This window comes from Rhodococcus sp. NPDC056506 (assembly GCF_042794945.1).
Classification (GTDB): domain Bacteria; phylum Actinomycetota; class Actinomycetes; order Mycobacteriales; family Mycobacteriaceae; genus Rhodococcus_F.
In genome coordinates this window covers 349,385-407,055 of record NZ_JBHTSW010000001.1, presented here as the reverse complement: position 1 = coordinate 407,055, position 57,671 = coordinate 349,385, and the positions used below count along the sequence as shown (strand labels likewise).

The following is a 57,671-nucleotide window of genomic DNA, read 5'->3' as shown; positions in this document are numbered from 1 at the left end:
TCAGCGCCGACGCCTGGCCGTCGCTGGTCGGGTTGGCCTACATCATCGTGCTCGGCACCATCGCCGGATCCGGGCTCTGGACGATGCTCATGGGCCGCTACCCGGCCGGCATGGTCGCGCCGCTCTCCCTGCTGGTGCCGGTGGTGGGAATCGGCGCGTCCTGGCTGTTCCTGCACGAGGATCCGAGCCCGTTGTCGCTGGTCGGGGCTGTCATCGTGATTGCCGGAGCGAGTGCCGCACAGATGAGGCGCAAGCCCGCTGGCACTGTTTTCTCGGACACACCTGCAGCTTCACCACCGGCGCGACTCGGCGTCTGACGACGCCCTGTGCCAAACTCGGGCCGTGGGAACTGGACTATCGATCACAGTGCGCGGAAAGCTCGCCATGCGAGCTGCCGCAGCAGCATCTTGGGCATCGCAGAAGGCCGGTCGCGGCAAGGGTTCGATGATCGGCGGGCTGATCGCTCTCAAGATCGACCCGACGCTCATGACTCAGCTCGGACGCGGCAAGCGCACCGTCGTGGTCACCGGCACCAACGGCAAGTCGACGACCACGCGTATGACCGCTGCAGCTCTCGCGACACTCGGTGACGTCGCGACCCAGGCCGACGGCGCCAACATGGATGCCGGGATCGTTGCCGCTCTGGCAGCGCGTACCGATGCGACGCTGGCGGCACTCGAGGTCGACGAACTGCACGTCCCCCACGTAGCCGACGCCGTGAACCCGGAAGTGATCGTGCTCCTCAACCTCAGCCGCGATCAGCTCGACCGGGTCGGCGAGATCAACATGATCGAACGGAAACTGCGCGCGTGCGTCAACGCGCATCCGAATGCGGTGATCGTCGCCAACTGCGATGACGTACTGGTCACCTCCGTGGCATACGACGCCGCCAACGTCGTGTGGGTTGCGGCCGGCGGCGGCTGGGCCGGCGATTCCGTCAGCTGCCCGCGCACCGGCGAACCCATCGTGTGGGAGGGAAAGCACTGGCGCAGTACCGGTTCCGACTTCGCGCGGCCCGAGCCGACCTGGTGGCTCGACGACGACAATCTCTACGGCCCCGACGGCCTGAAGATTCCGATGACGTTGACCCTCCCCGGAAAAGCCAACCGCGGTAACGCAGCTCAGGCCGTAGCGGCAGCAGCGGCTTTGGGCGCAGATCCGGTCGGGGCAGTTGCCGCCGCGTCGACGGTCCAGGAAGTCGCCGGTCGGTACAGCACCGTCGAGGTCGGACCGCACTCCGTTCACATGCTGCTCGCGAAGAATCCCGCGGGGTGGCAGGAAGCGCTGTCGATGATCGACCCCACGGTGGACGGACTCGTGATCGCGGTGAACGGTCAGGTGCCGGACGGCGAAGACCTCTCATGGCTGTGGGACGTGAAGTTCGAGCACTTCGAAGGCGTCAAGGTAGTGGCCGCCGGCGAACGCGGAACCGATCTGGCAGTTCGCCTCACGTACGCGGGCGTCGAGCACACTCTCGACCCGGACCCGTTGCGCGCCATAGCTTCCTGCCCTCCCGGACGTGTGGAGGTACTGGCGAACTACACGGCCTTCCGCGACCTCAACACCGCCATCGCGAAGGAGTCTCGCAATGTCTGACTCGACAATTCGCATCGGACTGGTTCTCCCCGACGTCATGGGCACCTACGGCGACGGCGGCAATGCCCTGATCCTGCGTCAGCGTCTGCGGATGCGCGGCTACGACGCCGAGATCGTGGACATCACCCTCAGCGATCCGGTCCCCGATTCGCTCGACGTGTACACGTTGGGTGGCGCCGAGGATTCCGCTCAGCGACTCGCAACGCGTCACCTCGCGAAATACCCTGGCCTGCAACGTGCCGCCGAGCGTGGCGCACCGGTCCTGGCGATCTGCGCTGCCATTCAGGTGCTCGGCAACTGGTACGAAACCTCCAGCGGCGAACGAGTCGAAGGTGTCTCGATGCTCGACGTCACGACCTCACCGCAAGAGAAGCGCTCCATCGGCGAAGTCATCACGAAGCCGCTGATCGACGGACTCACCGCGCCCCTCTCGGGGTTCGAGAACCACCGCGGCGGAACAACTCTGGGCAGCTCGGCCTCCGGATTTGCGCGGGTCACCCATGGTGTCGGAAACGGCGTCGGCGACGGATTCGAAGGCGTCGTGCAGGGTTCGGTGATCGGGACGTACATGCACGGACCCGCTTTGGCTCGCAACCCCGAACTCGCGGACCTCCTGCTCATGCGCGCCCTGGGTGTGAACGAGCTGGAACCCCTGCATCTGCCCGAGGTCGACAAGCTCCGCAAGGAACGACTCGCGATTCGCTGAGCCAGCTCAGACGGTTTCGGATTTGCCCTCGGTCAGGATCAGTTCCACGGCCAACAGCGCGGCGCAGGCCAGTCCCGCGACCAGTTCGGGCACTGCGGTGTAGGTACCGCCGAGGACGACGATTATCGCGACCGAGAACGGTGCGAGAGTGCGTACCGACGAGTCGTGCAGTCGAATGTGGATGAACCACAAGGCCGCGAGGATGACCGCGACCGGAACGGTGACGGCGGCACCCGTCACCAACGCGCTGCCGTCGCCGTGATGAGTCCAGAAGTCGACGCGTGAGGCCAATCCTGCACCGATGGCGGCAGCGGCCGCGAAGATGAAGTAGTGACCGAACCCCCAGACGAAGGGTGAGACGTTGTCACCGCCGATCACTTCGCCGGCATTGCGTTGGAAGTACAACCACCACAGGCTGAAGACGATCAGGATGCCGCCGATTACGACGTAGGTGACCTGCGCTGCCGGATGCTCACCGTCGACCGCGTCCTGAATTGCGATGGTGGTCGAGAGGATCGTCTCGCCCAGAACGATGATGAAGAACAACGAGTACCGCTCCGCGATGTGATGCGGGTGCCACGGCGTCATGCCCGGCTTCTCGGACCAGATCGGAACCGCGAACTCGCACAGAACCAACACCAGGAACGTCGGAACGTAGATGGCGGAGGGCACGAAGTAGAAACCGATCCAACCGAGTTGGACCAGAACGATTCCGAGAGCGTATCGACGAGCCGTCAGCGCGTGTTCCGGGTCGTTCCGCGAAACCCTGAGCCATTGGATGACCAGAGCTATTCGCATGATGACGTAGCCGACGATGATCAGCAGGGCGTCGTCGTTGAAGAAGCGGACGATGCCCGCGGCAAGAACCAGCGACCCGAGGATCTGGAAGATGGTCAGCAGGCGGGCAATTCCGTCGTCGTTGTCGTACGCCGAGGTGAACCACGTGAAGTTCAGCCACGTCCACCAGATCGCGAAGAACGCCATCGCGAAGTGTCCGACGCCCGAGGCCGCGTGCCCTTCGCTGATCGCATGGTGCAGACCGGTGGCCGCTTGAGCGACCGCCACGACGAAGCAGAGGTCGGTGAGCAGTTCGAGCGGCGTCGCCACCCGATGCGGCTCGTGCGGATCCCGCGGAACCAACGGCCTGATGAACGAACTGGTGCGATTCACGAAGGGCAGAGTAGCGCGATGATTGCCGACGCGCTGCCTGTGACTGGAACCCGATGTCTCAGATATTCACGCCGACGCCCCGATCTGAGCGCGGATCTCCAGCTGATCGGCGAGTTCGGCGCCTATCGCCCCCGCGCTCCCCAAGGTGAAGGCGATCTGGCGTCCCCACAGGAAGTAGCGGTGAATCGGGTAGTCGACATCCGCGCCCATCCCGCCGTGCAGGTGCTGGGTCGCGTGCACGACGCGCAAACCGCCGCGCGAGGCCCACCATTTGGCGACCAGCGCAGCCGCTTCCGCTTCACTCTCAACTCCGCTGTCCATCAACCAGGCAGCGCGGTGGGTGGTCAATCTTGTGCTCTCGGTGTCGAGGTACGCGTCGGCGGCCCGGACTGCCACTGCCTGATTGGTCGAGAGCGGACGGCCGAACTGCACTCGCTCCGAGGTGTATTTCGCCGTCATCGCCAGCGCTTCCTCGCAGACGCCGGTGGCCAGGGCCGCCAGCGCCACCCGTGCACGCCGCAACGTCCAGTCTCGAACTACCGTGCCGTCTGCGGGAAGTGCGTCGGCTGCACTGACGGCAACCCCGTCGAACTGCACAGCGCTGTTGCTCTCGCGGTTCGTCACCGCAAGCGGTGTACGCACCAGCGCGTCCCGGTCCGTCGGCACGATCATGACGGTGACACTGCCGTCCGGCATCGTCACCGGAACAACCAGTGCGGCGGCGAACTCGGCGGCCGGTACGGAGTCGACGCGTCCGGACAGAACCCAACCGTCAGGCGCCGGCTCGGCGCGAACTGCCGTCTCGGCGTTGTAGCCGGTGTCGAAGGCACCTGTGACGATCACCGAGCCGTCGAGCAGTCCCGGAAGCCACGACGCTTTCTGCTCCGAGCTGCCGAACTCCGCGATCGGCAGCGCCGCCGTGGACACCACCGACCAGAGCGGGACCTGGGCGACCCGGCGACCCTGTTGTTCCAGCACCGCTGCCAGACCGAGCATTCCGAGACCCGCTCCCCCGACCTCTTCCGGCAGAGCGATTCCCAGCACGTCGGAGTCAGCGAGGAGCTTCCACAGTTCGGCGTCGAAACCGCCGGCGCCCTCCACTTCCCGGAGTCGGTCCACACCGGACTTCGCCGCAAAGATCGAGTCACTCAGATCCCGTACGGCGGATAAATTGTCGTCGAATTCGAATTCCATGTCAGCTCTTTTCGTTCTGTACAGCGGGCCGTCGACGCGCAGCAAGCGCCATGCCCAGGCACTTGGCTGCAACGATTTCACGCATCACTTCGTTGGTACCGCCACCGAAGGTGTTGTTCTGTGCGCGTCGGCCCAGGTTCTCGACCCGGCCTTCGAGCACCGCTCCTGGCGAGCCGGGGCGCAGCAATCCCTTGGCGCCCAGCACTTCCTGCAGCATGCCGTAAGCACTGACGACGGCTTCGGTGCCGAAGATCTTGGCCGCAGCCGAATCGCCACCGCCCAACGTGTTGGCAGCGACGTCCGCCACCAGTCGCAGATTCATCAGGTCGGCAGCACTGAGCAGCGCGTAGACCTCTGCCAATTTCTCACGTACCCAACCGATGTCGTAGACGTGGCCGTCACCGGCGGGTTCGGTCTTTGCCCATTCGACCACCTCGGCAAAGAGCTCGTTGGCGATGCCGCCGCGTGCGGCCAGGGCCACACGTTCGTGGTTGAGCTGGTTGGTGATGAGCTTCCACCCTTGATTGAGCTCACCGACGACATTGGTGATCGGTACCCGAACATCTTCGTAATAGGTTGCCGAAGTGCTGATTCCGCCCACGGTGTGGATTTCGGTTACCGAGAAACCCGGCGAGCTGGTCGGCACCAGGACCACGGAAATGCCCTGATGCGTCGGCGCGTCAGGATCGGTACGAACGGCAAGCCAGACCCAGTCGGCAAACACACCGGCACTGGTGAAGATCTTGTTGCCGTTGATGACAAGCTCGTCGCCCTCGATGCGGGCCCGTGTTTCGAGTGCTGCGAGATCCGTGCCCGCATTGGGTTCGGTGTAGCCGATGGCAAAGATCAACTCGCCCGCCAGGATCGGCCGTAGGAAGAAGTCTTTCTGAGCTTGCGTTCCGTGCTTGATCAGAGCGGGTCCGACGGTGTTCAGCGTCACCAGTGACAGCGGTGCATTCGCCCGGATCACCTCGTCGTAGAACACGTACAGAGCTTCGGGGTTCTCACCCCGGCCGCCGAATTCCTCCGGCCACCCCAAGCCCAGCCAACCGTCTTTACCCATCCGGCGCAGGATGCGATCGAAGACGGGGCCGCCTTCGGTCTGATCCACGAGAGCACGACGATCTTCCTCGTTGATGATCTCCGCGAAGTACGCGCGCAATTCCTTGCGCAGAGTCTTCGACTCCTCCGACAAATCCAAATACATGGTGAAGCTCCTAAGATCTACGAACGCGGCAGGCCGAGTACGCGCTGCGCGATGACGTTGAGTTGAATTTCGACGGTTCCGCCGCCGAACAGAATCGAGGGCAGTCCGATGTGGTCTATCGCGTAGTTCGCTGCCGGATCGACAACGGCGGCGCGCGGTCCGAGCAGACGCAGCAGGTCCCGCGAGCCCTCGCGTTGCGCCAGGGCGTTGTACACCTTCGAGACGCTGATCTCGGCGCCCGGTTCCTGACCCGCCAGTCGCGCCGACACTCCGCGCAGATTCATCGCGGACAGCGCCAGTTCACGAGAGATACTGCGGCCGAGGCCTTCCACCGCGTCCTCGCGGGGGCAGTCGTGGCTCGCATCGGCAATCACCTGACGGAATTGATCGCTCGAACCGTGGTGAAGTGTGCTGCCCATGCTCAGACGCTCGTTGGACAGTGTTGTCGCAGCCAACTTCCAGCCCTGTCCAGGTTCCGCGACCAGACAGTCGTCCGGCACGAACACGTCGTCGAGAAATACCTCATTGAACTCCGACTTACCGGTGGCTTGCTTGAGTGGACGTACGTCGATGCCTTTCGAAGTCATGTCGACCAGGAAGTACGACAGCCCACGATGTTTCGGAGCGTCCGCGTCGGAACGTGCCAGGCAGACTCCCCAATCCGCCTCGTGCGCACCCGAGTTCCATACTTTCTGACCCGAGAGAACCCAGCCACCGTCGACCTTGCGGGCTTTGGTACTCAGACCGGCCAGGTCTGATCCCGCGCCCGGCTCACTGAAGAGCTGGCACCAGATGATGTCGGCTCGCAGCGAAGGCTCGACAAACCTGTCCTGTTGCTCGGCGTTGCCGTGTTCGAGGATCGTGGGCAGTACCCATTCTCCGATCACCGTGGACGGTTGAGCCCAACCTCGCATCGCGAATTCGTGTGCGATGACGGCTTGTTCCCTCAGTCCGGCCCCCAAACCGTACGGCGCCCGATAGTGCGGGGCTACCAGTTTGGCGTCGGCAAATCGGGCGCGTCGAGCGCTCCCCTTGGCCGGCGCCCAACTCGCGCTGGTGGTTCCGTCGTCCGGCAGCAGCGCAACTTCGTCCAGAACCCTTCGAACCTGCTCTCGCAACTCCGGCAGCATGTCCGGGTCGACAAAGGAGAAGTCGCGGACCGAATCGGCAGACCGGCCGCCCAAGGCGTGTGCCCACTTCACCTCGGATCCTGCCAGCGCCGCAATACTGATCGCCCGGCGCCAGTACAGATGGGCGTCGTGCTCCCAGGTGAATCCGATTCCGCCGAGCAACGTCACACATTCGAGGGCGTTTTCGATGCCGACGGGCAGTGCAGCCAACGCGGCTTGAGCCGAGACAAGTTTCTGCTGATCCTCGTCGTGGTCCTCGGATCGAGCCGCATCCCACGCTGCGGCGCAGGCAATCTCGGAGCGGACCAGCATCATGGCTGCCTTGTGCTGGACTGCCTGGAAGCTTCCGACCGGACGACCGAACTGCTGACGGGACTTCACATAGTCGACCGCGGTGCGTAGCGCCCACCCGGCGATACCGCTTGCCTCCGCAGCCAACACCGTGTTGACGATCAGTTCGACTCGGTGCGTCTGGAGTCCGTCGACGATCAGCTCAGCGTCGACCTGGTGATCGGTCAACGTCAGTGTTCCGATCGACCGTGTCAGATCCACTCCGTCTTCGACCTCCACCGCAGCGGAAGGCGACGGCTCGAGCCGGAACCACAACTCACTGTCTTCGCTGTTTGCCTGCACGAGAACGACATCGGCTCCCGGCAAACCCAGGGCGGGGTCGGCAGAACCGCTCACCGTCCACCCGGCATCGCCGCGAGCCGCGCGCAATCCCGCGCCGGTGCAGACTGCTCCGGTTGCACCGGTGGCCAATTCGGTCAGCATTGTCTCCGCGGCCGAGCCAGTGGCTGTTGCAAGGATCCCACTGGCGATGACCGTGGGAACGTACGGTCCCGGATAGAGCGCATCACCCAATTGCTCGACTACCACAGCCAGTTCGGCAAGTCCTGCCCCGTCACCGCCGTATTGCTCGGGCAGGTGCACTGCGTGCAGGCCCTGACGGACCAATCCATCCCAGGAGTCCAGCCGATCCCCGGCGACGTAGCGCTTGACGTCGCTGCGCGTGTCCGCGATGCCACCAAAGCGGTTCGCGAATGCGGCTACCGCTTCCGCCAGGTCACGGTGATCTTCGAGCAGGGGCAGTGCCATGGCAGGTTCCTCAATCTTCGGTTCTTGTCAGATGCGTTCGAGAATCAGACAGGTAGTTGCGGCTGACGCACAGATCGCGATCAGTGCGGTGGACTTGTCTCGGCGTTCCAGTTCGTCGATGACATTGGCCAACAGCCTGATTCCGGTTGCACCGGCCGGATGGCCCAGTGCGATTGCGCCACCGTTGACGTTCAGCAAGTCGGGGTCGACGCCGTGTACTTGTGCAAAGGACATGGGCACGGAGGCAAACGCTTCGTTGACCTCGAAGAGATCGATATCGGCGATCGTCAAGCCTGTGCGTTCCAACACGATGGACGCTGCGTCCACGGGACCGTCGAGCATGAACTCGGTGTCGCCGCCGATGACGCACTGCGCCAGAATCCGCGCCCGCGGGCGCACGCCCAGCGCCTCAGCGCGAGTTGCCGACATCAGCAGTGCCGCACTCGCACCGTCCGAGACCTGCGAAGACGTTCCAGCGGTGTGTAGTCCACCCTCTTGAACGGTGCGCAGTTTCGCGAGACCTTCCAGGCTCGACTCACGAAGTCCCTGATCTCGGTGAACCACCACATCCGAGTCCGGGGTCGACACGTCGATGATGTGCGAGTCGAATCGGCCGGCGTCCCACGCTGCCGCTGCCCGCTGCTGCGAGCGCAACCCGAAGGCATCAAGATCCTCGCGGCTGAAACCACGTTTGACGGCAATACGGTCTGCTGCGGTGTACTGATCGACGGTATCGAGTGACCACGACTCCGGCCGCGGCGTTCCGAGGCCGGTACCCACCTTGTAGGTGAGCGGTGCCCGCGACATCAGTTCCACACCGCAGGCAACGCCCACGTCGACGGCGCCGATGGCGATCTGACCCGCCATCAACTGCACCGACTGCTGCGCTGTTCCGCACTGAGCGTCGATCGTGGTGCAACCCGCCTTCAAGGGAAGGCCGGCATGCATCCAGGATGTGCGAACGATATTGCCGAACTGTTCGCCGAGCGGCGTGACACAGCCGCCGATGACCTGGTCAACCGCATTCGGATCGACTCCCACCCGATCCAGGACACCGGACTGCGCATATCCCAACAGTTCGGCCGCATGGACTCCGGACAGCCAACCCTCACGCTTACCGAACGGCGTTCGTGCTGCGTCCACGATGACGGGCTTCATGCCAACTCCTCGGTTCGTAATGCTGCTGTCTCCGGTAATGCTGCTGTCTCCGGTAATGCTGTGCCGTCCAGACCACGCACGGTCAGGGCCCATTCGTCGATCAGGTTCAAGCTGACGCACGAGCGAGCGGTGAACTCGGTGTCGCAATCACACAGCGCGGTGACCGCTTCCACCATTTCTTCCATAGATTCGACCTGATCCGGCCGGATAGTCTCACCGACCAGGACTCTTGCGCCCTCACTGAGCACCGCTGCCCGCGGTTGAACCGTGTTGACGCGCACCCCCTGGCCGTAGAGTTCCACGCCCATGCCGTTGCTGATCCTGTTGAGCGCTGCTTTGGACGCGCCGTACACGGTCATGGCAGTTCCCGGTTCGACCCACGTGAACGGCGGGCCCTGCCACGGTTTGACGGTGCCGCTGGACACGTTCACGATCCAGCCGTATCCGTTTGCCACCATCCCCGGCACCACGGCTTGCATCAGATCGAGCGGTGCGTGGACATTGGCCTCGAACATCAGACGTCGCCGACGCAGTGGGTAGTCCGACAGCGGTTGATAGATCGCTGCTGCCGCGTTGTTCACCAGGATGTCGATCGTCCCGCCGAGCTTCTCGATTGCCGCCGGCACAACGGTGTCGCGCTGCTGCTCGTCCGTCAGGTCCGCAACAATGATCTCGACTTTGTTTCCGTACTTCGCAATTCGAGCGGCTGTCTCCTCGAGACTGCCAGGCAGGGTTGCGTGCGCACCGAGCGTCCGGGCCACGAGAGCGACGTCAGCGCCTTCCGCTGCCAGCCTTTCTGCGACGCCAGCACCGATTCCGCGGCTGGAACCGGTGACAAGCGCTCGGCGGCCCTCGAAACGCCTCGTCATGCTATTTGAACTTCGAGGCGAAGCGATTGATGCTCTCCGCAATTCGAGCAACTTCGTCGTCACGCAGGCCATGGCTCATGCCGAGCGTCATTCCTCGGGCAAAAACCGCGTCGGCTTCCGGCAATCCTTCGGCCGGCTGACGGAATTCGATGTTGTGCATCATCGGGTGACGAGTGACGTTGCCGCTCCACACAGTTCGTGTGTCGATGCCGTCGGCCTCGATGGCTTCCTGCAGGTCGCTGCGTGAGAAGGGTGCATTCTCGTTGATCATCACGGGGTAGCACAGCCACGCTGTATCGAGCCCGTCGAGTTCTACCGGCGTCGTGAAAAATTCGGGATGAGCTCCATACGCCGCCGTGAAGGCAGCAAACGTAGCCTTGCGCGATTTGTAGTTCTCCTCCAGTTTGTCGAGCTGCACAACGCCGTAGGCTGCGCCGAGTTCGGAGGGCTCGAAGTTCCACGACATGAGCTCGAAGATGAAATCGTTGTCGTAGTCGACGCCGTCGAGTTCTTCACGGAAGACTCGGCCGGACTTGGTGCTGCCGAACAGGTTCGGCTCGCTACGACGACCCCAGCGGCGGAGCAGCAGAGCCTTGTCACGGCTGGCTTCGTCGTCGACGCACACCATTCCACCGGTTCCCGCGCACGTGATGATGTGTGCCATCGAGAAACTGGTGACGGCAATGTCCGCCCGAGAGCCGGTCGGAGTACCGCGGAGCGTGGCGCCGATCGCGTCACACGAATCTTCGATCACCTTGAGTCCGTGACGATCTGCAATGTCGCGGATGGCATCCCAGTCCGGGCAGTTGCCGGCCAGGTTCGGCATCAGGATGGCGCCGGTTTTCTCGGTGACCATGGCCTCGATCTTGGTGACGTCGACGTTGAACGTATTGGGTTCCACGTCCACGAACACCGGCACCAGACCGGCACGCACGATCGGCGCGATGTCGGTGGAGAACGTCAACGGCGATGTGATGACCTCGCTGCCGGCTGGAAGTCCGAGCAACTCGACAGCCAAGTACAGACCCGAGGATCCCGAGTTGCACATGACGCCGAACTTCTTGCCTGCCAAGGCCGCGATACGCTCTTCCATCTCGAAGACGTTCTTGCCGATGCGCAGTCCTTGATGCCCGCTGCGCAAGACGTCGACAACAGCCTGTATTTCTTCCTCGCCGTGGGTGGCCCTGGCGTAGGTGATCCGCTCACTCATATGGTTCCTGCTTTCTCGAATGTGTGCGGCAGATTCAGCGATCTGCCGAGAGGACGAGTGCACTGTGCGGGACGGGGGAACCGCCGGTCACGAGCACGTTGTCCAAAGTTTTGGTGGGTTGGTTGGTGGAGGTGCCGCGGATCAGACGAACGCCTTCGGCAATGCCGTTGACGCCGTGGATGTATCCCTCACCGAGTTGACCTCCGTGAGTGTTGATCGGTAGGCGGCCGTCCAGCTCGAGATTGCCGTCGGCGATGAAGTCCTTTGCCTCGCCCCGTCCGCAGAATCCGTACTCCTCGAGTTGAAGCAGAACCATCGGAGTGAAGGCGTCGTAGAGAATTGCGGCATCGATGTCGTCTGGCCCGATACCGGTCTGGTCCCACAGTTGGCGCGCGACCAGTTCGACTTCCGGCATACTGTCGATGCCGTCTCGGTAGTAGCTGCTCATCGAAATCTGTTGCGGACCTACACCTTGCGCGGCACCGCTGATGATCGCAGGTTTATGAGGGAGATCGCGGGCGCGCTCCGCGCTGACGATGACCAGCGCCTGTCCGCCGTCACTTTCCTGGCAGCAGTCGAGCAGGCGGATGGGGTCGGCGATCATGCGCGAGTTCTGATGATCCTCGATGGTGATCGGGCGTTCGTAGAACCAGGCCTTGGGGTTGTTCGCCGCATGCTTGCGCGAAAGAACCGAGATCTGGCCGAAGTCGGCACTGGTTGCCCCGTACTTGTGCATGTACAGCTTGGCCAGGAAGGCTTCCTGCTGCGCCGGCGTCAGAAGCCCGTACGGGTTGATCCAATTCCGGTATTCCTGGTCCGTCGACGCGTTGTACGCAAAAGGTGGTGGCCCGGCGCCGAATCGGTGGCCGGATCTTTCGTTGAAGGCGCGGTAGACGACCACAACGTCGGCAACTCCGCTGGAGACGGCAAGCGCTGCTTGTTGAACCGGTGCACAGGCACCGCCGCCGCCGTGTGGAATACGGCTGAAGAACGTCAGTTCCGGGATCCCGAGGGCGCGTGCGACCGCAATCTCGGGATTGTTCTCCATGGTGAACAGCGCAAATCCGTTCACCTCTTCTGCCTCGATGTGCGCGTCGTCGAGTGCGGCGATCACGGATTCGCACGCCAACTGCCATTCGCTGCGGCCGGAGTTCTTGGAGAACTCGGTGGCGCCGATTCCGGCGATGGCTGCTTGCCTCGAAAATCCTCGTGTCATGCGATTACCCTTTCCACCGGTTCGAGAGTCACGTCGGCACTCACGTGTGTTCCGCGGGCGTTTTTCCCGATAACCGTCACGGTGAGCGCCCGGCCGTCTGTGGCGGTGACCTTGCCGGTGAATGTCATGGTGTCTCCGGGGAAGTTCGGAACACCAAGCCGTAGTGATGTTTTTACGATCCGTGATGCGGGGCCGGACCAGTCGGTGATGTAGCGGTCGATGAGCCCGTTGGTGGTGTTGATGCTCATGAAGATGTCGGGAGTTCCACGATCCTGCGCCTTGCCCGGATCGTGATGCACGTCCTCGAAATCCTGTGAGGAGATCGCGGTGGCGACGATCAGCGTTCGATCCAACGGCAATTCGAGGCTGGGGAGGACCGAACCCACTTCGCAGTCAATCAGTTTCGTCATTCCGCCGAACCCCGTCGCCTCAGTTGCGGCAGCATCTCGCCGTGAGCGTGCTCGGAGAAGGTCACTTCGAGTTCCATGCCGAATTCGAGTTCCTCGTGATCGATCCCCGCGATGTCGGCAACCAGACGCGTGCCTTCTTCGAGATCGACGAGCCCGACGGCGAGTGGGTACTCGAAAGCAGGATCCTTCGGGTGATGGATGACCGTGAAGCTGTGCAACGTGCATCGCCGCGTGGATTCGACTGTGTCCCAACTGAACGAGCGGCATTCCGGGCACGCGGGCGCGGGTGGGTGGCGCAGTGTCTTGCAATCCGCACACCGTTGGATCTCGAGGCGACCCTCTTTGGCCGCGGAGAAGAAGAAATCGTTGTCGTCGGTGACGGTGAGTCTCGGAACAGCGGTGTTGCGGGAGCCAGTCTCGCTCATGCGATTACCTCCTGGACATCGAGCTGGGTATCGGGCTGGGCATCTGGTTTGAACCTGAGCAATCGAAAACGCTCTTCGACCAGCGTCTTTCCGCCCTGGTCGACGTACTTCTTGAACAGAGTGATGAAGCACCCGTGACCGAGAGCCGTCTGTTTGAACGGCGAGATCGCTTCGATGGTGAAATGCGCGGTGACGTGGTCTCCGGGACTCAGCTCCGCGAGATACTCCTGCTCGACGTTGGTCGCGACGACCGAGGTGTATCCGGCCTCGTCCAACAACGCGAGCAGTCGTGAATAGGCGAAGTCCTCGGAGACTCCGTCGGCACGAAGCTGTTGGACCTGGCGATAGCGTTGGTAGCCCGCCATCACCCAGGTCGAGATCATGGCGGGTGGGCAGACGACATCTCGACGACCCACGCTGCGGGCAGCTTCTGCGTCGACGTAGATCGGGTTGCGGTCGTCGTGCGCCTCGACCCAGTTGCGGATCATCGCCTCGTTGACCGCGTAGCGAGCGACCCGGGCTGGTTCGGCCTCTGTGCCGATGAAATTCGGAAATTGCGTCTGCAGACTCTGCACTGAAATCCTCCGTGAACGAAAGTTGAGCAAGCGCTTGATTCTGAAGCTAGCATAGGAACCCGGAAGTGGAAACACGCGATCTCACCGACGAATTGGTTCGAGCCGGAGCCATCAGGCAGGATTGCGCTACGTCCGACGCCGGCAGCCCGGCACCCCCGAAACCCTGCCCTGAGCAGGACCGACAACCAGCGGAGATTTCAGTGGCATCACCAGATCGTCGGGAGAAAATCCTGGAGAGCTCAGCCGAGCTGTTTGCCAGGAAAGGTGTCGCGACCACGACCGTTCGCGAAATCGGCGACGCCGCCGGCGTGTTCTCGGGCAGCCTTTACCACTACTTCAAGTCGAAGAACGCGATAGTTGCCGAGCTCATGCACGGCTTCATCACCGATATTCAGCTCCGCTTCGATCAGGTCGAGAAAACGGCAACCGGCCCCGAGGACGTCCTGCGCGGCCTGATCCGCGAGACGCTGATCGTCATCGAACTGCACCCGCACCCGACTGCGATCTATCAGAACGATCGGGCGTATCTACGCGACAACGATCTCCTGCAATCCGTCGACGGGCCTTCTCGCCAAGTCCGCGAGCATTGGATGAAAGCGATTGCCGAAGGCGTCGATCAGGGAATCTTCCGCCAAGACGTGGCCCCGGAGATTTTCTATCGATCGGTACGAGACACCCTGTGGTCGACAACGCATTGGCCGGACCGCCAGAAATACACCACCGACGAGTTCGCGGATCTGATGATCACGCTCTTCCTCTCGGGATTCAGGGTCGCCTGACGAGATCCGGCAGATCCAGATGTTTCGGGGTTCGTCCCTGCGGCAACAGGATCGACACCGCGAACACGACCACCGCGCAACCCGCGCACACCAGATAGGCGACGGAGAATCCGGTCCACGACGTGGAATGTTCCGAACCGCTGATCACGAACGCGGCGAGGATGGTCGCCACCGTCGCACTGCAGATGGTGCTTCCGGACGTCCGTAGGAGCGAGTTCACCCCGTTGGCTGCCGCCAGTCGCTGACGTGGCACGGCAACCAGGATCAGCAGTGAGAGTGTGCTGTACACGATCGCTGTCCCGACTGCCGTAATGCCGAGCGCCGCAACCACTCCCCACAGTGGCTTACCCGCAACTGCGTGAATCCCGTAGCCCCCGGCGAGGAATACGGCACCGGTCAACATCGCGGTCCGTGAACCGAAGCGATCGGTGATCCGCACCGCAACCGGAGAGAACAGCACCATCGCGATACTGGCCGGAATCTGGCAGAGCGCCGCCGCGATGATCGACAGGCCGTACCCGGCGCCCGGCCCCTTCATCCCCTGCAGCAGTTGCGTGGTGATCAGCGTGTTCCCGAAGAATGCGAACCCGACCAGCAGAGCCGCCAGATGCGGGATCAACACCGCACGCTTGACGAGAGCACGGACGTCGACCAGCGGATTGACGTTGCGCCGCTGCTGAATTACCCAAAGCGTGAACAGCACCGCCGACGCGGCCAGCATCGAGATCACCGCGCCGCTGGTCCACCCCCAACTCGATCCCTGCGTGATCGGCACAAGCAGAGCGATCATCGCGGCGCTCAGACCGACCGCGCCGACGCCGTCGAATCTCCCCGACGGATTCGGCTGCGACTCCCGAATGAACAGCACCGCAGCAAGAGTCACCGACAGCCCGATGGCCGTGGTTACCCAGAACAGGACGTGCCAGTTCGAGTACTGCGCGATCATCGCGGAAAACGGTATCCCCAAAGCCGTTCCGACGCCGAGCGTCGAACTCATCATGGCCACTGCGCCGTTGACCTTGTTGCGCGGCAATTCGTCACGCAGCATGGAGATTCCGATGGGGATGACGGCCGACCCGGCACCTTGCAGCGCTCTCGCGAAGATAAGGACCGCGATGTCCGAGGACAGCGCACACAACATCGAGCCGAGAGTCATCATCGAGAAGGCGACGAGAAGCATCTTCTTCTTGCCGAACATGTCGGCGAGCCGGCCGAAGATGGGGGTGACGACGGCGCCGACCAGCAGCGTGACGGTCACCAGCCAGGACACTGCTGTGCGTCCGGCGCCCGTGAAGTGGGGCAGCTCCGGCAGCAGCGGAACGATGACGGTTTGCAGGACTGCTTGGAACACGGCGGCCGCGACAACGATGGGAAAGAGGAAGCGGGAGCGCGGCTGCGCAAGACTCGCGTCAGGGGCGGGGACTGTCGGAGTACCCGGCGGACGGTCGAGCGTCGTCACCCCACACCGCCTGTTCTCACTAGGTAAATATCCGTTCACCTACATTAGGTGAACGGATATTTACCAAGCAAGAATTGTGACGCCGCTCACCCGTCGAGGAGCTTTTGCACGAGTGGTGCGTACAGCGCAACCACCTCGTCCTGGGTGCCGGTGGCATGCCCGGCCATCATCCGTCGGCGCATGATCGCCACTCCGACCACCATCGACATCGCCAGTTCCGCGCGCAATCTGGCATCGGGACCGGAGAGACGAGCGGCGAGGGTGTCGATCATCTGCGTCGAATAGTTCTCGCGCAGCTTGCGGTTGCTTTCTTCACTGACACCGCTCATGAACAACAAGCTCATGGACAGTGGCTTGTACGACTCCAGCGGCTTGGTGAACAGCGAGACCATGCGCTCGCCGAGCGAGTCGTGCGGTGCGTCGAACACCGTGACGGCCGCTGCACGGAAGTCGACCAACTCGTCGTACAACTGCTCTTTGGAACCGAAGTACTTGATGATCAGCGGTGCACTGACGCCCGCGTCTTCGGCAATGTCCTTGAGCGTGATTTCGCGGTACGGCCGAGTCGCGAATGCTTTCCCGGCTGACGCGATGATCTGCGCGCGCGTCTGCTCGGACGTACGACGCACTTGCTGCCCCTGCTCAGTGCCGCTCATCAAGCGTTCCGCGACAATTCACGACGCCCGGACAATGCGCGACCCAGCGTCAACTCGTCTGCGAATTCGAGATCGCCACCCATCGGAAGACCCGAAGCCAACCGAGACACCGTCAGCCCCGGAATGTCTCGCATCATGCGAACGAGATAGGTAGCTGTCGCCTCACCCTCGGTGTTGGGGTCGGTGGCGATAATGACCTCGGACACGTCGACGCCGTCCTCCTGATTTGCGATGCGAGCCAACAACTCCCGGATACGCAACTGGTCCGGCCCGATCCCCGAAAGCGGATTGAGCGCACCGCCGAGCACGTGATAGCGACCCTTGAACTCACGGGTGCGCTCGACGGCCTGGACGTCCTTCGGTTCCTCCACGACGCAGATCACCGTGCGATCGCGACGTGCGTCGGCGCAGATGCGGCACTTCTCCTGATCGGAGACAGTTCCGCACACCGTGCAGAACTGAACGCCGTCACGGATGCGCTGCAATGCATTTTTCAAACGGTCGATCTCGGGAGGCTCCACGGAGAGCAGGTGAAAAGCGATGCGTTGAGCGCTCTTCGGCCCGACTCCGGGAAGCTTCCCGAGTTCGTCGATCAGATCCTGAACCGGACCTTCGTACACGCGTTCTCGTTTCTAGAAGCCGGGGAGACCGGGAAGGCCTCCGCCGAGTCCGCCAGCCAACGGGCCGAGCTTCTCAGCAGCGACTTCCTGTGCCTTGCGCGAAGCATCCTCGATCGCGCCGATCACCAGATCCTGCAGCGTCTCGACGTCTTCGGGGTCGACGACCTTGGGATCGATCTGCAGACCGACAACCTCGCCGGTGCCCTTGACCGTGGCGACAACCAGCCCGCCGCCGGCCTGACCGGTCACTTCGGCCTGAGCCATTTCCTGTTGCGCCGCCATCAATTGCTGCTGCATCTGCTGAGCCTGAGCCAACAGAGCAGACATGTCGGGTGCTCCACCTGGTTGCACGAGCGGTCCTTTCTACAGAGTTATCCCCACCAGCGTAGTCGGTGCGCGCTACCGTGAGCGGGTGCGCCGGAACCAGTCAGACACCGTAAAACCGTCAAGAGGGTCAAACATGGCATCACGTGTGTTCCGCTCCACCGCCCTCATCGCCGTAGTCGGGGCCGGCCTGCTGAGCGCCGCGTGCACGATTCCCACCGAGACTGCCGAGGCCACGACTTCGGTCGAGGTGTCTCCGCTCAGCACTGTTGCCGCTGACATCCCCGCAGCCCTCACCGGCAAGGTCGTCTTCCTCGATCCCGGGCACAGTGGAGCGAACGACGACAGCATCAACACCCAGGTCCCCACTGGCCGCGGCGGCACCAAGAACTGCCAGACCACCGGCACCAACACCGACGCCGGGTTCCCCGAACACACCTTCAACTGGGAAGTCGCGAGCCTGGTCAAGAGCGAACTCGAAGGCCAAGGCGCCACAGTCGTCCTGAGTCGACCGGACGACGTCAGCGTCGGATCTTGCGTCGACGCACGCGCCGAAGCCGCCAATTCCTCCGGCGCCGACGTCGTGGTGAGTATTCATGCGGACGGCGCAGCGGCCGGGGCCGAAGGCTTCCACGTCTGCTACTCCGCTCCCCCGCTGAACTCGGTTCAGGCTGGCCCGTCCGTGGCTTTTGCGGAAACCATGCGCGACTCACTCGTCACCGCCGGCCTCACCCCGTCGACCTACATCGGTGACGACGGGTTGGCACCACGCGCCGATCTGACGGGACTCAATCTGTCGCAGCGGCCGTCGATTCTGGTCGAACTCGGCAACATGCGAAATGCCGACGAGGCAGCGCGCATGACGAGCCCGGACGGTCAGCAGGACTATGCAGCCGCCGTCACCAGTGGAGTCACGGCCTTCCTGACAACCCCCTGATCCGGCTTCTGTGGAGAAAATCCGCTTGTCCACAGGAAAGCCGGCACGGCCCAGACAGCCAGTTCGCCTGGCTACGGTTCAGCTATGGGGCCGATACTTCAGGTAGACATCGCTGCGTTGCAGCAACTTTCGGCTGATCTGTCTCGAATTGCGGATCAGATTTCAGGGATCGACTCCGCTGGCCCGATTTCCGAAGCCGCGACGAGCCTGGATTCGTCCGCTGTCATGGCTGTATCGACGGAGCATGCCGGCGTGATCGCCGACGCCTACCGGCACCTGGCTACGCAATTGGGGCTCGTGGCGTCCGGAACCACTGCCGCAGCACGTCTGTACGACACTACCGAGGCCGACGTGGTGTCCGAACTGCGCAGAGACTACTGATGCGGCCCACCATCTCTCAGCTTCGCGCGTGGTCACCGGAGCAACTACGCACCTGCGCTGCGGAACTCGTCGAAAACGATCGGAAAGTCGAATTTCTCAGTGGCGACGCCGGTCGCAGCATCGACGCCGTCCGCGAGTTCTGGCGAGGCGAAGCGTCGAGCGCGGCGGCAGTGCAGTGGTCGGGCATCTCGCTTGTCTCCTCTCGGCTCTCGATTGCGGTGCGCGTGGTCGCGGATCTGTATGCCGGAGCGGCCAATACGATCGGCACCGCGCGAAGAACAGTTCTGGACCTGGTCGAGGAGGCGACTCTCGAACACGGCTTGACGGTGTCAGACAGCGGAGCTGTATCGGCGCCTGCGTCGACGCAGCCGTGGAATCTGGCCGACGTCATGCAGGCTTCCGAAAACGCTACGGCTGCACAGAGTTTTCAGCAGCGAATCTTCGACTCTTTGTCGGCGCTGGACTATGAAGACAACCGGGCCGCGACTGCTCTACGTCAGGCATTCCGGGAGATCGGATCGCTCCTGGGTAATCAGCCTGATCGCCTCAGCCGCACTGTCGTCGACATTCTCGACGGGAGGTCGGCACTCCCCGGAACACCCGCGGAGCTACACCGACTCTGGGAATCGCTCACGCCCAACGAGAAAGACGCGTTGGCGAGGTGGGATCCGTCCATCGGAAGTCGCGACGGCCTTCCCGCTCTCGACCGGGACTACTACAACCGGCGGTACCTCTCTGCACTCGAGCAGTTGCCGGATCGAACGGTAGCGGCCGGATACTCGGCCGTGCGCGGCGAACTTCGACCGGACACGTTCCTTCTCTCGGTCACGGATGGGCACGCCGTAGTGGCAGTCGGTAATCCCGATGCCGCCGACAACGTCGCAACGTTGATTCCCGGAACCGGTTCCGGGCTCTCGGGCGTCGGCGGAGATCTACAACGAACCAGAGCCATGTACGACGCAGCCGTCAGCGCGGCACCAACGGAAGCCACGTCGGTGATCCTGTGGTCCGGGTACGACGCTCCCCCAGGCATTCCCGACGCCGGTTCGGATCGCTACGCAGACGCCGCGGCGCCCGGGCTGGACACCTTCCAGGACGGGTTACGCACCTCACATGACGGTCCGCCGTCGCACAACGTAGTGATCGGGCACTCCTACGGCAGCACCGTCATCGGTGCCGCGACTACCCGTGGCGTTTCTCTCGACGTCGACGAGCTGGTATTTGTCGCAAGCCCGGGAGTCGATGCCGAGCGTGTGAACGAACTGAGCCTGGACGGCGTCGACTCCTCCGAGATGTCGCGTCGTGTTCATTCGACGACGGCCTTCTGGGATCCGGTCCAATTAATCCCCAAGATCCTCGGAGTCCACGGATTCGATCCGTCGGATCCGGAATTCGGCGCGCAGGTATTCGACGGATCACCCGGGGAGCCGGGGTTCGGAGTTCACAGCGATTACTGGGAAAGCGGAAACCCCGCACTCGCCGAGTTGGGGCGAATCATTACCGGCGCATGAAAGATGGCGCCGCACCGGTGAAGGTACGACGCCATCTCTCGAGATGCAGAATCAGTCAGACCAGTTCGCGCTTGAGGTTGTCCAGGACCTGGGCCTGGATGCGCTGCAGACCCTTCGGAGCGAAGGTGCGCTCGAAGAAGCCGCCGATTCCGGTGGCACCCTGCCACTGGGTGAGCGTCGTAACCGTCGTTCCGGTGCCGTTGGGGGCAACGGTCCAGGTGGTGACGAGACTGGAGTTGGCGTCCTTCTCGGTGATGACGTTGCCGTCGACCGTCACTGTGGCCTTGACGTTGCGCGAACGCTTTTCCGTCGCCTTGAGCGTCCACTGCGCGACGGTTCCGTCGCCCTGGCCGCCTTCGACGACCTTGTAGTCGAGGTACTGCTCGGACAGGATTCGCGGGCGAACCGTCTCGTAGTCCGAGAGCGCCGCGAGCACCTTGTCGGGTGCTGCTGTGACGACTATCGAACTCATTGCATTGACCTGACCCATATGCCCTACGTCTCCTTGTTCGACCAACGCGGCTCGATACCGCGAATGACTCTCGAATCCGCACCTCGAACTGCGCAGACATTCCTTTCCATATTGCCTGTCCCGCCCCGGTATCTCGACAATCTGCCCTGTCCTGTGAGCTGGTTCACCTGTTGGCGCATTTATCGAGTTCGTTTGCAACAACTCGATCAAATTCGGGCATTAAGACCCCTCCAGATAGCTTGCACGCGCAACTACCGATAGCGTCAGGGTGTGACTCTCTCGTTCAATGGGGTAGTTCAGAAGTTCGATCGAATCCGGACAAAGCAAGGCCCGGGTTCCGATGCTGCGCGTGAAATGGGGTTCGAGCAGCACAGAGAAGGCGTCGAACGCCTACTCGCGTCATACCGCGCCATTCCCGCCGATGCTTCTGTACGCCTGGCAAAGAAGACATCCAATCTGTTCCGCGCTCGCGCCAAGACGTCGGCCCCCGGCCTCGACGTCAGCGGTCTGGCCGGTGTCATCGCCGTCGATGCGCAGGCGCGCACCGCCGACGTCGCCGGCATGTGCACCTACGAAGACCTCGTCGACGCGACGCTGCCCTACGGGTTGGCGCCATTGGTCGTGCCTCAGCTCAAGACCATCACCCTGGGCGGTGCGGTGACCGGCCTGGGCATCGAGTCCACCTCTTTCCGCAACGGCTTACCGCACGAGTCGGTACTCGAAATCGACGTACTGACCGGAAGCGGCGAGATCATCACCGCAACGCCGGACGGTGAACACGCCGAGCTGTTCTACGGTTTCCCCAATTCCTACGGCACCCTTGGCTATTCGACGCGATTGAAGATCGCACTCGAACCGGTCGAGAAGTACGTCGCGTTGCGTCATGTGCGCTTCGATTCACTGAAGAAGCTCGAAGAAACGATGGATCGCATCGTCACCGAGCGCGAGTACGACGGGATCGCCGTCGACTACCTCGACGGGGTGGTCTTCACCGATTCCGAGAGCTACCTCACACTCGGCGTGCAAACCGACGAGGAAGGCCCGGTCAGCGACTACACCGACCAGGACATCTTCTACCGGTCGATCCAGCATCCGTCACTCACACAGCCCAAGACGGACCGCTTGACCATTCGGGACTACTTGTGGCGCTGGGACACCGACTGGTTCTGGTGCTCACGGGCTTTCGGTGCACAGAACCCGAAGATCCGGCGCTTCTGGCCCAAGCAGTACCTACGCAGCAGCTTCTACTGGAAGCTGATTGCCCTCGACCACAAGTACGACATCGGAGATCGCCTCGAAAAGCGCAAGGGCAAGCCCCCGCGCGAACGCGTCGTCCAGGACGTCGAGGTACCCATCGAACGAACCGCGGACTTCGTCTCGTGGTTCCTCGAGGAAATTCCGATCGAACCACTGTGGTTGTGCCCGTTGCGTCTTCGTGAGCCAAGCCCGGCCGCTGCCTCAGCTTCTCGGCTGGATCAATTGGCCACATCGCGGCCGTGGCCCCTCTACCCCCTCGAACCCAAGCGCACCTACGTCAACATCGGCTTCTGGTCTTCGGTGCCGATAGTTCCCGGCGAGCGCGAGGGGGCAGCAAATCGACTGATCGAAGAAAAGGTCAGCGATTTCGACGGACACAAATCGCTCTACTCCGACTCCTACTACTCGAAGGAAGACTTCGAGGAGCTGTACTACGGCGGCGACCGGTACATCGGACTCAAGGAACGCTACGACCCGAAATCCCGTTTATTGGATCTATTCTCTAAGGCGGTGCAACGTAAATGACCACGTTCAAAGACTCCAAAAGCCAGGACAAGCTCTCCATCGCAGAGATTCTCGAGACGCTTTCCGACGGCATGCTGCCGCTTCGATTCACCGCGTACGACGGCAGCACCGCCGGCCCCGAAGATGCCGACTACGGACTGCACCTCAAGTCGACTCGCGGAACCACTTATCTCGCAACAGCTCCCGGCGACCTCGGCATGGCCCGCGCGTACGTCTCCGGCGATCTCGAAGCCGAGGGTGTCCACCCCGGTGATCCGTACGAGATTCTGCGCATCATGGGCGACGAACTCCACCTCAAGCGCCCGTCAGCACTGACTCTCGCCAGCATCACGCGCTCGCTGGGCTGGGATCTGTTGCGGCCCATCGCCCCGCCGCCCCAGGAACATCTCCCTCGCTGGCGTCGCGTCGCAGAAGGACTGCGTCACTCCAAAACTCGTGACGCCGAGGTCATCCACCATCACTACGACGTCTCCAACACCTTCTACGAGTACGTCCTCGGTCCATCCATGACGTACACCTGCGCCGCCTACGACAATGCGGAGCAGACCCTCGAAGAAGCCCAGGAGAACAAGTACCGCCTGGTGTTCGAGAAGCTCGGACTTCAGAAGGGTGATCGACTTCTCGACATCGGCTGCGGCTGGGGCTCGATGGTTCGCTACGCAGCACGACGCGGCGTCAAGGTGATCGGCGTGACTCTCTCACGCGAACAGGCAGATTGGGCACAGAAGGCCATCGAAGACGAGGGGCTTGCCGATCTTGCGCAGGTCCGCTTCTCCGACTACCGCGACGTCGCGGAGACCGGGTTCGACGCAGTGTCCTCGATCGGCCTGACGGAGCACATCGGCGTCGGAAACTACCCGGCTTACTTCGAGTTCCTCAAGGGCAAGTTGCGCGAGGGTGGGCGTCTGCTCAACCACTGCATCACCCGTCCGGACAACCGAAGCGGCGCCAAGGCAGGCGGATTCATCGACCGGTACGTCTTCCCCGACGGGGAGCTCACCGGATCGGGTCGCATCATCTCCGAGATCCAGAACGTCGGTCTCGAGGTGCGGCACGAGGAGAACCTTCGCGAACACTACGCACTGACGCTCGCCGGATGGTGCCAGAACCTCGTCGACAACTGGGACGCCTGCGTCGCCGAGGTCGGCGAAGGAACCGCACGCGTCTGGGGCCTGTACATGGCGGGTTCACGGCTCGGGTTCGAGCGCAATGTCGTTCAGCTGCACCAGGTTCTGGCCGTCAAGCTCGGCCCCAAGGGTGAGGCGCATGTGCCGCTTCGCCCGTGGTGGAAGGCCTAGGGGCAAAGCCCCCGTGAGTGGTTAAGGAGTCTCCGCACTCCTTAACCACTCACAGGCCCCGCAGGGGCTATCCCCCGTCCTCACCCAACCTCCCCGCCGCAATACCGTCTCCACCTCGTGCGCAACCTGGCACGGGGTCTTCACCACCTCCTCGAATCCGTAGACCAACCGCGGACGACCTGCCAGCTCTGCCGCATTGTCACGGCGGCGATCACGAAATGCCACTTCTGCCATGGAATGCGCCCACCGACCGTCGAGACGCACGATCAGCGGCACACTGACTTCGCTGTAGTCGCAATCCTCGTACAACGTGCGGCCGTCGACGCGGATCGGTGACTGGCGTCTGGCCGACGGCAACCCGTGCGCCCGCTCCACGTCGACCGCGTAATGGTATTCGAGCGATGACTGCACCCCATCTGCCAAGAGCTTCACCGCACTGTCGAGGGCCTTCCGATATCGACGGGGTGAGCGCTCCTCCATGCGTCGGCGGATGTCCGTCAAACGGATGCGTCCGTTGGTGACTGTGGTGATGAGGCTGACATAGGCCTCGCGCGCAGTCGGTTCTGCGACGGCCAGATCGAGAGCTGTATCAGCCTTGCCGGTGCGCGGCATCTGCGCGTCGACACCGATGTGACGATGAGCCCTCGAACGGTGGACCACAACGCCGGGATGGAGGACAGAGCCGATCATTGGTGACGGATGTCGGTCGGCGCCGAGGCCACGAACGAAAGTGGCAGCCTGAGAGATCGCGGACTTCCCGTACGGAACGGTTATGTGTACTGGTGCAGTGCTGTCCGGCCGACGCATCGACCATTCCTCAGCGGCGGTGTGATGGCTGAGCATCGACGACCCGCCGCCGTACAGGAGCGCCGCTTCGAGTGCGGCATACCTGGTCAATGGGCCCGTGGTGACGGAGTAGACGCCGCGAAGAACAGTTTGCCAGCGTCCGACCTCAACTCGTTGTTTCACGCGAGAGCGCGGAAATCCGATGGCGTGAAGTTGGGCGTGACTGACCAGTCCGTGCTGAGCATCGACGATAACCTGCAATGCATCGATTTCTGTATGTGAAGGCATACGACGAGCCTGCAAATACATACAGAAGGATTTCGCCGAAAAAACCAACCTGTGGATAAAGCTGTGCGCGGTTAGGAAGTGCTGAGACTCCCTAACCGCGCACGGGGGCTATGCCCCTAGCGACGCCGGCGGGGTGAACCGCGGGCCGTACTGCGCAGCGAGTTCCTTTGCGCGAGCGACGAAGCCGGCAGTGCCGCCCTCGTAGCCGACGATGAACTGGTGAACGCCACCGGTCCAGGCCGGGAATCCGATGCCCATGATGGAGCCGATGTTGGCGTCCGCCGTGGTGATCAGGACGTTCTCGTCGAAGCACTTCTGCGTCTCGATCGCCTCGATGAACAGCATGCGGTCGATGAGGTCCTGGATCGGGGCGTCGGAGGTTCCGGAGTTGAAGTTCTCGCGGAGTCCGGACCACAGGCCGGTGCGCTTGCCCTCTGCGTAGTCGTAGAAGCCTGCTCCACCGAGCTTGCCCTTACGGTCGAACTTCTCGACGAGGGTGTTGATGACCTCGCCGGCCGGATCTGCCGGCAGTTCCTTGCCTTCGGCCTTGGCTGCCTCGGCAGATTCCTTGCGGATCTTCTGCATGAGGGTGAGGTTGAGCTCGTCCGAAAGCTGAAGCGGCGCAGCCGGGTAACCGGCCTGCATACCTGCCTGCTCGATGGTGGCGGGCTCGACGCCCTCGGCGAGCATGCCGATGGCCTCGTTGATGAAGGTTCCGATGACACGTGAGGTGAAGAAGCCACGCGAGTCGTTGACCACGATCGGCGTCTTGCGGATTGCCTGGACGTAGTCGAACACGCGGGCCAGAGTCTCGTCGGAGGTCTTCTCACCGCGGATGATCTCCACCAGCGGCATCTTGTCGACAGGCGAGAAGAAGTGGATGCCGATGAAGTCTTCCTGACGCTTCACGCCGGTGGCGAGACCCGTGATGGGCAGCGTGGAGGTGTTCGAGCCCAGCAGGGCCTTGGGATCGACGATGTCCTCGATCTCCTGGAACACCTTGTGCTTGAGTTCCTGGCTCTCGAAGACGGCTTCGATGACGAAGTCGACGCCGGCGAAATCGGCCGGGTCAGCCGTCGGGGTGATCTTGGCGAGGAGTGCGTCGGACTTCTCCTGCGTGGTCTTGCCGCGCGAGAGTGCCTTGGCCTCAATGCCTTCGGAGTACGCCTTGCCCTTGTTCGCAGCCTCGATGGTGACGTCCTTGAGGACGACGTCGAAGCCTGCCTTGGCGGAGACGTACGCGATGCCCGCGCCCATCATGCCTGCGCCGATGACGCCGACCTTCTTGATGGTGGACTTCTCGATGCCTGCCGGACGTGAACCGCCGCCGTTGATCGACTGCAGATCGAAGAAGAACGCCTGAATCATGTTCTTCGCGACGCGGCCGGTCACCAGGGAGGTGAAGTAGCGCGCCTCGATGAGCAGCGCGTTGTCGATGTCGACCTGCGAGCCTTCGACGGCTGCGGCCATGATGGCGCGCGGAGCCGGCATCGGAGCACCCTTGAGCTGCTTGCGCAGGTTCGCGGGGAACGCCGGAAGGTTGGCAGCGAATGCCGGAGTGGACGGGGTTCCGCCAGGGATCTTGTAGCCCTTGACATCCCACGGCTGAACGCCGCCTTCGGGGTTGGCCTTGATCCATGCCTTCGCGGCCGGAACCAGTTCCTCGACCGAGCCGACGACCTCGTCGATGAGGCCGACTTCCTTGGCCTGAACGGGTCCACGCTGCTGTCCCTGAAGCAGGACGCCCATGAGCGCGTTCTGCAGGCCGAGCATCCGCACGGTGCGAACGACGCCGCCGCCGCCGGGCAGCAGGCCGAGGGTGACCTCGGGCAGGCCGATCTTGACGCCCTTGACGTCCGCCGCGATGCGGTGGTGGGTCGCGAGAGCGATCTCGAGGCCGCCGCCGAGTGCCGCGCCGTTGATGGCGGCGACTACCGGCTTGCCGAGAGTTTCGAGGCGACGCAGGTCTGCCTTGATCTCGACGCTGTGGTTGTAGATCTCCTCGGCCTGCTCGGGGCCGACCTTGATCATGTTCTTGAGGTCACCACCCGCGAAGAAGGTCTTCTTACCGGAGGTGATGACGGCACCGGTGATGGAGTCCTTCTCGGCGACCAGACGGTCGACGGTGGCCTTCATCGACGCGATGTACGCGTCGTTCATGGTGTTAGCGCCCTGGTTGGGATCGTTGATGGTGAGCACGACGATGCCGTCGGCGTCCTGGTCCCAGTTGATGATGTTCTGATCAGTCACTTTGATTGACTCCTGGTAAGCCTCGTTGGAAGGACGGACGCCGCGTCAGACGCGCTCGATGATGGTGGCAACGCCCATACCGCCGCCGATGCACAGGGTGATGAGGGCGCGCTTGCCGCCACGACGCTCGAGCTCGTCGACCATCGTTCCGGTGATCATCGCGCCGGTTGCTCCGAGCGGGTGGCCCATGGCGATGGCGCCGCCGTTGACGTTGAGCTTCTCGTCCGGGATGTTCAGGTCCTTCTGGAACTTCAGGACGACGGAGGCGAACGCCTCATTGATCTCGAAGAGGTCGATGTCGTCGACGGTCAGGCCGGCAGCAGCCAGAACCTTCTTCGACGCCGGCGTCGGGCCGGTGAGCATGATGGTGGAGTCGGCTCCGCTGGTGGCGGTGGCGACGACGCGAGCGCGCGGCGTCAGGCCCATGTCCTTGCCGGCCTGCTCGCTGCCGACGAGCACGAGTGCAGCGCCGTCGACGATTCCCGAGCTGTTGCCGCCGTGGTGAACGTGGTTGATCTTCTCGACCCAGTGGTACTTCTGCAGCGACACGGCGTCGAATCCGCCGATTTCACCGATCACACCGAATGCGGAAGCCAGGCCGGCGAGGTTCTCGGCCGTGGTGCCGGGACGCATGTGCTCGTCGTTGTCGAGGATGGTGATGCCGTTGATGTCCTTGACCGGCACTACCGACTTGGCAAAGTATCCGCCGGTCCACGCCTTGGCGGCGAGGTCCTGCGAGCGCACGGCGTATGCGTCGACGTCGTCACGCGAGAAGCCCTCGATGGTGGCGATGAGGTCTGCGCCGACGCCCTGCGGGACGAAGTAGTTGTCGTAGTTGGTGGCGGGGTCGAGCGCCCACGGTCCACCGTCGGATCCCATCGGAACGCGGGACATCGACTCGACGCCACCGGCGATCACCAGTTCGTCCCAGCCGGACCGGACCTTTTGAGCAGCCATGTTCACGGCTTCGAGACCAGAAGCGCAGAAACGGTTGAGCTGAACGCCGCCGACGGTGTCGGGCAGTCCCGCATCGTTGACTGCAACGCGGGCGATGTCCATTCCCTGATCGCCAACGGGGGTGACGACGCCCAGGATGAGGTCGGAGATCCGATCCTCGTCGAGGTCGGGAAAGCGCACGCGCAGTTCCTGGATCAGACCCGTGACCAGCGAGATCGGCTTGACCGAGTGCAACGACCCGGTCTTCTTGCCGCGGCCTCGCGGGGTACGGATGGCTTCATAAATGAATGCCTCTGTGGTCACTGTGAGGTGTTCCTTCCGTGTAATTCGTCGAACCGGTCTGCAGATCGTCCGCGCCGCCTTCGGTGGTGGCGCATGGCCGAGGTACAGACCTCAGCCCTTTCACTGTAGAACGTGTTCCAAATTCATGGGAAGGACCGAAGCGATCCTGCTAGGTGACCGAGGTGATCCGACGTGCGTGCGCCTGCCCGCTCCGGTTCATTTCGAGTGCGCTTCCGGCGGCGCTCACGGCACGATTCGATACGGCAGCATCATGTCGTGATCTTCGTGGTCGAGTAGGTGGCAGTGCCATACGTATCCCTGGAGTTGACCAGTGTTACTCACGCCGTCGTGGCTCACACCGTGGTACCCACTTCCCTGCTCCTGATCGCCGCCCGTCATCCCACCGCCCGTCATCACAGCACTGGGGAGTCGATCGAACTTCGCGTCGGGATCGAAACCCAGCTCGTCCGCGGTCGGGAATCGCACGATGATCCGCGTGACCGTGCCACCGTCCACTCTGACGGTGTCTTTCATCCCGGCTTCCCACGGCGCCGGCGCAATCATGGGTCCCGCCTCGAACCCGTCGGGCGACGGAGTCCACTTGTTGCCGATCACCGGCTGCGGATGACGGATGAGGTAGTCCAGCGTCCGCATCGGTGTTCGGCCGAGGATTCGGAAGTTCACCAGGTGCAGGTGAATCGGATGCGGGTCCGGCGTGGTGTTGACGATGTTCCACTGCTCGACGGTGCCCTGCCGCGGCCTCTCGACGTCGGTGGTGCTGAACGTCAGGTTGTTCAGTGTCATCTGAGCCGGCGGATTCCTCAGTTCCAGTTGCTGGCTCACCGTCACTGTGCGGGTTACCGTCGGCTGCTCCAACGGGGCGAGAACGTCACGTTGGAGCCGCCCACCGCGCAGTCGCGCCGGAACACCACCGGTGAATCCGCGCCGGGCGTCGCCGCGGAACCGGCAGAACAGCGGCATTGTCACTTCACCGATGACAGCGGCGGGTAGCGGTGGCGCCTCGTCGTTGCGAAGCTCCACCGTCGACCCCTCCGACAGACCGGTGAAATCGACGAGGAGGTCGTAGCGCTCCCCCGGCGCGCAGCGGAAGGCGCTGACCCCGACGGGTGCGTCGAGCATTCCGGCGTCGTTGCCGATGACCCAGAACGTCATCATGTTGGAGAAGTGGAGATTCCACACGCTTGCCGATGACGCATTGACGACCCTGAAACGGTAAAGGCCCCGAGCCACAGCCAGTTCCGGCCAGATCTTGCCGTTGACCAATCCGACGTCCCCCACCGCGCCGCCTTCCCACGATCCTTCCGGTATCAAGATGGTGGATCGGCCGTTCTGGGCGCCTGCCGGCGTGAAGATCTTCTCCTGCAAGATCAGCGGGATCTCGAATTCCTCGGCCGGTAGCCCCAACGGATTTCCCAGCTTGCCGGTGTCGAATTCGTCCCTGATCAGATAGTTGCCGATCAGACCGGCGTAGACGTTGAGCCGGGTGATGCCCATCGCGTGATCGTGATACCAGAGGTGCGCAGCCTCCTGCCCGTGCGAAAAGTGATGCATCGCAGCCTGTCCCGGCCTCACCAGCAACTCCGGATTGCCATCACTCTCGGGTGAAGTGACTCCTCCGTGCAAGTGCAACGACGTCGGCGGATTCGCGCGAAAATCGGCCTGCATTCCGTGCAATGTCATGTCCATGTCCGCAGCCAGCGGATGCCCGGCGAGATTGTTCTCGAACGTCAACATGATCGGCTCGTCCGAATGCGCCTCGACGGTGGGGCCCAAATAGCCGCCGCCGAACTCTGCGCTGCTGTACGACAAGGCGGGAGACGACGGAAAATCCCGATGAAATACGTGTGTCCCGACCTGCGCCGTCAGAGTGATCTCACTGCCGAAAAGCATGGGAAGTGAGGGAAGCTCGTCACAGAACGGATCGAACTCCGGTGAATGAAAGATCAACGGCGACTCGATATCCACACTCCCTGCCGGAGCAGCACTCGCCTTTGCGCCCAATGCAACAGCCGCTGTGCCGACTACCGACCCCTTTAGAACTGACCGCCTCGAAACTCCGGTACCCATACTTGCCCCTCCCCGTCGAAACGGGTTGCGTTCTCCCGTAAGGAAAACGCAACCCGTTTCTCTACTTCGATCTCGGAAATCCCCCGTCTACTTTCCGTCGATCGCCTCCAGTACCGAATCGATCAGCGACTGTGGAAGATTCGACGGCGGAGCAATATCCAGGGCTCCAGGAGCGCTCGGTATCGTCCAGATAGTTCGATGACGAGCGATCGCGAGCTTCTCCCGCGATCCATCCGGATGGACCTTGAAATACTCGAACTCGAGGTCGATCCCCTTCTCGTAGAGAGCTGCCAAAGACATCGTGACGAGCACATCGTCGAACGGCATGACCTCACGCAAATGCTCCACCCGCGTGTGCACACAACGCAGTTCACCCAGAGCGCCGCGGGCCGCCAAGGCCTCACGCTGAGAACGGACCAGGAACTTGTCCCGAATCCTCGACTGCCAGATGTAATAGTTGCCGAAGTAGACGTTGCCCACGACGTTTCCGTCCTGCAACGTCGTCGAGAACACCTCGGATTCGAGCAGGTACGGATTGCGCGGCACCATCGGAGCCGAGCGAATCACCGAACCACGATCGACGTCCTTCGGCTCGGCCGGGACGGCAACGCTCTTCGCCCCCGTCGGAATCGTCATCGGCTCGATGAAATCGTGGAAGTACTGCGGCATCGGCCGTGCCGCCACCACGCCGTGGGAGAGAATTTCCACCCATGTCGTCTGCATCGCGCTCCACCCGATGTGGGTGCGCGTCTCACCGTCGACTCGGCACCATTCGACATGCAGATTGGTGGTTGCCCGATCCGGACCGGTGAGCTCGGTGATCCAGATCGTCCCCTCGACAATGTCGTCGGTGTACAGGTTCGCATCGATGAACACCTCGGAGTTGTTGGTCACCATGCCCCAACGACCCGTCGCCATGTCTTCGACGATCTGCTTCGAGATCGGTCCGGTCCCCCTCTCCCGCAAAGCACCCAGCCACAGGGCGAAGCTCGCGAACCCCACTGATCCACCGACGTTGCACGCGTCCCGGAACCCGACGGGGAACCGGATCGACACCGCCGGATAGCCGCTGCGTGCCACCACATGCACGTCGGAGCCGTAGGCCATCGGATCGAACTGCGCGAGAGACTTCGCCGACAACGGCCCGGTGTCGAACTGTGGTGCCGGGTCGTGCGCCGGTTCTTCCGCATCCTCCTCGTGAGTCACGAACGCGAGAATTCGCTCCTCGTTATCCGTCAACAGAGCTGGAAAAGTCAGAACCACCACGCTTCCCTCTGCGCCGCCGCGGAAGGTCACAGCGTCGTCCTCCCTGGCACCCATCGCCAGAGAAACCGACATCTGCCCCGTGGCCTTTCGGATCGCCTCTGCCGCCGCCCACAGCCTGGTTCCCGCACGATCGAGTGATTCGCCGCCCGCGATCAACTCGTCCAGCAGCGGAATCCGCGCCGAACCCAGAAGTGCCTTCCACTGCACGACGGTTCGGGCGCGAATCGGTTCGATGTCGCATCCCTGCGGCCAGTCACCTGCGGAGCTGAGAGACTTACTGCCGTCGTGCGAGAGCGAGACATCCACCGATGGTGGAACGTCACCGACAACGACGGGCTTTCCGGTTTCCTGCCATTCGATGGCAAAGGCATTGCTCATTTGATCACCGCATCCTCATCGAGATGAATGTTCACGGCCGCCTCGGCGATCGGTTTCTCCTGCTCGTGGCGTTCCGACTTGGTCAGCTCGTGAATCCCCGGGGTATGTGCGACCACAACCCGCGGGCTCTTCACTCCCAACGCCCGGCTGTGTTGCGCGAGCTTGTCGAGAATGATCTGCGCATCACGCGCGGTCGGGTCCGCGATTTCCTCAGCTGAAGGCCTACTTTCGTCGTGCGAGAGAATCTGGGAGCGGTACCCCTCGAGCTGGATCACCACCCGCCCGTCCTTCACCACTGCCACGTCGGCTTGCATGTGGGTCTCGGTCTGCACCTTGTCGTAGGCGTACGCGGTGAACGAACGAGCCTCGAATCGCCCGTCGTACATGTCGATTCGGGCGATGTTGACCGGAAGGCAGATCTCCCGCGGAACCATGACCTGCCCCGATTGCAGCAGTGAATCCAGGAAGTAGGGATCACCGAGGAGGTGCTGCCTACGGTCGGCGCGCGAAATAGCGCTGAAGAGAATGTGCTCGGAGTCGAGACTCGAGATCTCTTCGAGTCGGCGGAAATCGCCCTCCTGGAACAGCAACCACGAGTAGAGATCGTCCAACGGATCGATGTCGAGCACCGGTCGCGGCAATTCCCTCTCGAACTCAGGCAGTGTTTCGTCCAGCCCGAAGATGAAGTCAGCCGAGAAATGGGGCCGCCCGTACCCGGTCCGTTCGGTGCCGATCGTGACATGCACCCGCGTTCCGGCGGCATCACGATCCTGCTCGACGACGCTTGCCTTGATCTCGATTCTGGTGCCCTCGACCGTGTCGACGACGATCGGTCGATCCAGCTTGATGTCGTCGATACGGACACGGCCCAGGGTCACGCGTCCCGTGACATAGGCTGCCGCCTGCGACATCGCCTCGAGCCCGAAGACCGTCGGCAGCAACGCCGATCCCTTCCAGACATGGTCGAGGACAAACGAATCCGCCGAGGTGGACAACGTAGTTCGGGTCGCGAGTTCTACGTGCGGCTCGAACGTCACGATTTGGTCGATGTAGCGCGACACCGCCGGCAGAGCCGGCGCTGCGGGAGCCCAGGTGTCGAGACCCCCGAGTCGACTGGTCACGACGATGCGACTCGCCTCGGGTCCACTGTCGACCAGACGAAGGAAGTGATCTACTCCCGCAGCCGTCGAAATCGGCATGACACCCATCTTCGCGAGGTGGTTGACGCTGCCCATGCGGGCGCCCATCCCTGTCTCCCCCCACACGCTGTACGCGAGCGAGAACGTCCGAGTCTTCGGGTGCCCGGCGGCATACCGCACCACCATTTCGTCGAGAAGCTCGTTTCCGTATGCATACCAGCTGTTTCCGGGCATACCGGTGTATCCGATGATGGAAGAGAAGCCCACGAACAGCTTCAAGTCACGATCAGCGAGCGCTTCGACGAAGTTGGCTGCGCCCAGGACCTTCGGTGCAACCTCCTTGAAAGCCGCAGCGCTGTCGACTCTCTCGAACCGCCGCGGAACATTCGCCCCCGCACCGTGGACAAACCCGGTGATCGGCCCCACCTCGACCTCGATCTGAGCGACGACGCCAGCCACCGCCGCAGCATCCGTGACGTTGCAGCGATAGTAGTGGGCACTCAAACCGGCAGACGTGAAGTCCGCAAGAGTGGAGGCGATTTCGTCGCCTGCCTGTCGCTGAGAGCTTCCGATCAGTACCAGTTCGGCGCCGGTCTTTCGGCCCAGTGCCAGAGCGCATTGCGCCATGATGCCTTTCGCGCCTCCGGTCACGACCACAACGTCCGAACTTCCCAGCCCGCTTTCCCGGACGGTGTAGTCGTTCGAGGCGAGCACCCGCGGTTGCAGTGCCGTGCGCGCCAGCTCGGCGTCGTAAGTCGCGAACACATAGGGTGCAACCGAATCCAACTCGGAGACGGCAGTGGTTGCCACCTCCTCGTCCGCTGTCGAGCCGTCGAATCCTAGGACGCGTACATCCAACTCAGGGCGCTCGTGATGCACCGAAGCTGCAAAAGCCGCCGCACTCGGCACCGGCGCTGGATTGCTCAGCTCGGCATCGGTGAACTGAACCACCGCCAATGTGGTTCGCGCGCCACCACTTTGCTGCGCCGGAACTATTCTGTGCATGTGTTCGATTCCGCGGCGCAAGCCGATTTCGGTGACGGAATCATCGGTCACGCGCGGCATTACCGCAATCACGTGGTGTGCGTTCGCAGTGTCGGCGTCGGAGAATGTCCGGGTGTCGACCTGGGCGCCACGGCCTCGAAGTTCGGATTCCAACCTTCCGACCAAACCGGCGTCGTCACCGATGACGACAAACGTCGCGGCCGTGAGGTCGCGGACTTCGTGCAGCGATGTCTCGCTCCGAACCTTTTCCAGGGTGTAATCGCGAACCCAGGTGAAGCTGTCGGCCGATATACCCTGTGACTTCGTCGGTAGCGCCCGCGCAGCCGGCTGCTGCTGACCCGACTTCTCCTTCGCGGACCGATCGAGCACCTCGATCAGTTCACCCAGGCTGACGTTGACGAGTTCGGCCGGATCCAGGTCACCCTGAACACCCAACCGTGTTGCCACCGTGGCTATTGCATCGGCAGCCTTGATCGAGTCCATGTTCAGGTCGTCGAGCAGGTGGAGATCCACATCGAGAGACTCCACCGGAAATCCGGTGTCCTCTGCGATTACCTCGAGCAGGATTCGCGACACGTCCGATTGCCCCGAATGCGCTACTGGAACGGCAGCTACTGGAACGGCAGTGCCGGCATTCGGCGATGCCGCAAGGATCAGCGATGCAGCTTCTCCGATGGTGGCGTTGGCCAACTCGGCAGGGTCGAGGTCGACAACCTCGAATTGGTGCGCAACCTTCGAAATAGCCTCTGCCGCACTGATCGAGTCGAGATTCAGATCATCGAGCAGACGCAAATCCGTCGTGATCGACTCGGCCGGGAACCCTGTGGTGCCGGCGAGGATCCTGATCAGCTCACTTTCCACGGACCCCGCGCCTGCGGCAGCCGGCGATTCGATTGCCGGAACCGAAACGGGCGAAGGAGCTTTCGCTGCTACAGATTCGTGGCCGTTGGTGACTGCCCGCGAAGTCGGAGCAGACGGAGCAGATGGAGCACTCACTCCGCTGCCTACATCCGCGCGAATGACGTCGACGAGGAAGTTCCCGCGTCGGCTCAGGTAATCGGCCAGCGCCGCAGCCGGATCCCCGCCGGACGTACCAACTGCGAGCGGTTCGGGAGCAGATTTAACCGTCAGCTTCGCCTCGGCCAAGTTCTCGATGAACACCTTCTGATCGGCGGGAACGAATTCGCGCACGAAGCGGCCGTCGAAAAGTTCGTTCCAGCGGACCTGAGCGCCGTGTACGTACATCGCAGCCAGTGCGACGTTGAAGTCCTCGTCACGTCCGGACTTGGACGCAACGGGGAAGCAGCGCACGCCGTCGGTCCCGTTGATCGCCTTGGTGAGCCCGGTCAGCACACGGCCGGGTCCGACCTCGACAAGCAGGTCCACCTCCTGCGAGATCCCACGTACCGTCTTGATCCAGTCGACCGGTGAGACAACCTGTTTGGTGACCAATTCGCGAAGTGCCACTGGCGTCTGGACGCGTTCCCCTTCAACGCAGGAATATACGGGGCAGGTCAGTAGACCGACTTGCTCGTCAACGGGCGCAGTGGACTTCAGCTCCCGCTCGGCCTCGTTCATCATCTCGGAGTGGAAAGCATTCGACACGGCAAGCGCCTGGGCCGACACTCCGCGCGTCTTCGCGATGGCAACCACATCGTCGACCGCGTCCTTGGTACCCGAAACCACTGTCTGCGTCGGCGTATTCAGATTCGCGACGGTCGCATATCCGTTTGCTTCCGCGATGATCGCCTCAGCCGTCGATCGGTCGCAGGTCAGGCTCGCCATTGCGCCGTTTCCGCCACCACTGACCGCCATCGCTGCGCCCTTCGCCGCAGCCAAGGTGATCAGCGTCTTCTTGTCGTAAGCCCCTGCCACATAGAGGGCTGTCAGCTCCCCGAGACTGTGCCCGGCAACGGCAGTGGGTGTGACGCCCAAACGGTGGAGGTACTCGAACCACAGTAGCGACGCCAAGGCAACGGCGGGCTGGGTGAACTGCGTCTGGGCGAGGTCCCTCTTCCACTTCGCCAATTCCGCAGCGTCAGCGCTCTTGACCGGGTTCCGCAGAATCCGCGGCGTGATCGCTTCCGCTCCCGCATCCTCCAGCCAGCCGTCGGCCTCGTTCGCCAGTTCACGTGCCCACTCGAAACGCTCGATCAGCACGCGAGCCATCTCGAGCTGTTGTGATCCCTGTCCCGGGAACAGGAACCCGATGTCGTGACGAACGTTGTTCGAGATCGATATCTCGTTGCTGACCACCTTGACCTGGCCGGCCGCGGGCGCAGAGTTCTCGCAGATGACGGCGAGTTGGCGCATGCGTTCGGCCAACTGCGCGGGTCGACCTGCCACCACTGCGGCCCGGAAGGGCGCGGTCGGCGAGATCACCCGCGAGAGCTTCGCCGAAAAGTCCAGCAGCTCGGCAACACTCAACGGAACTGCCAGATCTGCGACATCCCGCGCTCGGGTCGCCAAGTCCATGGCGGAATCTGCGGAAAGTACGAAGACCTCGGTGTCCTGGTACGACGCCATCATGGTGCGGACGTCGCGCGAAGGTGTCAGCTTGCTGGACGGTGCATCAGCCGATTCGATGGCGACGTGGCAGTTGATACCGCCGAATCCCATGGCCTGCGCACCGGCGCGCATCTTCTCGGACGGATCTCTGATCTCGCCGTTGACGAGCGGAAAGAGCGCTGGCGCTTCGGTTCCGAACGCCGGGTTCGGGTCGGTGCAACCGGCGATCGGCGGAAGGATTCGTTGGTTGACAGCCATTGTCGCCTTGATCAGTGCAAGGATGCCCGACGCCGCCTTCGTGTGCCCGATCAGCGACTTCAGCGAGGTCATACCGATGCTGCGAGCCTCGACGGGCCCGTCCGTCTGCGCGGCCTGCTGGACGCCGGCAAGTTCGACGGGGTCCCCGACAGGAGTGCCAGTTCCGTGTCCTTCGACAAAGGCAACCTCGCTGGCAGCGAATCCTGCTCCCGAGTATGCGCGACGGATCATTTCGGCCTGAGTTTCGGCGCGGGGCTTGGTAATTCCACCCTTGCCATCGGTGGAGATGCCCCAGCCGCGAATCGTCGCGTACACGTAGTCACCGTCTGCCCTGGCGTCCTCGAGCCGTTTCAAGGCCACGAATCCACAGCCTTCACCCGGGATGAATCCGCTTCGGCTTGCGTCGTACACGTTCATGTCACCGCGTGTCAGTGCACCCAAACGCGCGAATCCCACGAGTTCCAAAGGATCCAAGCTGACGTCGACTCCACCTGCCAAGACGAAGTCGGCCGCGCCGGACGCCAGCTTTTCCGCCGCAGTCGCCACCGCGAGCATGCCGGACGCGCACGCACCGTCCACGACGTACCCGCCGCCGTTGAAGTCGAGGTAGTTGCAGATACGACCGGCAATCGTATTCGACAACATACCGGCCAGAGTGTCTTCACTCGGCTCCACCAGCGGGCCTTTGTAGACCTCTTCCATCGTCTCGGCGAGGGCATCGACGACGGAACTGTCCAACTGGCGCGCTTCGGCCGCCACAGCGAGGGCGCGCTTGACATAAGGCCAGCGCAAACGCATCGACCACATCCGGGATTCTTCACCGGTAAGGGAGTTGCCGACGATTGCGGCGCTGCGGCCAGTGGGTACCGATCCTCGGCTGTAGCCCGCGTCCGTCAAAGCGCCGAGTGCTGTTTCCAGCGCCAACCAGTGTGTGAGATCTGTCGACTTGAAGGTCCGCTCCGGGATCCGGCGCCCGACCCAGTCGAATTCGAATCCGTCCATGAACGCGCCCCGGTCGGCATACGTTCTGTCGACGTCGTCGGGATTTGCGCTCCAATAGTCGTCGAGAGACATCCGCGACTCGGGAAACTTTCGGAATTGCATCCGGCGCGCAAGGACGTTCTCCCAAAATCCTTGCAGATCGTGTGCACCGGGAGACCACATGCTCATCCCGACTATCGCAATTGCAGGATTAGTTGAATCTTCAGTCATCTTACACTTCCTATTTTCACGCGCATCCACGGGAGACTCAATCGACCGAAGACTAACCACGCGTTCGTCGGCGTGTAAAACGCAGATTCACCTCAAGGCATAACCAAATAACAAAGATTGTTCGAGATCGCGAACATGTTTCAGCAATTTTTCCGCAATCGACAATTAGCTGTAACTTCGAGTTACTCGTTTGCCTAACTCGACGTCAAACTCCGGCTGGAACATCCGTATCTGATCCTGGATTCAAAGCCGTCCAATCCAGACATACAGCAAATATGCAGTTGAGCATCCGTTAAATCGGCACAATGCCGAATATGTGGCCAATTCGCCGAATGTCCCAAATTGGTCGATCGACACAAAACAAACATCTGCAAGGTTCAATCTGAACATTCGTGACACGCTGAGAGTTAGCAATATTGATCGAACGTCGGTCGATCGACAAGAAATCTCAGATATTCTTCGGCGGTCATCGTACGAATCGAAGTTTCGTTACAGCGAAACTGGGCGAACAAATGTGCCAGCAAACCAGCCACAGCATTTTCAGCATTGACTGACCGAGCGACTGCACCCTCGACGCCCGCGAAGAGCAACGACGAGTCACTTATAACGATTCGATCACGCGGCCTGTCTCGAGACATTCCGGCCGTTGTTCCGCCCACAAGGGACGCGTCAGCGACTCAACTTTCGAGTCTGCGGGCTCCAAGGACGTCCTTGAGTAGTTCCTTGGCAACATCCTCGGGATCGCGTCTGGCCGTCGGGTCCGCGGGCTCGGCCGCCTCCGCGAACATTTCGTCCTCGTCCTCACGCGTTGCAGGCGGAGGAGTCGCCTCGTAGTCGACCTCGGGAGCGGGGGCCGGTCCAGGGTCTTCCGGGTAGTCGGGAGCCTCGGGCGGCGGAATGTCGTCCGAATCCCCACGCTGGGGCTGCGGAGCCTTGGGCTGCTGCGCCGCGCGTTCCTGACTGGGGCGCGAGAATCGCGGCGCAGCGGCAGGGCGAGTCGGAGCCTCTGCCGCCTTTGAAGTGCTCGATGTCGCCGGCGCGGGCGGCGCACCTTCCTGGTACTCGACTTGCCAAGTACCACCGAACATTTCGGCAAGGACCTCGCAAATGACCGCCGCGTTGTGCGGTTGCGTCACACGAGCACCCAGGACCGGTGAGCCGTGAGCGATGACAACGACATGTCCACGCACGTCGTGAACCGTCGCAGCGGACAGCATGGCCGGAAGAACCTTGTTTCGTTCACCGACCTTGTTGCGCAGGGTGTTCCACGATTCACGAAGCGTCTCGACCGTGGGGCCTGCCGAAGCCGGCGCAACTTCTGCAGCCGCCGGCTCCTCGTACTCGGGCTCGGGCTCGTAGTCGGGTTCCGGCTCGGAAAGTCCGATCGGCTCTTCCGCTTCGACAGTAGCTGGAGTCGGTAGTTCAACCACGGGAGCTTCAACCACTGGAGCCTCAACCACAGGAGCTTCGACCACCAGCGGTTCGGCAACGGGAGGCTCCACGATCTCAACGGCGGGAGGCTCGACGACTGGGGGCTCGACGACTGGGGGCTCGACGACGGGAACTGCCGCTACCGGAGGCTCGACGACAGGAGCCTCGACAACCGGCGGCGCCGCCGCGGGAGCAGGCGCGGCTGGTTCCGGCCGTGCCTCGGGCTCGGCCTTACGTTGGGAGGGCCGTTGGAACTTGGAAGCAATCTCCGGTTCGAGCGGCGGCACGGTCGGTGCCGGCGTTGCTGCCGCGCGAGGGGCAGCGGCAGCCGCGACTCCGGCAGCCGGAATACCTTGTTCCAGGCGCTCGAGCCGCTGCAATACAGCTGACTCGGTGTCCGAAGCAGAGGGAAGCAGCATTCGCGCGCACATCACTTCGAGCAGCAGCCGCGGCGCCGTCGCCCCACGCATTTCACTGAGACCGGCATGGACGGTCTCGGCGAAACGGGTGAGCGTGGCCGGACCGACTCGCTGAATCTGCTCACGCATCGTGACCAGCTCTGCCTCGGGTGCGTCGACCAACCCTCGTTCGCTGGCGTCGGAGACAGCCTGCATCAAAATGAGATCACGCAGACGTTCGAGGAGATCCAGCGCGAAGCGGCGTGGGTCGTGACCGGCGTCCATCACGCGATCGACAGTGCCGAACAAGGCGGCTCCGTCACTGGCGGAGAGAGCATCGACGGCTTCGTCGATGAGCGCGACGTCGGTGACTCCGAGAAGGGATAGCGCGCGCGAGTACGTGACACCTTCTTCTCCGGCGCCCGCGAGCAGCTGATCGAGGACACTCAACGAGTCGCGAGGCGAACCGCCGCCGGCCTTAATGACCAGCGGATATACGGCGGGCTCGACCGGTACGCCCTCTTGGGCGCAGATCTTTTCCAGGAGTCCGCGCATGGTCGACGGCGCCAACAGGCGGAACGGGTAATGGTGTGTACGCGAGCGAATGGTGGGGAGAACCTTTTCGGGTTCCGTCGTCGCAAAGATGAAGATGAGGTGTTCCGGCGGCTCTTCGACAATCTTGAGCAGCGCGTTGAAGCCCGCCGCCGTCACCATGTGTGCCTCGTCGATGATGAAGACGCGATAACGAGAAGCGGCCGGTGCGTGGAAGGCCTTGTCTCGGAGTTCTCGCGTGTCGTCGACGCCACCGTGACTTGCGGCGTCGAGTTCGGTGACGTCCAGGTTGCCTGTGCCGCCCGGGCCCAGCGAAACGCACGAGTCGCACACGTCGCACGGCGTCGAGGTCGGACCCTTCTCACAGTTCAGTGAACGCGCAAGGATGCGCGCCGACGACGTCTTTCCACAGCCACGTGGGCCGGAAAAGAGATAGGCATGGTTGATGCGTCCGGTGTCGAGGGCCGTGCTGAGCGGTGCGGTGACATGCTCCTGCCCCACCACCTCGGCGAAGGACGCGGGTCGATACTTCCGGTACAGGGCCACGCGCAAAGACTACCGGCGACCCACGACAGGTGGTCCGGTGCGGGTGCAACGCCGACTTCTCCCGAAACATGTTCGCAACACAATCGCAGTGCGTAGGAAACCGCACGCACGCATCGTGGGTTCCGTGCACGCGGGCTGGTCTGCGTGCGTGAGGAGAAGACTGTGCCCGCCACCATCGATGCCGGAGCAACTGCCTGGTTGCTCGTCAGTACTGCACTGGTACTTCTGATGACGCCAGGACTGGCACTGTTCTACGGCGGTATGGTCCGCTCGACCGGCGTCCTCAACATGATCATGATGAGCTTCGTCTCGATCGCACTCGTCACTGTTGCGTGGTTGTTCGTGGGCTACAGCCTCGTGTTCGGCGACGATCACGGCGGCATCATCGGTGGACTCGAGCACGTCGGAATGGCGGGCATCGACCCGTCGACCGTGCACGGGAACGTCCCGGAAGTGTTGTTCGCAACCTTTCAATTGACCTTCGCGATCCTGACTGCGGCACTGATCAGTGGTGCGATCGCCGACCGAGCGAAGTTCTCCGCCTGGATGATCTTCGTCCCCATCTGGTCCTTGCTCGTCTACGTCCCCGTCGCTCACTGGGTGTGGAATCCGCAGGGATGGCTCGCCCAGATGGGAGCACTCGACTACGCCGGTGGCCTCGTGGTCGAAATCGTGTCCGGAGCGTCGGGTCTGGCATTGGCACTGGTCCTCGGCCAGCGGATGGGTTTCAAGGCCGAGTCGATGCGTCCGCACAATCTGCCGTTCGTCCTGCTCGGCGTAGGCCTGCTCTGGTTCGGTTGGTTCGGATTCAACGCCGGCTCGGCCCTTGCGGCCGACGGTATGGCCTCGCAGATCTTCCTCAACACACTCGTCGCCGGTTGCACCGGACTACTCGGCTGGCTGTTCGTCGAACAAAATCGTGACGGACACCCCACGACGTTCGGCGCAGCGTCGGGCGTCGTCGCCGGTCTGGTCGCGATCACCCCGTCGTGCGGAACGGTGAACATGTTCGGTGCGCTCGTCATCGGTCTGATCGCCGGCATCGTCTGCTCGTACGCCGTGGGATGGAAGCACAAGCTCGGCTACGACGACTCCCTCGACGTCGTCGGCGTGCACCTCGTCGGTGGAATCGTCGGCTCGTTGCTGATCGGACTCCTCGCGACGGCCGTGATGACGGGCGGTCCGGAAGGTTTGTTCTTCGGCGGCGGGTTTGCGCAGCTGGGCAAGCAGTTCGTCGGTGTTGTCGTTGTTGCGCTCTACGCCTTCGGAGTTACCTACGGATTGGGAAAGCTCATCGACAAGACCTTCGGCTTCCGTATTTCGCGTGAAGACGAGGCCCGCGGAATCGACGTTGCCCTGCACGCGGAGTCGGCCTACGAGCACGGAGTCCTCGGCCATGGTCCGATCGGCGGACAGAACCCGAGCCCGTTCCTCCAGCGTCAGCGTGAGGAACGGGAGAACCGCGAGCGGGACTGACCGCCGTCACCGGTTCGCGATTTCCTCCATAAGGATCGGAACGCCGACATTGCAGGAGTGAATCCCGACGACGGTGGTCAGTTTCAGCACCTCGAGAATCTCCTTCGGGGTCACTCCCATGTCGAGCGCGGCGCGAATATGGCGTCGTACGCCGGGCGCGTACATGTGTGTGCTCGCCGCATCGACGGCTATGCACAGCAACTGGATCACCTGAGGTGACAGCACCCCACTGTTCCAGGGCTGCATTGCTGTCTTCATGTACAGCTCGGTCCACTCGGGATCCAGCTCCGAAAGGCCGTCCCACAACGGATTCCAGCCACCCGAATCCTTCATGGCCTGGGTGACGGGAAATGCTTCATTTGCTCGAACGTCAGTCATCGATCTCCTCAGACCATCGAAAAGGCTTGATTCAGTTCACGTTTGAGAATCTTTCCGGTTGCCGTCATCGGCAGCGACGGCACGAACTCGATGCGACGCGGATATTTGTAGGCGGCCATCTGTTCCCGCGACCATTCCACGAGATCCGATTCGGAGATCTCTTCACTCGGCTCTCGGATCACGAACGCGACAACTTCTTCGCCGAGGCTCGGGTCCGGCAGCCCGACGACGGCGACGAGTGAGACGGCTGGGTGAGTGAGCAGAACCTCTTCGATTTCGCGTGGGTAGACGTTGAATCCGCCCCGCACGATCATGTCCTTCGCGCGATCGACGATGTAGTAATTTCCGTCGGTATCGACCCGTGCCAGATCCCCGGTGCGAAACCAACCGTCGCGCATGGCTTCCGCCGTCGCCTCTGGTCGGTTGAAATAGCCCTTCATGACGTTGTGCCCGCGAATGGCCAACTCACCCACGTCATCGGGGCCGGTGATCGTGTGCCAAGAGTCGTCGACAAGCCGCGCTTCGACGCCCCAGATCGGCACGCCGATCGAACCGGGCCGGGGGTCGCCCTCGGGGTCACTGAACAAGGCCAGCGGAGAGGTCTCGGACAGTCCGTACCCTTCGAGGATTTGAACACCGAAGCGTTCCTTGAACTGAGTCAAGATTTCGACGGGAAGCGCTGCGCCACCGGAGATCGCGCACCGCATGTTCTGTGCAACATTTTCGACATCCACCCCGGATCTCACTACCCCGTCCAGCACGCCGAGCAGTCCCCAGTACATGGTCGGGACGCCCGCGAAGACCGAGATCCTTTCGCGTTCCATGATCTCGAGTGCTGCGGTCGCATCGAAGCGCGGCATCAACACCAATGTGGCACCGACGCAGATTCCCGCATTCATGGTCACTGCCTGGCCGAACGAGTGGAACAGTGGCAGAGTCAGGAGATACCGCTCATGCATGGAGGGAGCGCTCTCGAACAACCGGTTGGTCGACAGTGCATTCAAGACCATGTTGCAGTGAGTGAGTTCGGCGCCCTTGGGGTTTCCGGTTGTGCCGCTGGTGTAGAGAATGACCGCGGTGTCCGTCGGTTCACGAACAATCGCGGCTGCAGGTGTTTCCGTTTCGGGCACGGATGCCAGTGCTTCGCCTAAAGTCTCGACTCCGGGGATCGACGACGGTGCGCCCGACTCGGCAGTGATCACGATCAGGGAAGAACAGCTCTCGCTCTGCTCGAACCCGGCAATGGCGTACTCGGCGATCGGCAATTCGGGACTTCCCTCGAAACAGAAGTACAGCTTCGCTTCCGAATCAGCCAGGTGGTAGGCGATTTCGCGCCCCTTGAGCAGAATGTTCAGAGGAACGACGACGCCGCCGGCCTTGAGAACGCCGTAGTAGACGATCGGAAACTCCAGAATGTTCGGGCAGGACAACGCCACCCTGTCACCTGGCTCGACACCCCGCGAGACGAGCAGTTGCGCGATGCGATTCGCGTAGGCGTCGAACTGCGCATACGTCAGCCGCGCTTCCCCGAGCACCAGCGCATCCCGTTCCGGATATCGCCGGGCCGAATCTTCCAGCAGAACAGCAAGATCAAGCACGACTGTGTTCCTCCTGCTCCACGGAATCCGTCGTATGAGATGGGGCAGCGTGCGACACCGACTCGAGCAGTTCCCACACCAACGATTCCGCCCGCGGCCAGTACCCATACCCGGACGCCGGATTGAGATGTCCGACCTCGCCCAGATCCAGCAACCGACTCCCCCATCCTTCAGCCAAACCCACAACTCGGCGATAGCCGGCCAGCGGATCGTTCCGGCTCGCCGCGACCGTGCTCGGAAACGGTAGACGCTGACGCGGTATCGGTAGCCACCCGTGTCGGTCGAGATCTTCGAGAGACGGATAAGACTCGGGCAGCGGAAGTTCGAGATCTGCCGGCGTGACCAGAAGGGCGCCCGCAACTTCTCGATGATGCACCCTCGCCCAGTGAGCAACGGTCATGACTCCGGCGCTGTGCGCGACCAGGACAACCGCCCCGCAGACACTTGTCAGCACCTCGTCCAATGCCGCAACCCTGGCATCTCGACTGAGCTTGTCGGTCTCGAGGGGAGGAACCGTCAAAACATTGTCCAGGCCGCGTTCGAGGTGAGTCTGCCAATGATCCTCGACGTGATCGCGCAATCCGGGAACTATTACTACCGTAGATGATTCATTCATCACGAACTCCGAACGTCTGTTACTTCGGTGGCGCCCAGGATCTCGGGCCGCTTCTGCAACGTCGCCAACCGCCTCATCCCGGCGGGATAAGCACGCTTGCCGGCTACCAACGCGAGGGCTGCGGCGACATAGACGAACGGCGAAAGCTGTAGAGCACCGAGAAGACCCAGGCGATCGGCGAGGATGCCGACCACGAACGGACCGAGCGCCAACCCCAGAAGGTTGTTGGCAACAGTGAGCGTTCCCATGGCGGATGCTCGAATCGAATGATGGGTAAGGTTCGCGACCATCGCTGCCGTCGGCCCCGACGAACCGGCGGAGAAGAAGGCACCGATACCGAGCAACACGAGTTGTGCTGTCCCCGTGCCTAACCGGAGCCCGATGCTCAGCGTCACCAACGAGATGGCGCAGTAGACGATGGCGGTGGTCCATTTCCGCGCCGAATCGTCGCGGCTGAATCTATCTGTGATGAAACCGCAGACCACCATCCCGCTTCCGACAAGGAGGACGAATACGGAAGCCGTGACGCCGGCCTTGTCCGGGGCCAAATCGTAGTAGCGATTGAAAAAGCTCGGCAACCACGCCAGAAGTACAGCGGCGGTGAACATCTGGAGCCCGCCACCGATGTAGGCGAACAATACGGCCGGATTGGTGAACAACGATGACACCGGCGCGCGAAAGCCGTCGCGCCTGAGCGCTTCCCCGGCAGCATCCGGCGCGGCCTCGACGGCGTAGGCCGTGAGCTTCTTCTCGGTGACGAGGGCACGGAAGAGCGCAACCAGAATCAGACCGAAGATCGCCATGGCAGCGAAAGACCACCGCCAACTGAACTGAACTGCGATGAACCCACCGATTGCCACACCGATGACCGAACCGAACGATCCACCGGCCATGAAGGCACCGGCAAGAGCTGCGTGCACTCGGGGTGCAAACACACTGAGCACCACGGCGATACCCACGCTGCCGTACGCCGCTTCACCGACACCGACCAAGAACCTTGCGCCCAACATCTGTTCGTAGGTCTGAGCGATAGCGCACAGCAACGTCGCGACACTCCACAACACCGCCATCAAGATCAAGCTCCTGACGCGCCCCCAGCGGTCCGCGAGCAGCGACAACGGGAACGTCAACAGCCCGACCATCAATGCCACCACGCTGCTCAGGGAGGCAAGGTGCGAATCGGAAAGATCCCAGTCCGCTTTCAGGATCGGGAATACCGCACTGAGTACCTGCCGCGACATGTAGTCCGAGAGAAGAAGACCGAAAGCCAGGGCAAAAACGATCCACGGGTATAACTTTCGTCGTCCGCCGATTCCGAGCGCGGTGTCCACACGTGGTGTGGCGGGAGCTTGCAGTCCCATGACTCTCCTAGGAGTACTCGAGGTAGACCGGGGGCTTCGGGGGTACGAACCGTCGCGGTTCGTACCCCCGGAACTGTTGTACGAGAGGGTGCGGACTCAGGCGTGCTGCGTGAATCCCAGCTGACCGATCCGGCGGTTGGGTGCATAACCCAACTTCGCCAACGTCTCGTCGGTGTCGGCATACGTCTCACCGATCCGGTAGATGTCGCGAGCTTCCTTCGCGGTAGCCACTTCGCGGCCCAATTCGCCTGCAATGCGCACCAACTGCTCGATCTGCTGCACCGATGTCATCTTCTCGCCCTTGCGGCCCCAGATGGTGTCCTCGTTGCCGCAACGAGCGTGCAAGCCCATCGCGATCGCCATCGTGTTCACCGGCAGGACGCTACGCATCAGCGTTTCGAGCGTCAGGCAGGCTCCGTCGGGAACACGCTGGACGAAGTTCATCATGTTGTACGGGTTGGGGCCGTCGAAGCCGCCGCCGATTGCGACCCACGTGAGGTTGACCGGACCCGTGTAGATGCCGCGGCGGATCAACCGCTCCACCGTTTCGAGCTGCGGAATACTCGACAACTGGAAATGGGGCTGGATGCCGGCGGCCTGCAACCGGCGCAGGTGCTCTGCCACCCACTCGGGACCGGCGGGCACGGTCATCTCCCGATACGTGTCCGCCAATTCCGGACGCTGCATCGACGTACCCGCGATGTCGTCGTCGGTCATCAGTTCCATGATGTTCATCTGGCTGGTGTTGATCGCGATCGTCACCTGATCAGGAGCGGGCTCCAATTCCGCAAGCATGTGACGCACGTCGTCGGACAACCACTTCGCATCGGCACCTTCCCCTTCCGGAGCGAACGAAATCGAACCGCCGACCTGCAGGATCATCTCGGGAACGGCCTCACGCAAGCGACCGAGAAGTTCGTTGAACTTCGACAGACGCTTCGAACCCTTACCGTCGAGTTCACGCACGTGGATGTGGAGAACGGTGGCACCGGCGTTGAAGCAGTCGACGGCTTGCTGGACATGCTCGTCCATCGACAGCGGTAGGTCTTCTGCAAAATCGTCCGGCTCCCACTCCGGTCCGTAGGGAGCAACGGTGATGACAAGCTTGTCCTGGGTTTCGGGGAACAGTGAATCGTCGTGGAAATGCATAGCGTGACTCCGATCGAGTGAATGAATTATCTTCGGGGCTGGAAAGAGAGATCAGAACGGTGCGTCGCCGATGATTCCGGCGCGCTCCATCTTTCGAACTGCGGGCCAGTAGTCCTGCACCGCGTAATGCTGTGTCGAACGGTTGTCCCAGATCGCGACGCTGTTCTCGGTCCAGCGCCACCGAACCTGATACTCGGGAATCTGGGCCTGGCTCGCCAAGTAGGTGAGCAGGTTTCCGGCACCGGGGGCGTAATCGATTCCGTAGCGGACGTTCTCGGGCGTGTGGTAGTTCACGAGGTGCGTGGCAAACGAGTTGACGAAAAGAATCTTCTCGCCGGTCTCCGGATGTGTTCGTACCACGGGATGTTCGGCGTCGGGAAAACGTTCCTTCAGCTGGTGGCGCTGATCGATCGGCATCCGAGCGCCGAAGGTCGACTCGATACTGTGCCTGGCACGCAGATCCTTGATCTGCTCCTTGACCCGCGCCGGCAAATTCTCGTAAGCGAGGGCCATGTTCACCCAAATCGTGTCGCCGCCGACAGGAGGTGTTTCCACACAACGCAATACACATCCCATGGGTGGGTTGACGCGCCAGGTGGCGTCGCAGTGATACGCATTCTCGAAGTGCTCCGGCGGGCTGTCCAGGTCTTTGTAGATGCGGACCAGGCCCGGATGGTCGGGATCACTGCCCAGAGCTGGATGATCCTCCAGTTCACCGAATCGCTGGGCAAGTTCTACGTGCTCGGCTTTGGAGAAGTTCTGGTCGCGAAAAAACAGGACCTTGTGCTCGAGTAACAATGCCTTGATTTCGGCGAAGAGTGCATCGTCTCGCGCGACCTCTCCGAGATCCACCCCGGACAACTCTGCCCCGATCGAACAGGTCAATTTCTCGACGTGGATCGTGCTGGTCGACGGGAGCAGGTTTTCTGTCAGCGTTGCAGTATTGGTCATGACAATTCCTCTGGGAAGTGCTGTTTCGGTTCAGACGGAGAAGACGGAGGAACCGATACTGCGACCGGACTCCATGTCGTGGTGCGCGCGCACCGCATCTTCGAGGGGGTATCGCTGGTTGATCTCGATCTTGATTCGCCCGGACTCGACGTGTGAGAACAGTTCGCCCGCCAATTCGGCACGTTCTGCGGGATCTGCGATGTAGTCAGCAAGTGCCGGACGGGTGACGAAGAGAGATCCCTTGACTGCCAACTGCATTGCCTGAATCGGCGGAGTAGGTCCGGACGCCGTTCCGAAGCACACCAGTAGCCCGCGCCTGGCAAGGCAATCGAGTGAGATGTCGAAGGTGGACTGCCCGATGCTGTCGTACACAACCGGCACGCCGACGCCCCCGGTGATCTCCTTGACGCGTGCGACGACGTCCTCGCGGGTGTAGATGACGACTTCATCGCACCCGTGCGCACGGGCAACGCTCGCTTTCTCGTCGCTCGACACCGTGCCGATCACTTTGATTCCCAACAGTTTTGCCCACTGGGTGAAGATCAGTCCGACACCACCGGCCGCGGCATGCAGCAAGACGGTGTCCCCCGCTTTCAACGGGTAGATGCGACGCAGAAGGTAGGCGGCGGTCAACCCTCGCATGGTCATGGCGGCTGCGGTGTCGAAGGCAATGCCGTCGGGAAGCGCGATCAGGTCCGACGCCGCCATGATCCGCTCGGTGGCGTACGCCCCCAGCGGACTGCCGGTGTAGGTCACGCGGTCCCCCACGGCAAAATCGACGACTCCTTCGCCGATCTCTTCGACCACGCCAGCGCCCTCGACTCCCATCCCGGCAGGCAATTGCGCAGGATAGAGGCCACTTCGAAAGTAGGTGTCGGCGAAGTTCAGCCCCACCGCTTCATGGCGAACCCGAACCTCTCCAGCACCCGGTCGTCCTACCTCGATCTCTTCCCAACGCATGACGGACGGTGTGCCGATCTCGTGGAATCGAATGGCGTTTGCCATCAATGCTCTCCAATTCTGTGGGGCGGGCTCGACTCGATTGCGATCGAGCTGCATTCGTACGCAACAACTTCCAGAAGTCGGTGCTCGACTTCGTGGTCGTGCCGAACTGATGTGAACAAAACTATGTGAGATCCGGCTCACATGCTTAACTTGACGAGACACACAACACAACATTTCGGGACATCGAGTAAAGGGGGCCCTATGAAGCCACTCGCCCGCTACGCATCACTGAACCGCTACGTCGACCTGTGCCGAACGGTGGACGTGGACGCCGTGGGCCTCATGAGGAGTGTCGGCCTGAGTCCGGCAAGCCTGGCGAACCCGGACCAATGGGTTCCGGCCGCCTCGATCGCGTCGCTCCTGGAGCGATCGGCAGCGGAGTCCGGACACGAAGACTTCGGACTCCTACTCGCCGGCCTGCGTCGACTGTCCAATCTCGGCCCCCTCAGCTTGGTCATCAGGGAAGAACCAGACGTCAGGAGCGCACTCGACGTACTGATGCGATACGAGCACACGTACAACGAGTCATTGCGCATCCGATTGAACGAAGTCAACGGACTCGCGACCCTGCGAGTCTCGCTCGAGGTCGGCGAACCGGTCGACACCAGACAGAGCGTCGAACTCGCAGTCGGCGCAACGCTGCAGATCCTGCGGAGTTTCCTGGGTTCTCGATGGCAACCGGTCAGCGTCGGATTCACGCACAATGCTCCGAAAGACACGAGCACGCATCGGCGAATCCTCGGCGACACGGTGGAATTCGATCACGAGTTCACCGGCATCGTCTTCTTCGCCGCCGACCTGGATGCGGCCAACCAACTGTCCGACGAGTTACTCCGGCCGTACGCTCGCCAGTTTCTCGACTCACTTCCTGCCTCGGAAACTTCCGATACCCTCAGCCGCACCAGGGAATTGATCGAAGTTCTGCTTCCGACCGGCCGGTGCTCTGTCGAGCAGGTGGCACGAAGCCTCGGGTTCGACCGGCGGACACTGCACCGTCATCTCGCCGAATCCGGAGATACGTTCACGGCCGTTCTCAATTCGGTTCGAAGCACCCTTGCGGAAAGATTTGTCGCCAATCCTCGCTATTCGTTGACCGAAGTCGCGGTACACCTCGGGTTTTCGACGCAAGGCAGCTTCTCGAGGTGGTTTCGCACTCAGTTCTCGACGAGCCCCAGCGCATGGCGGACCCAGCACTCGATCAGCTGACCAACACGACTCCGACGTAGGCGATCGTTGCCACCCACACAGTGGAAATCGCGGCCAGCACGAACGGTCGGGCACCCACTCCTCGAATGACGCTCAGGCGCACACCCAGGCCGAGCGCGAACATCGCAGCGGCCAACAGTATCGTCTGCGCCGTCTTCGCCAGTCCCAGAAGCTCATCCGGCAAGATGCCCGTGGAGCGCAAGCCCATACAGCCGATGAATGCCACGACGAACAACGGAATCAGCGGAGGACGCTTCGCTGCAGTGTTGTCGGCCATCGTGCGTTGCCGGATGCTCAGAAATGCCATGACCGGCGCCAACATCAACACACGCGCCAGTTTCACGATGGTCGCGACACCCAACGCCGTTGCGCCGAGAGCGCTGCCGGCAGCCACTACTTGCGCAACCTCGTGGATCGAGCCACCGGCCCACATGCCTGCACCAATCTCGCTCATACCGAAACTTCTGGCCAACAACGGGATTGTCGGAATCATCAGAGTTCCGAAGATCACCACCAACGCAACAGCGGTGAGCAACTCTTCCTCCCGCGCATTGACAACACCGTCCGCAGCAGCCACAGCGGCAGCTCCACAGATCGAGAAGCCGCAGGCGATCAGAATTCTCTGGGTCCAACTCAATCCGAGAAGTTTTCCGGCATACATGGTTCCGGCGATACCGAGGAACACAATCGCCACCACAACGGCGATCACTCCCCAGCCCAGACCGACGATGTCGGAGAACATCAATTGCAGCCCGAGCAGAGCGATGCCCACCCGGAGTAGTCGTTTCGCCGAGAATGCCAGGCCAGGTTGGAGTTTCGCCGGCAAGGCAACGGTGTTCGCCACCGCCGCACCCGCCACGATCGCAATCAGCAACGGACTCACTGCAGAGGTGAACTGACCGATCACCAGCGCGAACGCGGCGCCGAAAGCGCACAGCGCAAGTCCGGGCACCAATGCAGCGACGCTCGACCACCGTCGTACTTCTGACGAAGGGGCGACTGGGGTTTTCGCGGCCACGGACTTCACATCACGGTTCACTCATCCAGAGTCGTTCAGGGATCATTACTCCGGTAGGGCGATTTCTACCATCACGACATATCAAATCGATATGAACATGAAGCTGGGTATAGCCTGTTTGCATGACCAGACGGTGGCCAGACCTCACCACTCTCGAGCTACTTATCGGCATCGATGACCACGGAAGTCTCAGTGCTGCAAGCCGTTCAGCGAATATTGCACAGCCGAATGCAAGCCGCGCCGTGAAAGCACTCGAGCGACAACTCGGGATGCCACTCATTCACCGAAGATCAACGGGGGCGACATTGACGCCCCAAGGGACCGTCATCGTTCACTGGGCCCGCCGCGTCCTCGCCAACTCGAGCCAGCTTCTCGACGTGGCCGAAGGGATGCGGACCGAACGATCCGCGGAGTTGACCGTCTGTGCCAGCATGACCGTCGCCGAACATCTGATCCCGGCCTGGCTCGGCATCTTTCGGTCACTACATCCTGGTGTCACCGTCCACCTTCAGGTCTACAACTCGACTCGCGTCCTCGAAGCCGTCGAGGTGGGAATGTGTGACCTCGGATTCGTCGAGTCGCCGACCACTCCGAAGAGCCTGTCCAGCGTCACCGTCGCGCGTGACTCGCTGGTCGTGGTCGTCCATCCGGATCATCCATGGGCGCGTCGACGAAAAACGCTGACCGTCGCCGAACTGGCAGCGACACCGCTGCTGGTGCGCGAACCCGGATCGGGAACCAGAACAACTCTCGACCTGGCGTTGCACGAATACGAGCGAGGTGCGCCCTTGTTGGAACTGGGCAGTTCGGCCGCGATTCGAACCAGCGTGCTCGGTGGCGTCGGCCCGGCGGTACTGAGCACGCTGGCCGTCGACGACCAGGTGAAGCAAGGAGAGCTTCGGGTCGTAGCCGTCGAAGGCTTGGATCTCGACCGATCCCTACGTGCAGTGTGGCGGCCACCGCGTCAGCTCGAGGGGCCCGCAGGCGACCTGATGAAAGTAGTGCGTGCGAGCGGATCCCGAAAATCCTGAAAGCGGCTACTTCTTGTCGGCCTTCGCCGCGGCCTTTGCTGCCTTCTTGAACTCACGGACCTCGAGCAAAGACTGCTCGTCGACCACGTCGGCAATCGAACGCCTCGAACCTTCGAGGCCGTAGTCGCCGGCCGCTTGGCGCCAACCTTTCGGCTCGACGCCGATCTGTTTTCCGAGCAACGCCAGGAAGATCCGGGCTTTCTGATCCCCGTAACCGGGTAGGGCTTTGAGCCGCTTCAGCACTTCCTTGCCGTCGGGGTTGCCCGAAGTCCAGATCGCCGCGGTGTCGCCGTCGTAGTTCTCGACGATGAACTGGCACATGAGCTGGATTCGCTCGCCCATCGACTTGGGGAATCGGTGCACAGCCGGGGGCTCGGCACAGATCGCGATGAACTCGTCGGTGTCCATGTCGGCGATTCGCCTGACATCGATGCCGCCGAGCCGATCCGCCAGCTTCTTCGGACCGAGGAAGGCCGTTTCCATCGGAACCTGTTGATCGAGAAGCATTCCGATCAACAAAGCCAACGGGTCTTCGGCGAGGAGGGCATCAGCTTCGGGGTCACCGACAAGGTTCAGATGAAGTGCCATGAGTCCGATACTGCCACGTCAGGCAGCAGTTGTGACCGGCGCCGACGCATCCGGCGCCGGAATCTTCCACTTCTTCCAGCCGAACAGAACCAACGTCGAGACCGCGGCAAGCGTGAAGACCCAGAGGTAGACGCCGACGGTCGGAATCCGCAGATACTCGGGCGGCACGAACATGAACAGGCCCATTCCGATGAAGCGATCCGTACCCGGAATGACCGACGGGTCCCACCAGGTGTGAGACCAGTTCAAGACCGGGAGCAGGAAAACGAACGGCGCCACCCACGCCCAGCGCTTCTTCGACACCATCGCGTAGTGCGCGGCGAGGACGACCAGCGGGACGAACCACACCCAGTGATGACCCCACGAGAACGGCGAGACAGTGGTCGCCGTCAACCCCGTCATGGTGAGGCCGAGCAATTTCTGACCGCGCCGGTGAGCAACCCACGCGGCACCGAGTCCGAGGCACACCGCAAGCGCACTGAAGACGAGGACCAGAATCCGCGACGGCGTCGGAGTGTGAGTGAGCTGAGCGATCAAACCGGACACGGACTGATTGCTCGGAGCATCCGTCGGTCCGACGCGTTCGCTGTCGACGAGAGTGCCGGTCCAGTACTTGTACGCATCGTTGTAGATCACGACGAAGCCGATCGCAACGGTCGCAGCGAACGTCACGACGGCAGTCACCAACGCACGCCATTGGCGCGTGATGAACAGGTATGCCCAGAAGAAGGCCGGCGTGAGCTTCACACCCGCGGCAATACCGGCTCCGATTCCGCGGAGACGACTCTTCTCGTCCCGACCTAGATCCCACACGATCAGGAGCAGCAGGAAGATGTTGATCTGCCCGAGCCAGAGCGTCGTACGTATCGGTTCCATGAACAGGAAGATCGTGGTCGCCAACGCACTCACGGCGTACGTCTTCGCGTCGAGCCGATAACCGAGGTACTTCCAGCACAACACGATCACTGCGAACAAGGCTGCGATGTTCAAACCCGTCCACACGACAATCGCCTGTTTGAACGAGAGCACCGCCCACACCGTGAACAGCAAAGCCGCAAACGGTGTGTACGTGAACATCATTCCTTGCAGAACCGGTCCGTCGTACAACGGAAGGCCCTGAACCACGACGCTGCCTCCGTGGCGATACACGTCGAGGTCGAGAAAGTTTTCGAAGATCCCCCAGTACCGCGTATTCATCGGAACCGCGAACAAGACCATCAGTACGGACGCGACTGCCAGAACGCCGAGTACGACGAACCCGAGAACCCCGACACGGAGACTGCGTCGCGGATTGTCTGCTTCGATGACCGACTCTGAATTCGCGGTGTGTGCCTCGAAAGAAGGCCCATCCGAAGCGTTGATCGCGCCCGTCACTACAACCTCCGGGATTTACACCCTATGTCGGGAATTGATGCTTCGAACGGTACAAGACCAGACCAAAAAGTACCGACCGGGCACGCCGCTTCGAACGCTCAGATCTCGGAGAGACGCGATTCGGTGGCTGCGAGCAGGACACACGTAGCCACGCCGTCCATGGCAACTTCGAGTTCAGCCGTGGACGGGAAACTCGGAGCCAACCGGATGTTCCGGTCATCCGGATCCGTGCTGTACGGGAATGCCGATCCGGCAGCGGTGAGCGCGATACCCGCGTTCTTCGCCAGTTCGATGACTCGCTTGGCCGTGCCGTCGACTACGTCGAGGCTGATGAAGTATCCGCCCTTCGGCTCGGTCCAGGACGCGACCTTCGAAGCACCGAGGCGGTCTTCGAGAATCCGCAATACGAGTTCGAACTTGGGCGCCAGGAACGCGCGATGCTTCTCCATGTGCGCACGAACGCCGTCGGCATTGCCGAAGAAACGCAGGTGGCGAAGCTGATTGACCTTGTCCGGTCCGATGCTCTTCTTGCCGAGGAACTTCTGGTACCAGGCAAGATTTTCCGCGGAGCTACCGAAGAAGCTCACACCCGCGCCGGCAAAAGTGATCTTGGACGTCGACGCGAACACGAGCGGACGGTTGGGGTGTCCAGCCTCGGCAGCCATCGAGAGAATGTCGTAGGACGGCGCAGTCTCACCGACAAGCGGATGCACGGCATACGCATTGTCCCAGTACAGGCGGAAGTCAGGCGCGGCTATCGGCATCGACGCCAGCGTCCGGACAATTTCTTCGGAGTACACGGCGCCGGTGGGGTTCGCGTAGACCGGAACAGCCCACATGCCCTTGATCTGCGGATCTGAGGCGACAAGTTCGGCGATCTTGACGACGTCAGGTCCGTCATGGTTCATCGGCACAGCGATCATCTCGATACCGAGAGACTCGGTGATCGCGAAGTGACGGTCGTAGCCCGGTGTGGGGCAGAGGAACTTGATCTTCTCTTCACGCGCCCACGGCTGAGCTGAATCCGGTGTGCCGTGCAGGAGTGAGAACACGACATTGTCGTGCATGATCTCGAGGCTCGCGTTGTTGCCGGCGAGAAGGTTCGCAACCGGGATACCCAGCAGCTCGCCGAAGATGGCGCGCAGTTCCGGCAGACCGGTGAGCCCACCGTAGTTACGGCAGTCGGTTCCGCTTCCGTCTCGGAAATCACCGTCGCCAGGCAGCGTCAGCAACGCTGCGGAAAGATCGAGTTGCTCCGGCGAAGGCTTACCGCGAGTCAGATCGAGTGCGAGCTTCTGCGCCTGGAGCTGCGTGTACTTCGCGCTCTGGCTCTCATGCTCGGAGGTGAGTTCTTCATGGCTCATCAACCCGATCTGGGTTTGGATAGGCATCCGGAGCGGCCTTTCACCGACGAGGCGGGGTCGGGTATGTGAAAAAAATAGAGGACCCCGCGCACCCGGCAGAGCCCGTTGACCCTTGCTGCCTTCCGGCCCTGGGGGAGTTCACAGGATGCGCGCCGCGCGGGATCCAATGAACAGTGTAGACGGCTTTCGCCGGCCGCTGCACACCACCTACCGGGGTAGAGATGCAAACCCTGAGATCCACCGGTTCTTCGCAGGTCAGACACCCGTTTAACGCTTCGCGCTCGCGATTGGGTATGCTGCTCCACGGAGGATTCGCCTAGTGGCCTATGGCGCTCGCCTGGAACGCGGGTTGGGTTAACGCCCTCAGGGGTTCAAATCCCCTATCCTCCGCCACAGGAACCCCTGTGAACTGCCGAGAAGCGGTTCACAGGGGTTCTTTTCTTGCCCGAGTTCAGGCACGTCGCATGAACGAACCGCCGTCGAAGGGCAGGTCGTCCTCGACCGGCGCGCGGTCGGCTCGTCGCAGCACGTCAGGTTCGGGTGCGGCCGGTGTCTGATCGAACGCGTCCACTGCATTGAATGCGGTCATTGCCCTCGCGACACGAGGGTCGAGAAGGAGCGGGGCGCGTAGTTCCTGCGCCGCCGACGCTGCTGCCGCAGAAGCGGTTCGGTGAGCCGCTGTGATCGAGGCGGAGAGCGCAGCCGCGCCGGCCCGAAGACAACCCTCGGTCAGTTGCAGGTCAGTGATCGTGCCGTATGCATCGACCTCCACGCTGACGGCACCACCTCCCGCCTCGGCGCGGGCGCGAACCTTCCCGACCTCGGCGTCGACTTGGCGAGCGAGAACAGTCAACTCGGGAAACGAGGATGCGGGCCCCGTCACGGCTGATCGATCTGCACCGGCGCGTTCGGATGATCCGACGCGTCGGGTCGGGGGAAGCACGGCGACGATCCAGCCAAACTTGCTCCCCGCGCATACTCGTCGAGAACCATTCGATATCCATCCGGCAAGATTGTTTCAGTACTCGT

At 62.2% G+C, this 57,671-nt stretch carries 48 protein-coding genes, 1 tRNA gene and 1 other RNA gene (2 of these 50 running past the window's edge); 13 read left to right on the top strand and 37 right to left on the bottom strand.

Features of this window, described 5'->3' with window-relative positions; translation table 11 throughout:
• The 3 genes in view from ACFQ6H_RS01845 to ACFQ6H_RS01835 are tightly spaced (at most 25 nt apart) and all read left to right on the top strand, a layout consistent with a single transcriptional unit that may run on beyond the window.
• Nucleotides 1-317 carry the 3' portion of an EamA family transporter gene (locus ACFQ6H_RS01845; protein ID WP_378536993.1) on the top strand. Its footprint begins 625 nt before the window's first position, so the window shows 317 of its 942 coding nt (coding positions 626-942); the start codon falls outside the window, past its left edge; the stop codon is at nucleotides 315-317.
• 25 nt (nucleotides 318-342) lie between these two features.
• Complete coding sequence (locus tag ACFQ6H_RS01840; protein ID WP_283310271.1) at nucleotides 343-1,596, top strand: MurT ligase domain-containing protein; 1,254 nt, start codon at nucleotides 343-345, stop codon at nucleotides 1,594-1,596.
• A complete protein-coding gene (locus ACFQ6H_RS01835; protein ID WP_378536986.1) occupies nucleotides 1,589-2,302 on the top strand; it encodes a type 1 glutamine amidotransferase in 714 nt (237 codons plus the stop codon). The genes ACFQ6H_RS01840 and ACFQ6H_RS01835 overlap by 8 nt, the downstream gene beginning before the upstream one ends.
• Before the next feature lie 6 nt (nucleotides 2,303-2,308).
• Here ACFQ6H_RS01835 and ACFQ6H_RS01830 read toward each other — a convergent pair whose 3' ends face one another.
• The 11 genes from ACFQ6H_RS01830 to ACFQ6H_RS01780 form a co-directional block, all read right to left on the bottom strand.
• Nucleotides 2,309-3,472, bottom strand: a complete 1,164-nt coding sequence (locus ACFQ6H_RS01830) for a low temperature requirement protein A (protein ID WP_378536983.1) — start codon at nucleotides 3,470-3,472, stop codon at nucleotides 2,309-2,311.
• A gap of 66 nt (nucleotides 3,473-3,538) precedes the next feature.
• A complete protein-coding gene (locus ACFQ6H_RS01825) occupies nucleotides 3,539-4,666 on the bottom strand; it encodes an acyl-CoA dehydrogenase family protein (RefSeq protein ID WP_378536980.1) in 1,128 nt (375 codons plus the stop codon).
• A 1-nt stretch (nucleotide 4,667) separates the two neighbouring features.
• Nucleotides 4,668-5,873 carry an acyl-CoA dehydrogenase family protein gene (locus tag ACFQ6H_RS01820; RefSeq protein WP_378536976.1) on the bottom strand — a complete coding sequence of 402 codons (1,206 nt, stop codon included), beginning with the start codon at nucleotides 5,871-5,873 and terminating at the stop codon, nucleotides 4,668-4,670.
• Nucleotides 5,874-5,890: 17 nt separating this feature from the next.
• Nucleotides 5,891-8,101, bottom strand: coding sequence for an acyl-CoA dehydrogenase (locus ACFQ6H_RS01815; protein ID WP_378643218.1), 2,211 nt, complete (start codon nucleotides 8,099-8,101; stop codon nucleotides 5,891-5,893).
• A 27-nt stretch (nucleotides 8,102-8,128) separates the two neighbouring features.
• Nucleotides 8,129-9,259: a steroid 3-ketoacyl-CoA thiolase gene (locus tag ACFQ6H_RS01810; RefSeq protein WP_378643214.1), complete on the bottom strand. Its 1,131-nt coding sequence runs from the start codon at nucleotides 9,257-9,259 to the stop codon at nucleotides 8,129-8,131.
• Nucleotides 9,256-10,128 (bottom strand): SDR family NAD(P)-dependent oxidoreductase, encoded by an 873-nt coding sequence (locus ACFQ6H_RS01805; protein ID WP_378643210.1) that lies wholly within the window; start codon nucleotides 10,126-10,128, stop codon nucleotides 9,256-9,258. The genes ACFQ6H_RS01810 and ACFQ6H_RS01805 overlap by 4 nt, the downstream gene beginning before the upstream one ends.
• 1 nt (nucleotide 10,129) lies before the next feature.
• Nucleotides 10,130-11,338 (bottom strand): DegT/DnrJ/EryC1/StrS family aminotransferase, encoded by a 1,209-nt coding sequence (locus ACFQ6H_RS01800; protein ID WP_378643206.1) that lies wholly within the window; start codon nucleotides 11,336-11,338, stop codon nucleotides 10,130-10,132.
• Nucleotides 11,339-11,372: 34 nt separating this feature from the next.
• Nucleotides 11,373-12,554 (bottom strand): lipid-transfer protein, encoded by a 1,182-nt coding sequence (locus tag ACFQ6H_RS01795; protein WP_378643202.1) that lies wholly within the window; start codon nucleotides 12,552-12,554, stop codon nucleotides 11,373-11,375.
• Nucleotides 12,551-12,964, bottom strand: coding sequence for an acyl dehydratase (locus ACFQ6H_RS01790; RefSeq protein ID WP_378536956.1), 414 nt, complete (start codon nucleotides 12,962-12,964; stop codon nucleotides 12,551-12,553). The genes ACFQ6H_RS01795 and ACFQ6H_RS01790 overlap by 4 nt, the downstream gene beginning before the upstream one ends.
• Nucleotides 12,961-13,389, bottom strand: a complete 429-nt coding sequence (locus tag ACFQ6H_RS01785) for a Zn-ribbon domain-containing OB-fold protein (RefSeq protein WP_378445672.1) — start codon at nucleotides 13,387-13,389, stop codon at nucleotides 12,961-12,963. The genes ACFQ6H_RS01790 and ACFQ6H_RS01785 overlap by 4 nt, the downstream gene beginning before the upstream one ends.
• Nucleotides 13,386-13,964: a MaoC family dehydratase N-terminal domain-containing protein gene (locus tag ACFQ6H_RS01780; protein WP_378643198.1), complete on the bottom strand. Its 579-nt coding sequence runs from the start codon at nucleotides 13,962-13,964 to the stop codon at nucleotides 13,386-13,388. Before ACFQ6H_RS01780 ends, ACFQ6H_RS01785 begins: the two co-directional genes overlap by 4 nt.
• A 65-nt stretch (nucleotides 13,965-14,029) precedes the next feature.
• Here ACFQ6H_RS01780 and ACFQ6H_RS01775 point away from each other — a divergent pair, with 65 nt between their 5' ends.
• Nucleotides 14,030-14,743, top strand: a complete 714-nt coding sequence (locus ACFQ6H_RS01775; RefSeq protein WP_378643194.1) for a TetR/AcrR family transcriptional regulator — start codon at nucleotides 14,030-14,032, stop codon at nucleotides 14,741-14,743.
• Here ACFQ6H_RS01775 and ACFQ6H_RS01770 read toward each other — a convergent pair.
• The 4 genes from ACFQ6H_RS01770 to ACFQ6H_RS01755 form a co-directional block, all read right to left on the bottom strand.
• On the bottom strand, nucleotides 14,730-16,202 hold the full coding sequence (locus ACFQ6H_RS01770; protein WP_378643190.1) for an MFS transporter: 1,473 nt from the start codon (nucleotides 16,200-16,202) through the stop codon (nucleotides 14,730-14,732). The two genes, ACFQ6H_RS01775 and ACFQ6H_RS01770, sit on opposite strands and share 14 nt — an antisense overlap.
• An 86-nt stretch (nucleotides 16,203-16,288) precedes the next feature.
• A complete protein-coding gene (locus ACFQ6H_RS01765; protein WP_378643186.1) occupies nucleotides 16,289-16,858 on the bottom strand; it encodes a TetR/AcrR family transcriptional regulator in 570 nt (189 codons plus the stop codon).
• Nucleotides 16,858-17,478 (bottom strand): recombination mediator RecR, encoded by a 621-nt coding sequence (recR, locus tag ACFQ6H_RS01760; protein WP_003943917.1) that lies wholly within the window; start codon nucleotides 17,476-17,478, stop codon nucleotides 16,858-16,860. The genes ACFQ6H_RS01765 and recR overlap by 1 nt, the downstream gene beginning before the upstream one ends.
• 12 nt (nucleotides 17,479-17,490) lie before the next feature.
• Nucleotides 17,491-17,829 carry a YbaB/EbfC family nucleoid-associated protein gene (locus tag ACFQ6H_RS01755; protein WP_003943929.1) on the bottom strand — a complete coding sequence of 113 codons (339 nt, stop codon included), beginning with the start codon at nucleotides 17,827-17,829 and terminating at the stop codon, nucleotides 17,491-17,493.
• Nucleotides 17,830-17,938: 109 nt separating this feature from the next.
• Between ACFQ6H_RS01755 and ACFQ6H_RS01750 the strand changes: the two genes are divergently transcribed.
• From ACFQ6H_RS01750 to ACFQ6H_RS01740, 3 genes are all read left to right on the top strand, one after another.
• Entirely contained in the window at nucleotides 17,939-18,739 is an 801-nt protein-coding gene (locus ACFQ6H_RS01750; RefSeq protein WP_378536940.1) for an Rv3717 family N-acetylmuramoyl-L-alanine amidase, read from the top strand.
• An 84-nt stretch (nucleotides 18,740-18,823) separates the two neighbouring features.
• Nucleotides 18,824-19,120 carry a hypothetical protein gene (locus ACFQ6H_RS01745; RefSeq protein WP_378643169.1) on the top strand — a complete coding sequence of 99 codons (297 nt, stop codon included), beginning with the start codon at nucleotides 18,824-18,826 and terminating at the stop codon, nucleotides 19,118-19,120.
• The gene (locus ACFQ6H_RS01740; protein ID WP_378643164.1) at nucleotides 19,120-20,631 is read left to right on the top strand and encodes an alpha/beta hydrolase; all 1,512 of its coding nucleotides are present in this window, start codon (nucleotides 19,120-19,122) and stop codon (nucleotides 20,629-20,631) included. The genes ACFQ6H_RS01745 and ACFQ6H_RS01740 overlap by 1 nt, the downstream gene beginning before the upstream one ends.
• 55 nt (nucleotides 20,632-20,686) lie before the next feature.
• Here ACFQ6H_RS01740 and ACFQ6H_RS01735 read toward each other — a convergent pair whose 3' ends face one another.
• The gene (locus tag ACFQ6H_RS01735; protein ID WP_378445664.1) at nucleotides 20,687-21,121 is read right to left on the bottom strand and encodes an SRPBCC family protein; all 435 of its coding nucleotides are present in this window, start codon (nucleotides 21,119-21,121) and stop codon (nucleotides 20,687-20,689) included.
• 336 nt (nucleotides 21,122-21,457) lie between these two features.
• Between ACFQ6H_RS01735 and ACFQ6H_RS01730 the strand changes: the two genes are divergently transcribed.
• Together ACFQ6H_RS01730 and ACFQ6H_RS01725 are read left to right on the top strand one after the other, a co-directional pair.
• Entirely contained in the window at nucleotides 21,458-22,885 is a 1,428-nt protein-coding gene (locus ACFQ6H_RS01730; RefSeq protein WP_378643407.1) for an FAD-binding protein, read from the top strand.
• Nucleotides 22,882-24,183, top strand: a complete 1,302-nt coding sequence (locus tag ACFQ6H_RS01725) for a class I SAM-dependent methyltransferase (RefSeq protein WP_230816598.1) — start codon at nucleotides 22,882-22,884, stop codon at nucleotides 24,181-24,183. Before ACFQ6H_RS01730 ends, ACFQ6H_RS01725 begins: the two co-directional genes overlap by 4 nt.
• A 21-nt stretch (nucleotides 24,184-24,204) precedes the next feature.
• Here the strand turns inward: ACFQ6H_RS01725 and ACFQ6H_RS01720 are convergent, their stop codons facing one another.
• From ACFQ6H_RS01720 to ACFQ6H_RS01690, 7 genes are all read right to left on the bottom strand, one after another.
• On the bottom strand, nucleotides 24,205-25,257 hold the full coding sequence (locus tag ACFQ6H_RS01720; protein WP_378643159.1) for a hypothetical protein: 1,053 nt from the start codon (nucleotides 25,255-25,257) through the stop codon (nucleotides 24,205-24,207).
• Between the two features lie 108 nt (nucleotides 25,258-25,365).
• The gene (locus tag ACFQ6H_RS01715; protein ID WP_317826579.1) at nucleotides 25,366-27,507 is read right to left on the bottom strand and encodes a 3-hydroxyacyl-CoA dehydrogenase NAD-binding domain-containing protein; all 2,142 of its coding nucleotides are present in this window, start codon (nucleotides 27,505-27,507) and stop codon (nucleotides 25,366-25,368) included.
• Between the two features lie 45 nt (nucleotides 27,508-27,552).
• Entirely contained in the window at nucleotides 27,553-28,767 is a 1,215-nt protein-coding gene (locus ACFQ6H_RS01710) for an acetyl-CoA C-acetyltransferase (RefSeq protein WP_003943886.1), read from the bottom strand.
• Between the two features lie 222 nt (nucleotides 28,768-28,989).
• Complete coding sequence (locus tag ACFQ6H_RS01705; RefSeq protein ID WP_378643154.1) at nucleotides 28,990-30,834, bottom strand: multicopper oxidase domain-containing protein; 1,845 nt, start codon at nucleotides 30,832-30,834, stop codon at nucleotides 28,990-28,992.
• Nucleotides 30,835-30,921: 87 nt separating this feature from the next.
• Nucleotides 30,922-32,478, bottom strand: coding sequence for a hypothetical protein (locus ACFQ6H_RS01700; protein ID WP_378643149.1), 1,557 nt, complete (start codon nucleotides 32,476-32,478; stop codon nucleotides 30,922-30,924).
• Nucleotides 32,475-38,600, bottom strand: coding sequence for an SDR family NAD(P)-dependent oxidoreductase (locus ACFQ6H_RS01695; protein ID WP_378643146.1), 6,126 nt, complete (start codon nucleotides 38,598-38,600; stop codon nucleotides 32,475-32,477). Before ACFQ6H_RS01695 ends, ACFQ6H_RS01700 begins: the two co-directional genes overlap by 4 nt.
• Before the next feature lie 677 nt (nucleotides 38,601-39,277).
• Nucleotides 39,278-41,527, bottom strand: coding sequence for a DNA polymerase III subunit gamma and tau (locus ACFQ6H_RS01690; RefSeq protein WP_378643143.1), 2,250 nt, complete (start codon nucleotides 41,525-41,527; stop codon nucleotides 39,278-39,280).
• Between the two features lie 162 nt (nucleotides 41,528-41,689).
• Between ACFQ6H_RS01690 and ACFQ6H_RS01685 the strand changes: the two genes are divergently transcribed.
• A complete protein-coding gene (locus ACFQ6H_RS01685; protein ID WP_060939276.1) occupies nucleotides 41,690-43,003 on the top strand; it encodes an ammonium transporter in 1,314 nt (437 codons plus the stop codon).
• Between the two features lie 6 nt (nucleotides 43,004-43,009).
• Here ACFQ6H_RS01685 and ACFQ6H_RS01680 read toward each other — a convergent pair whose 3' ends face one another.
• The 7 genes from ACFQ6H_RS01680 to ACFQ6H_RS01650 form a co-directional block, all read right to left on the bottom strand.
• Nucleotides 43,010-43,381, bottom strand: coding sequence for a carboxymuconolactone decarboxylase family protein (locus tag ACFQ6H_RS01680; protein ID WP_003943892.1), 372 nt, complete (start codon nucleotides 43,379-43,381; stop codon nucleotides 43,010-43,012).
• 8 nt (nucleotides 43,382-43,389) lie between these two features.
• Nucleotides 43,390-44,979: a long-chain fatty acid--CoA ligase gene (locus tag ACFQ6H_RS01675; RefSeq protein WP_378643139.1), complete on the bottom strand. Its 1,590-nt coding sequence runs from the start codon at nucleotides 44,977-44,979 to the stop codon at nucleotides 43,390-43,392.
• Complete coding sequence (locus ACFQ6H_RS01670; RefSeq protein WP_378643134.1) at nucleotides 44,972-45,595, bottom strand: RBBP9/YdeN family alpha/beta hydrolase; 624 nt, start codon at nucleotides 45,593-45,595, stop codon at nucleotides 44,972-44,974. The genes ACFQ6H_RS01675 and ACFQ6H_RS01670 overlap by 8 nt, the downstream gene beginning before the upstream one ends.
• On the bottom strand, nucleotides 45,595-46,956 hold the full coding sequence (locus ACFQ6H_RS01665) for an MFS transporter (RefSeq protein ID WP_378643131.1): 1,362 nt from the start codon (nucleotides 46,954-46,956) through the stop codon (nucleotides 45,595-45,597). Before ACFQ6H_RS01665 ends, ACFQ6H_RS01670 begins: the two co-directional genes overlap by 1 nt.
• Before the next feature lie 96 nt (nucleotides 46,957-47,052).
• Nucleotides 47,053-48,105 (bottom strand): 3-keto-5-aminohexanoate cleavage protein, encoded by a 1,053-nt coding sequence (locus ACFQ6H_RS01660; RefSeq protein ID WP_003943988.1) that lies wholly within the window; start codon nucleotides 48,103-48,105, stop codon nucleotides 47,053-47,055.
• A 51-nt stretch (nucleotides 48,106-48,156) separates the two neighbouring features.
• On the bottom strand, nucleotides 48,157-49,056 hold the full coding sequence (locus ACFQ6H_RS01655; protein WP_378643127.1) for a TauD/TfdA dioxygenase family protein: 900 nt from the start codon (nucleotides 49,054-49,056) through the stop codon (nucleotides 48,157-48,159).
• A 30-nt stretch (nucleotides 49,057-49,086) separates the two neighbouring features.
• Entirely contained in the window at nucleotides 49,087-50,061 is a 975-nt protein-coding gene (locus ACFQ6H_RS01650) for a quinone oxidoreductase family protein (RefSeq protein WP_378540573.1), read from the bottom strand.
• A 201-nt stretch (nucleotides 50,062-50,262) separates the two neighbouring features.
• Between ACFQ6H_RS01650 and ACFQ6H_RS01645 the strand changes: the two genes are divergently transcribed.
• Complete coding sequence (locus ACFQ6H_RS01645; RefSeq protein ID WP_378540575.1) at nucleotides 50,263-51,267, top strand: AraC family transcriptional regulator; 1,005 nt, start codon at nucleotides 50,263-50,265, stop codon at nucleotides 51,265-51,267.
• Here the strand turns inward: ACFQ6H_RS01645 and ACFQ6H_RS01640 are convergent.
• Entirely contained in the window at nucleotides 51,260-52,285 is a 1,026-nt protein-coding gene (locus ACFQ6H_RS01640) for a YeiH family protein (protein ID WP_378643403.1), read from the bottom strand. The genes ACFQ6H_RS01645 and ACFQ6H_RS01640 overlap by 8 nt on opposite strands.
• 122 nt (nucleotides 52,286-52,407) lie before the next feature.
• On the opposite strand from ACFQ6H_RS01640, the gene ACFQ6H_RS01635 reads away from it, so the two are divergent.
• Nucleotides 52,408-53,316: a LysR family transcriptional regulator gene (locus tag ACFQ6H_RS01635; RefSeq protein ID WP_378643124.1), complete on the top strand. Its 909-nt coding sequence runs from the start codon at nucleotides 52,408-52,410 to the stop codon at nucleotides 53,314-53,316.
• 6 nt (nucleotides 53,317-53,322) lie between these two features.
• Here the strand turns inward: ACFQ6H_RS01635 and ACFQ6H_RS01630 are convergent, their stop codons facing one another.
• From ACFQ6H_RS01630 to ffs, 4 genes are all read right to left on the bottom strand, one after another.
• Nucleotides 53,323-53,904: an HhH-GPD-type base excision DNA repair protein gene (locus ACFQ6H_RS01630; RefSeq protein WP_378643119.1), complete on the bottom strand. Its 582-nt coding sequence runs from the start codon at nucleotides 53,902-53,904 to the stop codon at nucleotides 53,323-53,325.
• 18 nt (nucleotides 53,905-53,922) lie between these two features.
• Nucleotides 53,923-55,278 carry a glycosyltransferase 87 family protein gene (locus tag ACFQ6H_RS01625; RefSeq protein ID WP_378643115.1) on the bottom strand — a complete coding sequence of 452 codons (1,356 nt, stop codon included), beginning with the start codon at nucleotides 55,276-55,278 and terminating at the stop codon, nucleotides 53,923-53,925.
• Nucleotides 55,279-55,376: 98 nt separating this feature from the next.
• The gene (locus ACFQ6H_RS01620) at nucleotides 55,377-56,669 is read right to left on the bottom strand and encodes an aminotransferase class I/II-fold pyridoxal phosphate-dependent enzyme (RefSeq protein WP_378643110.1); all 1,293 of its coding nucleotides are present in this window, start codon (nucleotides 56,667-56,669) and stop codon (nucleotides 55,377-55,379) included.
• A gap of 42 nt (nucleotides 56,670-56,711) precedes the next feature.
• Nucleotides 56,712-56,811: signal recognition particle sRNA small type (gene ffs / locus ACFQ6H_RS01615), an RNA gene on the bottom strand.
• A 136-nt stretch (nucleotides 56,812-56,947) separates the two neighbouring features.
• On the opposite strand from ffs, the gene ACFQ6H_RS01610 reads away from it, so the two are divergent.
• Nucleotides 56,948-57,035, top strand: a tRNA-Ser gene (locus ACFQ6H_RS01610).
• A 58-nt stretch (nucleotides 57,036-57,093) separates the two neighbouring features.
• On the opposite strand, the gene ACFQ6H_RS01605 is transcribed toward ACFQ6H_RS01610, so the two are convergent.
• Together ACFQ6H_RS01605 and ACFQ6H_RS01600 are read right to left on the bottom strand one after the other, a co-directional pair.
• The gene (locus ACFQ6H_RS01605) at nucleotides 57,094-57,525 is read right to left on the bottom strand and encodes a YbaB/EbfC family nucleoid-associated protein (protein WP_378643107.1); all 432 of its coding nucleotides are present in this window, start codon (nucleotides 57,523-57,525) and stop codon (nucleotides 57,094-57,096) included.
• On the bottom strand, nucleotides 57,522-57,671 hold the 3' portion of the coding sequence (locus ACFQ6H_RS01600; RefSeq protein WP_378540583.1) for a hypothetical protein. The gene runs 420 nt beyond the window's last position; 150 of the gene's 570 nt are visible here — the last part of the coding sequence; its start codon lies beyond the right edge, outside the window; its stop codon occupies nucleotides 57,522-57,524. Before ACFQ6H_RS01600 ends, ACFQ6H_RS01605 begins: the two co-directional genes overlap by 4 nt.

Bases quoted from the DNA above. Each gene is read 5' to 3' on its own strand.
- ACFQ6H_RS01735 (WP_378445664.1), bottom strand. From the start codon at position 21,121: ATGGGTCAGGTCAATGCAATGAGTTCGATAGTCGTCACAGCAGCACCC.
- ACFQ6H_RS01700 (WP_378643149.1), bottom strand. From the start codon at position 32,478: ATGAGCAATGCCTTTGCCATCGAATGGCAGGAAACCGGAAAGCCCGTC.
- ACFQ6H_RS01750 (WP_378536940.1), top strand. From the start codon at position 17,939: ATGGCATCACGTGTGTTCCGCTCCACCGCCCTCATCGCCGTAGTCGGG.
- ACFQ6H_RS01800 (WP_378643206.1), bottom strand. From the start codon at position 11,338: ATGAGTGAGCGGATCACCTACGCCAGGGCCACCCACGGCGAGGAAGAA.
- ACFQ6H_RS01730 (WP_378643407.1), top strand. From the start codon at position 21,458: ATGGGGTTCGAGCAGCACAGAGAAGGCGTCGAACGCCTACTCGCGTCA.
- ACFQ6H_RS01725 (WP_230816598.1), top strand. From the start codon at position 22,882: ATGACCACGTTCAAAGACTCCAAAAGCCAGGACAAGCTCTCCATCGCA.
- ACFQ6H_RS01805 (WP_378643210.1), bottom strand. From the start codon at position 10,128: ATGACGAGGCGTTTCGAGGGCCGCCGAGCGCTTGTCACCGGTTCCAGC.
- ACFQ6H_RS01630 (WP_378643119.1), bottom strand. From the start codon at position 53,904: ATGGCACTTCATCTGAACCTTGTCGGTGACCCCGAAGCTGATGCCCTC.
- ACFQ6H_RS01655 (WP_378643127.1), bottom strand. From the start codon at position 49,056: ATGACCAATACTGCAACGCTGACAGAAAACCTGCTCCCGTCGACCAGC.
- ACFQ6H_RS01825 (WP_378536980.1), bottom strand. From the start codon at position 4,666: ATGGAATTCGAATTCGACGACAATTTATCCGCCGTACGGGATCTGAGT.
- ACFQ6H_RS01680 (WP_003943892.1), bottom strand. From the start codon at position 43,381: ATGACTGACGTTCGAGCAAATGAAGCATTTCCCGTCACCCAGGCCATG.
- ACFQ6H_RS01645 (WP_378540575.1), top strand. From the start codon at position 50,263: ATGAAGCCACTCGCCCGCTACGCATCACTGAACCGCTACGTCGACCTG.
- ACFQ6H_RS01765 (WP_378643186.1), bottom strand. From the start codon at position 16,858: ATGAGCGGCACTGAGCAGGGGCAGCAAGTGCGTCGTACGTCCGAGCAG.
- ACFQ6H_RS01670 (WP_378643134.1), bottom strand. From the start codon at position 45,595: ATGAATGAATCATCTACGGTAGTAATAGTTCCCGGATTGCGCGATCAC.
- ACFQ6H_RS01795 (WP_378643202.1), bottom strand. From the start codon at position 12,554: ATGACACGAGGATTTTCGAGGCAAGCAGCCATCGCCGGAATCGGCGCC.
- ACFQ6H_RS01695 (WP_378643146.1), bottom strand. From the start codon at position 38,600: ATGACTGAAGATTCAACTAATCCTGCAATTGCGATAGTCGGGATGAGC.
- ACFQ6H_RS01620 (WP_378643110.1), bottom strand. From the start codon at position 56,669: ATGCCTATCCAAACCCAGATCGGGTTGATGAGCCATGAAGAACTCACC.
- ACFQ6H_RS01745 (WP_378643169.1), top strand. From the start codon at position 18,824: ATGGGGCCGATACTTCAGGTAGACATCGCTGCGTTGCAGCAACTTTCG.
- ACFQ6H_RS01815 (WP_378643218.1), bottom strand. From the start codon at position 8,101: ATGGCACTGCCCCTGCTCGAAGATCACCGTGACCTGGCGGAAGCGGTA.
- ACFQ6H_RS01810 (WP_378643214.1), bottom strand. From the start codon at position 9,259: ATGAAGCCCGTCATCGTGGACGCAGCACGAACGCCGTTCGGTAAGCGT.
- ACFQ6H_RS01665 (WP_378643131.1), bottom strand. From the start codon at position 46,956: ATGGGACTGCAAGCTCCCGCCACACCACGTGTGGACACCGCGCTCGGA.
- ACFQ6H_RS01650 (WP_378540573.1), bottom strand. From the start codon at position 50,061: ATGGCAAACGCCATTCGATTCCACGAGATCGGCACACCGTCCGTCATG.
- ACFQ6H_RS01660 (WP_003943988.1), bottom strand. From the start codon at position 48,105: ATGCATTTCCACGACGATTCACTGTTCCCCGAAACCCAGGACAAGCTT.
- ACFQ6H_RS01835 (WP_378536986.1), top strand. From the start codon at position 1,589: ATGTCTGACTCGACAATTCGCATCGGACTGGTTCTCCCCGACGTCATG.
- ACFQ6H_RS01720 (WP_378643159.1), bottom strand. From the start codon at position 25,257: ATGCCTTCACATACAGAAATCGATGCATTGCAGGTTATCGTCGATGCT.
- ACFQ6H_RS01740 (WP_378643164.1), top strand. From the start codon at position 19,120: ATGCGGCCCACCATCTCTCAGCTTCGCGCGTGGTCACCGGAGCAACTA.
- ACFQ6H_RS01635 (WP_378643124.1), top strand. From the start codon at position 52,408: ATGACCAGACGGTGGCCAGACCTCACCACTCTCGAGCTACTTATCGGC.
- ACFQ6H_RS01820 (WP_378536976.1), bottom strand. From the start codon at position 5,873: ATGTATTTGGATTTGTCGGAGGAGTCGAAGACTCTGCGCAAGGAATTG.
- ACFQ6H_RS01785 (WP_378445672.1), bottom strand. From the start codon at position 13,389: ATGAGCGAGACTGGCTCCCGCAACACCGCTGTTCCGAGACTCACCGTC.
- ACFQ6H_RS01705 (WP_378643154.1), bottom strand. From the start codon at position 30,834: ATGGGTACCGGAGTTTCGAGGCGGTCAGTTCTAAAGGGGTCGGTAGTC.
- ACFQ6H_RS01790 (WP_378536956.1), bottom strand. From the start codon at position 12,964: ATGACGAAACTGATTGACTGCGAAGTGGGTTCGGTCCTCCCCAGCCTC.